Origin of the sequence: Sphingopyxis sp., assembly GCF_019459305.1 — a bacterium.
Lineage (GTDB): Bacteria > Pseudomonadota > Alphaproteobacteria > Sphingomonadales > Sphingomonadaceae > Sphingopyxis.
On sequence record NZ_JAIBES010000072.1, the window covers coordinates 1 to 56,539 of the forward strand.

Below are 56,539 nucleotides of genomic sequence, written 5' to 3' on the forward strand. Positions count from 1 at the left end.
CCGGCTCGAGCATCGCTTCTCTCCGCGTCATTGTCGCGGAAATCTTCGTACGGGTATCGACGTCCATCAGTCCCTCCTCAGCTAAATGGGGGGACCAGTTCTACATGTCGCTACCGGACCAGTTTTACATGTCGCCTGACATGTTAGAGCCAATCCGCGCAGCTGTTCGCGCACCGGCCAAATTTTGCTAACATTGGACGCCGCCAGTTGACTAGCAGCCGGGCTCAGCGGATTATGATCGCCTATGGCTCAGGCGAACGGTTTATTGTGAACTGGTTGGCGAGTAAGTTTGATGCGGATGAAAAGCGGACGGCGCGAGAAGGACCAACTTACTCGCGCCGCCCTCCCGGTGCCCCGCTGTGGGGTAGCGTTGCACCGGTATTTCAACCTACGAATTGATCGCCAGAACATTGATGCGGTGAGAACAGGAGTTGAGACTGCGATAGATTGGTTTGCGCTCCAGGGGCCCGTGACTTTCGCATCGAATGCACGCCGAGCCAGTTGAGATTTTTCACCATCTTTCCGAGGCGCGGAGAGACGTCAAAACGGCTGCGCCCCGCCTTATCTTCGTTGCTGTCCGAGTTCGGCTGGATCATGGGTTTGACTTTCGACATTACTTCCGACGGGCGCGCTATCGCCGCAGGAGCGCGATGCTCTCCAGGGCAGCGCGATCGAGTTTCTGGGTGAACCAAAGACCACCGCGCTGGCCGCGTGACCAGCGGACAAGCGCTCGGCGTCGCAGGTCACTACCGGGGAGGATCAAATCGACCTCGGTGCCGGCATCGAGCACGCGGTCGTAGCGAAATCCCGCACCATGCTGTGAGATATCGACGAGGTCGATCGGACGAGCGTCATCGCGAAGTGCAATTATTGCCTCGACCTCGACCGGCAGTCGCAGTGCGCGATAGCCCTCCGCGCGCTGCTCATCTGCAAGCCCCCGTAGTAGCGCGGCAGCGTCAATCGGTGCGTCGAAAGCAATTCCGCAGCGCCCGCGCTCCGCCCAGACAATCGTGCCTCGCAACAAGGTGGTCTCGGAGAGCGCAATGTCGAGCGTCTCGCCGACCGTCACCGGGGCGTCGGCAGCGAGCATCAGCCCCTCGTTTGAAATATTGCGAACAAGCCACAAGCCCATGTCATCGGCGCGCTGGACGCGTGCAATCCGGCATATCGTCCGATAGCGCTCGGCGCTGCGCCGATCGCTCAACGTCATATCTTCGATGTCGGTAATGCGCTGTGTGCTCGTTGCGCGGGGATTGCTGCTGCTCTCCATCAGGCCACTCCTCATGGGTGCGGGGGTGACCGAAGCCGCAACCGCACACAATCGCCGAGCGGTCTGCTCGGCCACGAGATCTTCACGGCGCTCCCACGCGCCAGGAAGGATTCATGTGGTCCTAAGGGACTGTCCTATACGTAGTTTCCCTTACGGCAAGCTTAATTTTGTCTTTGAAACCCGTTTTGACCGGGACTGCCTTGGAATGTCCGCTCACTTTGTTCGGTTGGCAAAATCTGCCTGTCTCCAATCGGCCGCGGCTAATGTTCGGAAAACAATAAGCTTCGCAAAATGTCCGCCGCGGAGTGGATGCTGTTGACAAAGTCGGCTTTTGACAGAAGCGGACAATGGCGAGGTCGGAAGCGCGAACGGTCGCGCGCTTCTTCAGGCCATAGTCGGCTGCGGCATGGGGATAATCTTTGCCATTTTGCGGAGGTTCTGGGCTGCGGCGTGTTCTTCAACAGAATACGCCTGATTTCGGACGTCGTGCGGTTAGTTAGCGTGAAGCAAACCAGCGTCGCCCTTACTTCGGAGATTATCACTGTTCGCGCTCCTTTCGGGCGTTTTGGTCCAGCTCCACACATGCTTCGCGACGCTTTATACCGTACGATCCAGCAGGTACTTCTTCATGAGGACAGACTTATTATCTGATGCCGGAAAATCTTAATCAGGGTGCGCCTTGATCGCAGCGGCAGGGCCAAATTGATGACGGCTAATCCGTCGCTCGCGTCGGCAGAACCCGCCACATTCCGGCGTCGCAAACGCACCTTAAGCTATTTCGTGTGAAATGCGACGAACCGAGCCATCTTGCTCCATTTCTGTACAAGAATTTAAGGACTTGGTATCATCTGGCGCCCCAAATAGTGGAGATGGTCCAAAGAGGGGCAACTTCGGGAGCAATCCTATTGCGCCGTCTGGCGCTGGCGTCGGTTTTTGTGGCCGGTGCGTGCTTGGTGCACGTTGGCGCCGAAGATCTCGCCACCTTCGCGCTGATCGCTGCCGCGGTCGGATGCGGCTGGGCTGGATCGGCCTGGCGGCATGACTGGAAATTGTGGCGACTGTCGCAGCGGCTGGAAGTTATTTCGGGCGAAGGGCAGAAAATAGCGATTGCCGAGCGACTGGCGGAAAATGCCAAAGGTCTTGAGCAGGCGCTTGCCACGATCGAGCGCCGTTTGATCGAGCGCCACGGTGTTAGTGGCTTGCCCACCCGCGAACCGTTGCTCGAACAAATGGAGCGCGACGGCTCGGGCGTCCTCGGCACGTTTGCGCTCGATGATTTCGAAAGACTGGCGGGATTTGATCCTGATCTCGCCGAACGAGTCCTGCTGGAAATCGTCGCGCGCATTGTTCGCATGATCCCCGCCGAGCGCCTGATCGCCCATGTCGACCAAGGCCATTTCGCCATCTGGTACGGCAAGGACATCGATCCTTTGGTTGCGCGATCAGAGATTGACGCAATCGCTTATGCACTCGGAGGGCGGGTGAAGATCGATCAACGCGAGATATTGCCGAGCATTGCGACGCGCTGTGCAGCTTTGGTGGACGGCATCACGCCGCAGATTTTGTTGACGCGAACGCTGGCGTCTTTCGCGCTGGATGACATGCAGGACACGTATGAGCTCAGCGATCAGGCGATCGTGCAAGTGCAGCAGCGCTATGCCATGGAACAGGATCTGCGCGGCGCTATTCACCGAAATGAGTTTCAGCTGCATTTTCAGCCATTGATAGACGCGCATCGGCAATGGGTGACGGGCGCCGAGGCCCTGATCCGCTGGCACCATCCCGAGCGCGGCAGCGTCCCGCCATCACTGTTTATCCCGATCGTTGAAGCCGCCGGGCTGGCGGAGCAGGTCGGCATGTGGGTTCTCAACGCGGCCGCCCGCCAAGCGAGCGAATGGGGAGGCGGCACCGCTGACCCCTTAAGGATCGCCATCAATGTTTCGGCCAACCAGCTTCATGATACGAAATTCGCCGAGTATCTCAGCCGGACGCTGCACAATCACTCGCTCGACCCGGCATGTCTGGAGATCGAACTGACCGAAGGGGTGGCGAGCGCTGACGATGCCGACCTCGCGCGCCTGTTGGCCAAGATAAGGGCGCTAGGCGTAAAGATTGCCATCGATGATTTCGGCACCGGCTATTCGAGCTTCAGCACGCTTCGCCAGCTGACATTCGACAAGATTAAGATCGATCGCGAGTTCGTAACCGACGTCCATCTACGGCCGCAAAGCCAGGCGATTTGCCACAGTATCATCGCCTTGGGCCGCGGCCTCGACATTCGCGTCCTCGCCGAAGGTGTCGAAACCGCCGCGGAATATCGCTGGCTGTCGCAGCATGGCTGCCGTCATTTTCAAGGCTATTATTTTTCGCGCCCGCTGTCGGCCGCCGATTTCGTGACCTTCATCAACGACCGGGCGAGCCTCGCTGCTTTGCTCCAGTCGCCCAGCGACATCCCCCAAATCGAGAGAATGACATCATGACGATCGCTGCTCAAATACGCCCGTGCCGATATCTCCGGCGCGCTATGGTCGTCGCTGTTGCGCTGGCCTTGGCAGGCTGCGCGAGCGGCCCGAAGCCGGACGCAGTATCGGCTCCGGCGAGCAGTGCACAAAGTATCGACGCGATTGCCGAATATCTGAACCAGGGCGATGTGTCGGCGGCGCGCAAGCTGATCAAGTCGGGGCTGAAACGCGATCCGAACAATCCGTCTCTTGCCCTGCTTCGCGATTCCATCGCGCGCGATCCGGTCGAACTGCTCGGGCCGCAATCCTTTGACTATGTCGTCCAGTCGGGCGACACGCTGGTCGGCATTGCCCAACGCTTTCTCGGCAATCGGCTGCTGACCTTTCAGCTTGCGCGATACAACGGCATCGAAAAGCCGACGACGCTGACTGCGGGACAGACGCTGCGCATTCCCGGCACCGAACCGGTTCCGGCGCGCCGGGCGCCGACGCCCGCTTCGTCGACACCATCTGTGCCATCCGCACCGCGCGCGCAGCCCCCTAAGCAGGCAGTCGCGCCGCCCGCTCCGCGGACCGATCCCGCGGCTGCCCGCCAACTGCGGACACAGGGACTGGCCGCGCTCCACAAAGGATCCGCGACGCGCGCGGTGCAGCTGCTCCGGCGCGCTTCGGCGCTCGATCCCTCCAGTGCGGTGATCAAGGCGGACCTCGCGCGCGCCGAGCGGATCGAGGCGACGGTCCGGTCGCGCCGCTAGCGATGTTTCAACCTTCCCCCGCTACAATGATTGATGAAGAGAGTGCAGACTGATGAAATCGCTGGGACGCTATAGCATCGAGGGCCGCCTGGGCGAAGGCGCGATGGCCGATGTCTATCGTGCGGTCGACCCGAGCATCGGCCGGAAGGTCGCAATCAAGGTGCTCAAGCCCGAATATGCTCGCAATCCGGGGCTCAACATCCGCTTCCTGCGCGAGGCGCGCGCGGCAGGCGCGCTGAGCCATCCCAATATCGCTACGATTTACGAGGTGGGTGAAGAACAGGGCATCGCCTATATTGCGATGGAGCTCATAGAAGGCCAGCCGCTCGACACGTTGCTGCAGGCCAATGGCCGGATGCCCTATGAGCGTGTGTTGGTACTTGGCCAGCAGCTCGCCGGCGCGCTCGCCTATGCGCACCGGATGGGCGTGGTGCACCGCGACGTCAAACCTTCGAACATCCTGCTGTCGCACGATGGCCGCACCGCAAAGCTCGTCGATTTCGGCGTCGCGCGCATCGACGAGCCTGATCCCGAGGGGAGTAGCGACCGGTTCGCGCAGACCCAGTTCGGCCAGATGATCGGGACGCCGCGCTATATGAGCCCCGAACAGGCGCTCAGCCTCCCTGTCGATCATCGCTCGGACCTGTTTTCGCTCGGCATCGTGCTGTACGAAATGGTGACGGGTAAGCCAGCGTTCCCGGGCATTGGCCTCGCGACGCTGGCGATACAGATTGCGCAGGAAAAGGTCGAGCCGATCGAGCGGTCGGCCAGCGATTGTCCGCCGGGACTGCGTTTCATCATCGACAAGCTGCTGTCGAAAAAGCCTGAGCAACGATTTGCCGACGGCGATGCGGTTCGCAAGGCGATCATGCGCGAAATGAGCGCGCGCGAAGAGAGCGCGGTGCCTCGCCGCGGCCTGTCGCTGCGCGCCAAATTGCCGCTGTTGCTGGCTGCGGTCACCTTTGCCGTGCTCGCGATCTGCGGCGCGCTGATCAGCTCGCGCGAAGACCGCGCGTTCGAGGAAATGGCCGCGACCTCGGGCCGAACGATCGCGGCGTTTGTCGCGAGCAATGCAGGGGTGGTCGCGGTGGACAATGCCGGACTGCCGGCGGATCAACAGGATTGGGGCGCCCTGCAAGCCTTTGTCGCGAGCGCCAGCGAAGATCGCGAAATTCGCGCCATGACGGTCGTCGACGCAAATAATTTTGTCCGCGCCGCAACCGACGGTCGCCGCATCGGCGCGCGTTACGCGGCGCCGCAAGGCGAGGCGCGCGTCGGCGCGGCCAATGGCGCGGTGGTTAGCTATGCCGGGGCAGGCCAGGACGGCGGAATGCGGATCGTGCAGCCGATCCGCTATGCGGGAGGGACCTATGGCAAGGTTGATGTCGTCGTCCGCACCGACGCGCTAGTGGCCGCCACCAACAACACCCGCTGGCTCTTGGTCATGCTGTCGCTGGTCGTGATGGTGACGGTGATGATCGTGGGCTATTTGAGCGGCGCCGCGGTGACGCGGCCGCTCGGGCGGCTTCGCAAGGCGCTCGACGAGGCGGCGACATCGCGCTTCGCCCTGCGCATATCGCATCGACGCGGTGATGAATTTGGCGCGGCATTTGACGCGTTCAATCGGGCCGCCGGAGCGGCCGAAGAAAAATTCGCCGCGGGTGCGGTCGATGACGACGCTTCGATGCTCGCCACTCGAATTGAGGACCCGGCTGTCGTTACTGCTCCACGGCGCCAGGTCGCCTGAGGAAAGCGCACATCATGTACATGTTGCAACTCTTCGCGCGCGGCGACGAAATTCATCCGGTCGATGCCCGATTGCTACGCGAAGGCCTGCTGCGGGTTGGCCGTGACAAGAGCGCCGATTGGTCGATCCCCGATCCCGACTGCGCCCTGTCGCGCACCCACTGCGAATTCGCTGTGGGTGCCGACGGGCTCACGTTGCGTTCGCTCGGCGCGAACGGGGTCTTTAATGCAGCCACTGGCGAACGACTTGCCGACCAGGCCGCGATCGCCGTGCCCTTGCCGTTCGCAATCCGCCTCGGCGACTTTCGCATCGTCGCTTCCGAAGCGCCACACGGCGATATCGCCGGACAGGAAACGCGCACCATGGTGCTGACACCGCCACTCGGTGATTCGATCGACGTCCCCAGCGACTGGACCGACACTGCGGTCGCGACCCGGTCCGATGGGGCGCCGATCACCACCGGGTCGCTATTGGATGCTTTTTGCGAGGGCGCGGGCCTCGATGCGTCGTTGCTGGCGTGCGAGGATCCGGTCGAGATCATGCGCCGCGTTGGCGGGGTGTACCGTCAGATGGTGCTCGGCGTTGGCGACCTAATGAGCGAACGGGATCACGCGCGCTCGCATTACCAGATGACGCGGACGACGATCGGCAGCGCCGATAACAATCCGTTCAAATGGGCGCCAACCCAGCGACTGGCAATTGATTTGATCCTGGGCGGATCGCACGGCTTCCTTTCGGGTCCGGCCGCGCTGCAATCGTCCTTCCGCGATATCAAACGGCATTTGGTGGCGACCTTTGCCGGGCTGCGCGGAAGTTTACAGCAAGCTATTGCATGCTTCGCTCCTGAAAGCCTCGACGGCCAGACGCCCGGCCGGTCATTGTTCCAGAACAAAGCGGCAGCCCAGCTCAAAGAGCTGGAGAATCGGCATGCGGACCTGCTTGAGGAGATAGCAGGCAAAAAATCGGGCGTGCTCGATCGGGCGTTTGTGCAAGCCTACAATGTCGCCGACGCGACGGCGACGGACGATCGCGAATGAATTTTTTCCGCATCTTCGGGCGCGGCGCGGCGCCATTCATCGACGGTACTGTCGCCGCAGTCGAATCTGTTGCGCTCACCCATGTTGGCCATGTCCGTGCCGTCAACGAGGATCGTATCCTCAATCTGCCCAATGCCAAACTTTGGGCGGTGGCGGACGGGATGGGCGGCCATCAATCGGGCGATGTCGCCGCGCAGATCGCCATCGATGCACTGGGGGATCTCGCGAGTAGCGGGCAAACTTTATGCGGAGACGATATTCTACGCGCACTACAGTCCGCAAATGCGCTAATCTATGACCGCTATGCCGACGCCGAACGGCGCAGCGGCACGACCATCGTGGCGGCCTTGCTCGTCGACGACAGGCTCGAGATCTTCTGGGCGGGCGATAGCCGCGCCTACAGACTTCGCGGCGGCACGTGGCAACAGCTGACCCGTGATCATAGCCTCGTGCAGCAAATGGTCGACGCGGGGGCCATACCGCCCTCCGCTGCGAGCAATCATCCAAAAGCGAACGTGATAACGCGCGCGCTGGGGGTGCATTGCGAGGTTGTCATCGACCGGCTGGCTTTTCCGCTCGTCACGGGGGACATCATCATGCTTTGTTCTGACGGCGTCTCGCGAACCCTAGGCGCGGACAGGGTCCGAGTCCCAACGCTAGCCGCGCTTGCGCAATCGCTGATCGATCGAGCCTTGATGCGCGACGGTAGCGACAACGCCAGCCTCGTGCTGGTAAGGTCCTGATTTATCCCTTATCGGCGGCGTTGATCGAGCAGGTCCGCAAGGGGTAGCAAGCGGTCGAACGCGCACGATCAACAAAAGAGGCCGGATGACCGCATTCGCGCACTCTCCACCGCCAAGCGGCGGAGCCGCTATCGGCCAATCTCAGTCCAGATCGTCCGCCTCTACCATGTCATTCAGGTCGGCTCCTTTTATATCAAAGGCCGTCACAGACTCGTCGGGCAGTTCTGCTGTCAGACTTTCTACCAATCCTCGGGCAGTGCGCGCGGCGCCCATCAGGGTTGCCGATCCTGGTCCGGTCCAGTCCCCATAGCCGGCAAGCAGGCGTGGTTCCTTGATCGACCTTTGGCTTTCAACCAGCACCTGCCCACTGTCCTCGACGACCCCCAGCGCCGCCAGATGATCGAGCGCGGGTCGGAACCCTGTGCACCAGATGATGGCATCGACCGCCATCTCCGCGCCGTCAGACCAGATTACACCTCGGGCCGTCATGCGTTCGAACGGACGCACCGACTGGAGGTCTCCGCGGGCGCGCGCATCCTTGACCGGCGGGACCATGACGATGTCGCCGATGCCGCCCATGGGTGTGTCGCTTGGACCGTTCTTCAACCGCGCTACTGCGCGTTCGAACAGGACGCGGCCGTCCACGTCATCGGGCCGGAACAGAGGGTCGTGGGTTGTCACCCAAAGGGCATGCGCGACAGGGGCGAGCTCCGCCATGATCTGCGCGCCGCTGTTGCCGCCGCCCACCACCAGCACCGTCTGTCCGCTGTAATCCTCGGGCCGATCATAGTGCGCCGAATGAACCTGGACGCCCGTGAACGTCTCGCGCCCATCGATATCGGGAACATGGGGATGCGACCAGGTGCCGGTGGCGCTGACAACCGCGCGTGCGGCAAAGCGGCTGTTGTCCGCTACCACTTCCAGATGATCACCGCCGCGTTCCACCGACGTCACCCTGACCGGACGCTGGATGGGAAGCGCATAGCGGGCTTCGTAACGGCTCAGATAGTCGAGAACGTCGTCGCGTGTCGGGTAACCTTCATGTGCGGGTGGCGGCATTAGCCAGCCCGGAAGTGAGCCGTATCCGGCCGGCGAGAAGAGGCGCAGCGAATCCCAGCCGTGGCGCCAGGCCCCGCCGGGGCCTTCCTCGGCGTCGAGGATCAGGAAATCTGCTCCGGCGCGGCGCAGATAATAACCGAGCGACAGTCCCATCTGGCCGCCGCCGATGATGACGATGTCGCGCGGATCGGCCATCAGGCCTGAAGCCAGCGCTGGAGATCGTCGCCTCGACGGCAGGAAGTTCGTCGTCGGCGACCAGATCGGCGAGCGGTCGGATTGGTTGAAAATAGCGTGTCTAGGATCCGATGAACTTGAGCAGGCGCGCCGATTGCTCAACGACGAGCTTTTGCGGGCGAGGGGGATAGATTGCGCATCTGATGCGTATTGGCTTAATGGTCACTGGAGCCAAGCGACAGCCCCCAGCGCCGTCCGACGTAAAGGGCAAGGCACGCGATCGTGGCGCGACGGCCGACACGCCGCGCAGCTATTCGTGGGCCACCGCTTGGATCGTTGTTAAGCGGGTCTGGGGCAACAGCGGCGAGCATGATTTAAGTCTTCTCGCGGCGGGAGTTGCATTTTACGCCTTTCTCTCTTTCGTGCCGCTTCTGGCGGCCCTTGTCATGGCCTACGGCCTCGTTGCGGACCCATCGCGAGTGCCCGACCACATGCGACTGGTCATCGACCTCGTCCCTGCCGACGCCGCCCGACTGATTTACGACCAGTTGACGCAGCTCACCCATGGCGCGTCGGAACGTAAGGGACTTGGACTTATCGTCGCGATGATAGTATCGATTTATGGCGCCTCGCGCGCGGCAGGGGCTATGATCACCTCGCTCAATATCATTTACGAGGAACGCGACAGGCGGAGCTATGTCCGGTGGCTAATCGTCTCCGTCGCCCTCGTCGGTGGCGCGGTTCTGGTCGCGATGGTCGGGCTTGTCGCCGCATCTATGCTCGGCTTCGCGAGCGGATGGGCGGCGACGCTCGGGCCTTTTGCGACCGCGGCGGTGCAACTGCTGACCTGGCTCCTCGCGGCGGCTCTGTGCGTCCTGACTCTTGGCGGGATCTACCGCTTTGCTCCCAACCGCGCGGACGCACGTTGGGAATGGCTATCGCTTGGCGCCGTCTTCGCCACCATGCTGTGGCTGCTTGCCACTATCGGTTTCGGGATTTATGCCGCGCGCTTCGGGGATTATGACGCAACTTACGGCTCGCTTGGTGCCGTGGTCGTTTTGCTGATGTGGCTTTACCTGTCTGCTTATGCGGTTCTTCTGGGCGCGCTGATCAACGCTGAGGCCGAGCGGCAGACCGCGCGCGATACCACCACCGGGCCCGAGCGGCCCATGGGCGAACGCGGCGCGATGATGGCCGACACTAGCGCGGCGCTCGAATAATCGGCTCACGCGGAATGAATAAGCAGAACCAATCATCGCCCGTGGCGGGCGCCGGCCCACAATCATCGTGAGCATGGTGAGCGGGATCTCCCGAGGGCTTGGGCTTGACCAATGCGCGGGAGCATGGTTGGGCCGCGTTGCCCGAGCGTATACCGCTCAGAGGCCGAAGTCCGCGGGGTCATAATCGTGTCGATGGTTGGCGGAGCGTTCGGCGCGGTCGAGGTACGCGGCCATCGCGTTGAGCTCGTTTTCGGTGAGCGGCACATCGAGCATCGCATAGACCCGCGCCATTTCCGTCCGCCAGTCGCGCTCGACATCCGCATAGTCGACTGAGACGCGCGGCTGCAGCGTGGCGGCGAGCGTCTGCGCGGTGCGTGCGTCGCGCAGCGCGACCTTACGCTGCCACTCGCGCCCGATCGCGATGCGATCGACCGCATCCGACTGCAGCCGCATCTGGTTGAGCACCAGCGATGCCGCCGAGGCCACGACGTCATCCTCCGTCCGTGTCACGTGGACGATACGCGCGTCGGGAAAGGCCCCGAGCAGCGCGTCGAGATCTTCTGCAAATTGCGGAACCTTCAAGATCCAGGGGCGTGCGTCTGAAGTGTCGTTTGCTGCGCGCGATCCGGGGTCGCTGCGCAGCCATGCAATTGTCTTTAGCATGTGCTTGAAGCTACGGTAGGCTGCCCGGCTGTCCATCGCTTCGCAATAATGCACAAGGCGCGGCAGACGCCACTGCGCTTCAAAGGCGGCGGGTAGCATAAGCAGGTTGAACAGTCCGATCTCTTCATCCGGAGCGCTCGCGCTTGTGGGGTGGATCGCCGCGAACTTGGGGTTCAGGCCATGCGCTGCGAGTAGCGCGGCGCGAGCGCGCCAGGGTCGGTCATCGAGCCACCGCTGCGCGCGGCCGCCGGGCAGGGGAATCCAGCTTTCGTAGAAACGTGTGAAGCGAAAGCGCGGATCACACGCGAGCAGCCGCTGAATCCGCGTCGTCCCCGACCGCATCTGGCCCACGACAAGGATTGGCCGCGTGATCTCGACGTCGGCAATCTCGGGATGGCGATCCCAAAGATCGAGCATGCGCAGCATATTCGCGGCCGCCGTTACGAGCTGGCCGTGCGCGATTGTGCGCCCGAGTTCGGTCAGTGCGGCGCTGTGCTGCAAATCATGCGTGAGCAAGTTCAGCCGCTCGCACCAATCGGGAGCGAGCCGATCTCTGCCGAGCCGGGTTTTGCCGCTGGCCTTAAGAATGATTGCTTCGGGGTCGAGCGACGGTTCGTCGGCGAAGCCCAGGTCCCACAAACGGCGCAGGGCAGCGTTGATCAGGGCGACGCGAGTCGAGGGATGCGGAAGCAATTCAGCGGAATGGGGATTGCTGTTGAGAGAGTTAATTGAGGCCATGCAATACCAACGCGCGGATCGCTCCAAAGTGCCGCCGACCCCGAGCATTTGCGGGCGTGAATTCAATGGCTTTGCGCGACTTTCGAGAGATTGGTTTGGCTGACTCGAGCGCCGGAACTCGCACGGAAGCGGGGTGTTGCTATGGCTGCGCGGGACCCGCGGAGATCTTTTGGGCTTGCCGCGATGATGTGCGAGGAAGGGGAGTCCCGTCGGCTCCCCTTTTTTCCCAAAGGCTTTTTACCAAGCCATTATCCTGATCCCGCTAATCGCCTCAGCAGTAGAGCCCATAACGATATGCATCGACCTTCTCCAATCGACCATGCCAACGGACAATTGTTCGGCTAGTTTCGGTTCCACAGCCACGGATTGAGCTGGTCCGGGCCTGGAACGGGCTGGCCTGCGCGTCGAGTCGGGCAATCAGAAGGCCACTATTTGACTTTTTGCGCTGAGACCAGCCTGACCGCAATGGCCATGTTCAGTCGCTCAGCTATTTGCCTCCGTCTGCCCTTCCGGTAGCCCACGTGTCTTGGGTCGCAGAGCTTGATAGCGGGGCAGAAATGCGGTCATCGGCATCCAGCTTGGCGCCTCGGCCGCATAGAGATGGAACGTCGGCGCGACTTCTTCGGGATCGTCTAACGTGCCGACGGGAATATCGATTTCGTCTGGCTGATGCCGAACGTGGATGCTGAGCGGCGAGCCGCATTGGCGACAAAAAGTGCGCGTCCCGAAATCGGTCGAGGCGAAGCCGCCGACTTGCTTCCCGCCTGCAGGGATCCGGTATCGATCGAGATGCAAGGTCGCAAACACCATATCACCCGAGCCTGACACATGCTGGCAGAGTCGGCAATGGCATCAGCCCGTGTCATAGGGTGCCTCGGTCAGAGCGTAACGCACCGCACCGCACGTGCAACCCCCCTTGAGTGCGCGAATCTCTAAATCGCTCCGAGTAACTTTCGGCATCTCTGTTTCGCCCTTCATCCGTCAATCACGTCCGAAACGCGCCGGCTTCAAATTTGCTCCAGTCGGTGCGTTGAACTGCCCGGCTGCGCGTACTGCAACATCGTCATCGTTCGACTCCTCAGTTGAAGGAGTCGAGAGGGTCTGCCTATGGCGGCTGACCTTCAATCAGGAGCGGCGCTCGCTGGACGGGTTTATATCGATGTCAGAGCCAATCCGCGCAGCGGTTAGTGCGCCGGCCAGCTTCAGCTGCGTCGAGCAGCTCCAAATCCTCTGACTAGCAACCGGCATAGCGATCCCCCGAATGCTCATTCAATAGTCGGGACAGTTGAGGGCGGCCGTGACCCGCCGCCCTCCGATGATCAGAAGTCCATCGCCGGTACGGCTGCGGCCTTCTCGTCCTTCGGCAGCTCGGCGACGAGCGCCTCGGTGGTAATCAGCAGCGAGGCGACCGACGCCGCGTCCTGAAGTGCGGTGCGCACGACCTTGGCGGGATCGATGACGCCGGCCTTGACGAGGTCCTGATATTCGCCGGTGGCCGCATTGAAGCCCCAGCTATAGTCCTCGCTTTCGAGCAGCTTGCCAACGATCCATGCGCCGTCCTCGCCGGCATTGTCGGCAATCTGCCGTGCCGGGGCGCGGAGCGCGCGGCGGACGATGTCGATGCCCGACTGCTGGTCGTCGTTCGCGGCCTTGAGCCCTTCAAGCGCCTTCAGCGAGCGGAGCAGCGCGATGCCGCCGCCGGGAAGGATACCTTCCTCGACCGCCGCGCGCGTCGCGTGGAGCGCGTCGTCGACGCGGTCCTTTTTCTCCTTGACCTCGATCTCGGTCGCGCCGCCAACGCGGATCACCGCGACGCCACCCGCGAGCTTGGCAAGCCGCTCCTGCAGCTTCTCGCGATCATAGTCGCTGGTGGACGTCTCGATCTGCTGGCGGATCTGCGCGACGCGGCCGTCGATATCCGACTTCGCGCCGACGCCGTCTACGATCGTCGTATTATCCTTGTCGATGACAACCTTCTTGGCGCGCCCAAGCATGTTGATGGTGACGCTCTCGAGCTTCATCCCAAGTTCCTCGCTGACGACATTGCCGCCGGTGAGTACCGCGATATCCTCGAGCATCGCCTTGCGGCGATCGCCGAAGCCCGGCGCCTTGACAGCGGCGACCTTTAGACCACCGCGCAGGCGGTTGACGACGAGCGTCGCAAGCGCGTCGCCCTCGACATCTTCGGCGATAATGAGGAGCGGCCGACCTGACTGAATGACGCTTTCGAGAAGCGGCAGCATCGCTTGCAGGTTCGCCAGCTTCTTCTCGTGGATGAGGACATAGGGATCGTCGAGTTCGACCTTCAGTTTCTCGACATTGGTGATAAAATAGGGGCTGAGATAGCCGCGGTCGAACTGCATTCCCTCGACCGTCTCGAGCTCGGTCGCGAGACTCTTCGCTTCCTCGACGGTGATCACGCCCTCGTTGCCGACGTTTTCCATCGCCTCGGCGAGGATACGGCCGACTTCCTCGTCGCCGTTCGCCGAAATGGTCGCAATTTGCGCGATCTCGCTGTTCGCCTCGACCGATTTGGCGTGCAACTTCAGATCCTCGACGACGCGGTTCACGGCAAGATCGATGCCGCGCTTAACGTCCATCGGGTTCATGCCCGCGGCGACGGCCTTCGAGCCTTCGCGGACGATCGCCTGCGCGAGAACCGTCGCGGTCGTCGTGCCGTCGCCGGCCTTGTCGTTCTGCTTGCTGGCGACCTCGCGCAGCATCTGCGCGCCCATATTCTCGAACTTGTCGACAAGTTCGATTTCCTTTGCCACGGTGACGCCGTCCTTGGTGATACGCGGCGCGCCGAAGCTCTTCTCGATCACGACATTGCGGCCTTTCGGGCCGAGCGTGACCTTCACCGCATTCGCAAGCGTGTCGACACCGCGCAGCATGCGATCGCGCGCATCCGACGAAAATTTCACTTCCTTGGCAGCCATTGGTCCAACTCCTTTCGTCTTTCTGGCTGAATTTCGAAATGGCGGCCGATCAAGCCGCCTGCTTGAGCGCCTCGGCCTGCTCGATCACGCCAAGGATGTCGCTCTCCTTCATGATGAGCAAATCCTCATTGTCGATGCGGACCTCGGTCCCCGACCATTTGCCGAACAGGATCCGGTTGCCGGCCTGGATGTCGAGCGGAGTCACCGTGCCGTCCTCGGCTCGTGCACCGGGGCCGACGGCGACGACTTCGCCTTCCTGCGGCTTTTCCTTGGCGGTGTCGGGGATGATGATGCCGCCCGAGGTCTTCTCCTCGGCTTCGATGCGGCGGACGACCACACGGTCGTGCAAGGGACGGAAATGCATGCATAACCTCCATGTTGCATAACGAAATGATAAGCCGGCGCGCCTGTCCGGGGCACGCGGCGCCGAAGAGCTGGGAAGCGATTTTTTCGCTTCAAGAGGCCCGCACAAAAATTTTTCTCGCGGCCGAAGTCTGCCGGACAAATAGCTTCTTTTCAGGTGCCTGAGACCCCTTGACGCGACTCATTTCGTTTCCAAGATAAGTTGCTGCGGCGTCCGGCCGCTCGACGAGAATGGAATGGCGACAAGGAAGGAGGCACGAACATGTCCGAGCCATTTTCCCGTTTTCTTCACCCCTTCGATGTGGCGCATCACCCGAGCCTTGAGCCCGAGGTCAAGCGCGCTCTTCTCGCATCCTGGGCATCGGATCGCGCGTCGGTCCGCAACAAGCCCGCGCTCAGAAAGCGGCCGGGCGCGCGCCGCGCAGTACCGGTCGACGATGTGCTCGCGGCGCTCCGCTCGCTCGATGGCGGCGAGGCGCGCGCCCCATGAGCGACCGCGCGCTGATCGAACAGCTGGACGGCTATGGGCTGACGACCGCCGAGATCCATTATTACCGGCCCGATCATCCTTCGCTGCTCCAGCTGTACGTCTGGCAGGATTATGATCTTCCGCCGGACTTTCCGGTGCTGTTCGATTTTTTGGCCATGTGGCGGCGCCAGATCGAAGCTGCGCTCCATTCGGTACGGATTACGCAAGACGCACTGATAAGACCCGCCGAGTGGCGGGCGGCCGATATCATCCGAGCGATCGATTGACGAAGCAAGGTAACGTCGCCGCGTGCCGGGACTGGGCTTGTAGCACTCTCGAGGGTGCGAAAGCGGCCTTTCCCCGTCGCGGCAGAATTTATGGTCTCGTTTGATCGCTGTAATTGCGGCGGCGTTCAACGACCGGTTCCGCCAGTTGCCGCCCTGAAGTAGCCAGTCAGCAATCGGCCAGTTTCGACCGATGGGTGGGCGGGATTTCAGGTCAATGATTGGCGCGAGTGGATGACGTACGTCCGCTGGCCTGTGAACACGCAGGCCAGCGGATGACGACGCTAAATCGCAAACCTGACATGTCCATTCTCATCGATAGGCCAATCCGGATTCCACGCTATCTCCCACGCGTGATTATCCGGATCAGCCACATATCCTCGAAAACCACCATGGGACGGGGCATCTGCCGGTCTGATGATATGCCCGCCCGCCTCGACGAGCTGGTTGATCGCGCTTACTACCTCCGCCTCGCTGGGAACATTGTGCGCCAGCGAAAATGCGCCGGGCGAGGTAAGCCCGGATCGGTTCATATCTTTTTCAAGCGCCGACTTCTCGAACGTGCCAAGCACGAAGCCGTTCATCTGATAGAAGATGATGTCTGCATTCTCGAAGACGGGCGTCCAGCCAAAGCCCTCAACATAAAACCGACGGGACCGCGGCAGATCGCTGATGCCAAGTGTGATGACGGAAATCTGGTGTTGCATATCCAAAGCCTTTCCCTCGCTGCCGCACCACTGCAACAGCGTTCCAGGTCTTGGGACACGACGCCGCAGCGAAGGTCAGGGCCCGCTTACGCGGGGACCGGGCTAACCGCACCGATCTCCCCTTTTTCGACAGCTGGTTTTTTAGCGACACCAAATTGGTGCGGCAAGGGTGACGCGCTGTCCTGTGACTTCGCAGCGCTGTGCCGCCGGGGCAGTGCGCTTCTCGCTAAGATCCCGGCGCGAGATCTGCGGCGCGCCGAGTGGCAGAATGAATTCTCGACAAGCTCGGGCGCGCCTGTCACCACTTTGTCACGACGAGCGGGCATCGCGGCGGGCGCGACCCACTTGGAGAGTTTCTACATATTCTTTGGCGGCTCTTCGGGGTCGCCATTTTCTTACAAGAGCGCTGACGCGCAGTTTTGCCGGATGTTCAAGGCAGTTCATCTTTCACGACTAGGACATGTTGCAAATGTCGCCGCTCCCTCCACAGGATCAAGTTCATGGCCGACGAGATCGAACTGAAGCTCGAATTATCACCAGATGACGCGGCCCGAATAGTCGCCTCTGAGCTTTTCGGCGAGAGTGCAAAGGTCGCGCAGCAGGTATCGACCTATTTCGATACCGACGAGAGAGCGGTCGCCAAAGCGGGCTATTCGCTGCGCATTCGCCGATCGGACGGCACGGGCATCCAGACGATCAAGGCGGATGGCGCAAGTTCGGCGGGGCTGTTTGCACGGACCGAATGGGAGCGGCCAGTTGATGACGATGTCCCTATACTTGACTATGCGACCCCACTGCCAACCGTTCTCGGTGACAGCGTCGGGAATGTGGTCGCTCAATTCGAGGTCCGGGTTGAGCGCTCCAAATGGCTTGTCCAGGAAGACGAAACGCAAATCGAGGTCGTGCTCGACCGCGGGGAGGTCATATCGGGAGACCGATCCGAGCCCATCTGCGAGATCGAACTCGAATTGAAACTGGGCGATCCGGCGGCATTGTTCGGCTTTGCGCGCAAGATCGACGCGGTTGCTCCGGTGCGCCTTGGCGTCATCACCAAATCCGAACGCGGCTATCGCTTGATCGACGTCGAACGAAAGAGCGTCAAGGCCGGGCCGCTTGCGCTTGCGGCCGATATCAGCACCGCCGACGCATTCAAGCGCATCGTCCAGTCCTGCATACGCCAGTTTCGGCTCAATGAAGAACTGCTGCTCGCCGGCCGCGACCCCAACGCCCTGCATCAGGCGCGTGTAGCCATACGCCGCATGCGCTCGGCTTTTTCCATCTTCAAGCCGATGATCGGCGACGATGGAACGGGCCTGCGCGACGAACTGAAATGGCTCGCGTCGGTTCCTGGGGAGGCGCGCGATCTCGACGTTCTGCTGGATCGCGTCGCCCCGGGGCCGCTGCACGACCGCATCCTCGCCGCTCGCGCGGCAGCCTATGATCAGGTCTGCGAAATTCTGGCGTCACATCGCGCGCGCGTGGTCATGCTCAATGTCGCACACTGGATTGTGCAAGGCAGATGGACCGATGAGGCGCGCGGAGAGGCGAACGGCAACCATCTCGCCCGCACCTTTGCCGCGAACTCGCTCGCGCGCTTCCGGCGCCGGATCAAGCGGCGCGGCCAAAACCTCGCGGACATCGACGATGCAGCGCGGCACGAGGTCCGCAAGGACGCGAAGAAGCTCCGCTATGCGAGTGAGTTTTTTGCGTCTCTATTCGGTGGAAAGCGTGAGCAGCGCAGGTATCAGCATTTTATTACTGCACTTGGGGAATTGCAGGATCGGCTCGGTGCGCTCAACGATCTCGCCACCGCACCCGAGCTACTGGACAGGCTCGGCTTGAGCGATAAGGCCGGTGCCGAGGCGCTTTTGTCCAATGCCTCCGGCAAGAAGAAGCTGCTCCAGCACGCCGAAGACGCATATGAAGAATTGTTCGACACCAAAAAATTCTGGTGAAGTTTTTTGCGGAGACCCGCCGCCACAGCTCGCGGTCCGGACAATGGTCGCTTGATTTAGCCGTGATCGACAGCGGAGCAGTCGCGAGCAGCCATTTTGCGGAGTGGGCGCGCTATTTTTTCGAATATTAAATGTGATGTCGGCCAGATACTCCCTAATTCCCGGAAAGCCGCAAGCCGTTAGAATGCCTAACAGCAGAGGCGCCCGCTGAACTCACAGCCTCGTTAATGCTCGCAGATATCGGCATCGCGCATCAGCCGCAGCCTGACCACGCCGCCTATGTCGCCTCCTGGCTGCAACTTTTGAAGGACGAAACCGCGGGCGATCTTCACCGCCGTCAGCAAGGCGCAGGCAGCGGCCGACTGGAGGCACGCACGGCGGTGATGACGAGCCGCGCTTCAACGCGCGGTGCCGGCTTGGTGCCGCTCAGCGTAAGAAACGCCGCGCTGCGCCAGCTCAGCTCGGTCTTCGTCCGCGTAACATTACGTAGTGCCCTGACTGCGATTCCGGACCATCGTTGCCACAGAGACAATTCGAGCAACCAGTCTGGCTGCCCGCCTCAATTCTTGGCGCTGAATAAGGCATCGAAGCGCGGGAGGAGACAGGATCATGACTGAGACAGGCAAGAGCAGAACGTGCACCGACGCAAATACCTGCCATGAGCATTTCGACGGTCGTACGACGGAATTACCAACCAAGGAGCGCCAGCGATGACAGACATTCAAGACGCTGCTCTGCGCGAAGCCGTCGCCGTCTTCGAGAGCGAGAGCGATCTCCAGGCGGCGATCGACGAATTGCTGAGCCATGGTTTTGACCGTGCCGAGATCAGCCTGCTGGCAAGCGAGCATGCGGTGGAGCGGAAGCTCGGGCATAAATACCGGAAGGTCATGCAGCTGGAAGACGATCCAGAAGCGCCCCGCACTGCCTTCGTATCCACCGAATCCCTGGGCGATGCGGAAGGTTCGCTGATCGGAGCACCGCTCTACGTCGGTGCGACGGCGGCCGCAGGGGCCATCCTGGTGTCGGGCGGCAGCCTCGCTGCCGCCATAGCTGGGGCTGCTGTTGCTGGCGGGGCAGGTGCCGCGATCGGGTCGGTGCTTGCCGGTTTCCTGGGCAAGCATCATGCGCATCATGTTGCAGAACAGATAGAGCATGGCGGTCTCCTTCTGTGGGTTCGCACCTGGGACGCCAAGGACGAGACCAACGCCATCGAAATCCTGCGTCGGCATTCGGGCAAAGACGTCCATGTACATAGTTTTGAGGTTTAAGAGCAGCAGCGCGAGGCCCGGCCTGCCGGCTAGATTGCATAGCACGCAGGAGGGGCGGCATCATGCTGCAACTGATCGTTGCCTTTACCTTGCTCGGGAGCATCGGCGCGCTCGTCGGCGCCGCCCTGTTCTTGGTGTTTCCCGAAGCCATGCGGCGGTCCCTGCTGCCTTACCTCGTCAGCTATGCCATCGGAACATTGCTGGGCAGCGCCTTCCTATGCCTGATCCCGGCGGGACTGGAGAAGGCGTCGTCCCGACTGTTCATGGCAATCATGCTGGGCGGCTTCGTTGCGTTCTTTCTGCTCGAAATGCTGCTCCTGCAGCGTCACAGTCTGGCCCACGAAAGGGGTGGGCGTTCATCGCCGGGACTGATGGTTCTCATCGGCGATGCCTTTCACAACTTTGTGGATGGCGTGGTCATAGCCGCCGCATTCATGACGTCCACCTCGCTCGGCATCACGGTCGCACTGACCGTCATCGCGCACGAGATTCCGCAGGAGATCGGGGAGTTCGCCATTCTCCTGGACAACGGATTTTCGAGGCTCAAGGCCTTCCTGCTCAACGCCCTTTCGGCCACCGCCGCCCTGCCGGGAGCGGTTCTCGCCTATTTGTGGCTCGGCAATACCCAGTCCATCGTTCCCTTTATGCTGGCCATTTCGGCGGCGAGCTTTGTTTATGTCGCGTCGGTGGACCTGATTCCAACTCTCCATCGCGACGTGAAGCGCCGACCTCCGGTTGGGCAGATCGTGCTGTTGATCGCTGGAATTGGTACGATTGCCATTGTGAGCCTGTTCTAACTGCAGCCGGACGACTGCCCGATCCAGGCACGCTCATTCGAGGAGTGAACTGATGGAGGACACTGAGCTGCAACGATTGCTCGTCGATGCTCTCGACGATGAACGCAAGGCCGAGGCAACCTATGCGACAGTGATCGACGAGTTCGGTCCGGTGCGCCCCTTCACCAACATCATCGAAGCGGAAGGGCGGCATTCGCTGGCAATTGAACGACAGATGGTGCGGTTGGGCTTCCCCATCCCCGTCAACCGCTGGGAAGGCCGCGGTGAAGTGCCCGCAGCGCTGGCGCAGGCGTGCGAAATGGCGATCCCGGCCGAGATAGAGAACATTGCGCTTTATGACCGCCTGATCCCGCGGGTCGGCGACCCATCGGTGCGACAGGTGCTAGAAAATCTGCAGGCCGCCTCGCGCCACAATCATTTGCCGGCCTTCCGTCGATGTTTGGCGCGAGAGGGACGCGGCGGCGGGCGAGGTTCGGCCGAAAGCCGTCAAGGCGGCACTCGGCGCCGAGGACGATGCCGCGCCTGACGCCCTCAGGGCCGCCCCAAGCATGGTACGCCGCTTGGTTGCGTTTGCTCTTGGGCCTTATCGCGTTTGTCCTCGTGCAATCGCCGTTGAGGGCGGCTGACAGGGTCGACGTGCATTTCTTCTGGAGCGCCGAATGCCCGCATTGCCGGGACATGGCGGCGTCGATGAGTGCGGCGGTGGGGGAAGATCGCGACGTCGTCGTCCATCGCCATGAAGTGTCGCACGATTCCGATGGCGCGCGGGATTTTGCCCGGACGGTCGAGAAGCTGGATCTTCCCCCTGTCGTTCCCATCGTCATGATCGGTAGGGAGGTCATGGTGGGGCATGAGCCCGGCGCCAGTGAGCGACTGCGGGAGATGATTGTCCTGTGCAGGTCCGGACCTTGCCCCGATCTGACCGCTGAGGGTCCCGAGACACGGTCCAGCGCGGCAAACGAAGCAAGCAAGGCCTCACGAGTTGCCTACACGCGGGGCGTCCGTCTCCCTGTCATTGGCGAGGTGCGGACGTCTGATCTTTCGCTGCCGGCACTTACCGTCGTCATGGCGGCCATCGACGGCTTCAATCCTTGCGCCATGTGGGTGCTGGTGTTCCTGATCGGACTTTTGCTCGGCATCCGCGACCGGCGACGAATGTGGTTGCTGGCGGTCACCTTCCTGCTGGCGACCGCCGCAGTCTATTTCCTCTTCCTTGCCGCTTGGCTCAATGTGCTTCTGGTGCTTGGCGCCCTTGTCTGGCTACGCGTTGTGATCGGTGTTCTGGCGATCGGCGCAGGCGGCCATTACCTGCGCGGGGCCATGCGTCATGAACAGGTCTGTGAGGTGACGCGGCCCGAACGACGCCGTAGGATTCTCGATCGGCTCCGATTGCTCGTGCAGGAACCGAACCTCATCATATCGATGGTTGGCGTGGCCCTGCTAGCGGTTGCCGTCAATCTCGTCGAGCTCGTCTGTTCAGCAGGAATCCCGGCGGTGTACACCGGTATTCTCACGCAGTCGGACCTCACGACAACAGGGTATTACGGCTATCTTACGCTCTACATTCTCGTGTTCCTGGCCGACGATACAGCGCTGGTAGTGATCGCTATGACAACGCTGCGGATGGTTTCCCCCGATGGAGGATACAGCCGATGGGTGCGTCTCGTCGGCGGGCTGGTCATGCTGATGCTGGGGATTCTGCTGATCGGCAAGCCAGAATGGCTGGCCTTTGGATAACGATGAGCTACGCCCCCGTCGCCGCCTTCGACGCTGTAAAAGGCTGTCCCAAATCGTCATGTGAGCGAGCCACAGACGGTAACGTCAAGCAGCTGGCCATCGGTTCATAGCGACGAAAAAGGTAGCCCACTTGCCGGTCCGGCCGGTTGCAGGCAGCGCTCGGCCATCCGCCCTTTTGAATGATGGGCGCTGTAGAAGTAGAAGTGAATTCCTTCAACGGACGCGGCTTGCGCGGCGGTAATGGTTTTGGGACCCCCCTCCAAGGCAAGGGTGATCGGCGCTCCTTACCCCGCCTTGCGGGAGGCGCATGGGATTCGGGGCGGTACTGGAGGCTACAGACGAATTTCACCTTCCAACCGCCATTTTTAGCTCGACTGTCAGGATCTATCGCCGAAATGTGCAGTGCCTTCGTCTGCGCCGAAGCCGAGCAAAAAGCGCCAGATCCGAAAGGCTGGATGCAAATTTGAGATGGTCAAATACGCTTGAACGGGCTGACGGTCATCATGGCTCGCAGACACTCTTTCGTAGACGGAGTCGCCGCGTGTTAGACACCAGACATTTGGCGCAATGCCTGCAACTGGTCGCGAGCAGCCGGCTCGGTGCAAGGCGACCAAATGGCAACTATCTCAGATTGTGGCCTGAAACCTGCCGGTCCGGAGTCGGCCAGATCGAGCCGATTAGCAGCCGACTGTAACGCGCCTGTCCTCGGCCACTCAAATTCCGGTCGACGATACCCAAATCGGCCGTGATTTGATTAAGGCGGTGCGCTAGGTTGCGAAACGATCGAACCACGTGAACGAAAATTGGGGCAAATTCTATGGCCGCACGTCTCGTAGTGATCTTTCTGCCTGAGGCCGAGACTGGGCGGCTTGAAGAAATATTGCCTCGCCACAGCAGACGTCATTGGCGTGCAACAGTGGCGGGCGGGCAGGAGAAATTCAGTTGCATCGTCCAGCAACGTTATACTGAGCGCTTGCTGGATGAATTAGAACTGGCGTTTGGCGCACTTCCGACATTCACGGCCTACGTCTCGCAAATCGAGGCAGTCTTGCCGCCTGTCAAGGAAACCCTTGCGACTGAGTTGTCTGGCTTGGGCGATCTGCCTCACATCACCGCGTTGGAACGCTTCTTCAGTCGTGACCGCAACAGCACGGACGAACTGTACGACGATATCGACGAAAGTCTCCACATCCGGCCCAGCTATTTGCTGACAGTAGCACTATCGTCCATGATCGCTGGGCTTGGGATGAGCAGCGGTCAAACAGCGGTGGTTATCGGTGCCATGATCATCGCGCCACTTCTCGGCCCCACCATGGGCATTGCGCTGGCCACCACCGTGGGAGATTGGGGACTTGGCAGAAAGGCAGCGTCCACCCTTGCCATCGGATGCGTATTAGCTGTGCTGATTGGCTTCCTGATAGGAGCGATCTCTGACATCGACCCGCTTGTCACTGAACTTGTGAGCCGCACGGCTGTTAGCCCGGCAGACATTGCGCTTGCACTTGCCTCTGGCGCCGCGGGAGTTTTGGCTTTCAGCCGAGGCACGTCCCTCTCGCTGGTTGGCGTGATGATCGCTGTCGCGCTCGTGCCCCCCTTGTCGGCGACGGGCATCTATGCAGGGGCAGGTTATCCTGTGGTGTCAGCAAATGCGCTGTTTCTCTTCTCGGTCAACTTGGTCTGCATTATGGTAGCGGGTATCGTGATGTTCCTGCTTCAGGGCCTACAGCCGAGAAACTGGCGGCTCACGGGTGGGATATTGGCCCTTTGGGTTTTCATCCTCGCGCTGCTTGGCTTCATGATGGCAGGGCATTTCCTCTTTGGCTTGGCCGCCATGGAAACGGTTTATCGGTTTTTTCTCGGAGGTAACGTGACCATCTGACTTTCCTCCAAGACAGCATCTGGGAGCGCGGCTCATGGTCTGGAGGCAAATCGTGTTTGTCACGGGCCACTTGAGGCTCGCCGCCGGCGCGATGCGGATGAAATTTGCTCCGCCGTCAGGAGCGAAGGGTTCTGCCGCCGCAATCGAAATTGGCGCCTGAAGTTTTGGGTAAGGCTAGCGGTGCTCTCTATTTTTGAGAGGTCGACGCATGTGCTTTGGCAACCTCAAGAAAGCCGTCAAAGAAGAGAACCCGCCTCATGAAGCACTTCGCCGGCTACCGGCGAGAATGAACCTTAGCGCTAAATTCCCTGAGCCAGCAGTGCACGGTCGATACGATGAGGTCGCAAGACATGAGCGCCTGTCTTTGCAGTTACGGGGCGCTTCTTGAGCAGAGGCGCCGTATCTCACCTAATACGATTGCTCTACGCGGAAACCGCAGCCTCCACATTTAAGAGACTGATCAAGGCGGCGCCAAGCGCCTTGTCGCTGTACGGCTTCTGCAGCACTGGACGGTCGCCAAATCGCGCATCGATACCAAGTTTGCTGTATCCAGTTGAAAACATGAACGGGACATCTTGCCGAGCTAGAGCGTCCGCAATTGCAAAGCTTGGCGTCGCGCCCAGATTGACGTCAAGGATCGCAACGTCGAACCGCTTTGTCTCGATGAGACCCAAAGTGTCGGCAACCGAGGACGCCACCGACACAGACCTGCAACCCATATCCGCGAGCGCGCTCTCGATAACCATGAGGACCATGATTTCGTCCTCGACGACGAGGACGCGCCGATCGGAAAGAAACTCATCCATTGGCAATCGATCCTTCAAAGGGAAAATCAATACGGCATACCAGCCCTTCAGACCGATAATCGATATGCACCGCCCCCCGCAGTTCGTGCGTCAGACCGCGCTCCACCATCTGTGAACCAAAGCCCACTCGGGTAGGCGCCGCGACAACAGGTCCGTCATTTTCGCGCCACGTCAGCACCAGTCGTTCGCCGGAGGGTGTGATTTCGGTTTTCCACGCGATGCGAACGGTCCCGCGATCATTGGAAAGGGCTCCATATTTCACAGCGTTGGTTGCGAGTTCGTGAAACGCAATTCCCAGTGCCAACGCCGCTTTGGGAGCAAGCCGCACGTTGACCCCTTCGATCTGAATACGTTTCGCGCCCCCGTGCTCGGCTTCGAACGGTTCCATCGCGGCGTCGATCAGATCGTGAAGCCCGGCGCCGTCCCAATCATGACGGGTCAATAGATCGTGCGATCGAGACAAGGCGAAGATTCGGGACTCAATTGCTTCAGCGACCGCTTTAGGATCGTCGTTCGCCCGAATTGCCTGACGCACGATCGATTGAATCGTGGACAGCGTGTTCTTCACGCGGTGGGTGAGTTCGTTGATCAACATTTCGCTGTGCGCCTGCTTTTCACGCTGCCAGGTCTGATCGACGAGCGATATGAAATGCTGCACTGCAGCACCTGTCTCGTCACACATCGGGCTGATGAAAAGTGATGCCCAGAAGCTCGTCCCGTCGCTGCGTCGGCAACTGACCTCAGGTTCATGTTCCGCGCGGCCAGCGAACGCGCTCTCGATTTCCTCGATTGCCGCCGGTTCGCCTTCTGCGTTCATCAACGAAATAAAATTTGCGCCAAGCACCTTGTCGCGGGCGAAGCCGGTAAGGTCGAGAAAGGCGTGATTGGCGAAAATGATGCGGCTGTCCGCTATTCCCGCATGGGTGAAAATCATCGGCATGCGCGTTTTTTCCGCAGCCACCACAAACGGACCGAGAGCCTTCCGAAACTGCTCGACATCAGCTTCGTCTGCGGTCTGCCGTCCGCGCCCCTCTATGGCGTCCAACATGTGATTTTCCGATCTCCGTACGAGATTGTCAGCCCTCGCCCTTGTCATTCTTGTGGCGGCGGCCGTGCGCCGGGCAGGGGACTATCGGCAGCGGACGTCGCGGTCGATTTCCCGCCCGGCCAAGCCACCGGCGACTGCGCCCAAAATCGTGCCAAGGGTCTCGGATCGGCCCGGCGCCAAAAGATTGCCCAACACCCCGCCCGCGATCGCGCCTACGATCAGACCCGTCGTGCCGTCGGATCGGCGGCAGTAATAACGCCCGTCGCGACCGCGATAGATGCGATCCTGATACGATAAGCGGCGCTCGCGATAGCGAGGATGGTCGCGGTAATAACGGTCGGCGTCATAACCTCCGTAGGACGGGTCCGGATTGTTGTAATCGTAGCGGCGATAATCCGCGCCGGGCCCATATCCATCAGTGGCGCAGCCGGTTACCAGCAACGCCGACACCATTCCCATCATTACGATACGCATCTCAGCTCTCCTGCACAACTTATGTGAAATGTATCGGCTGCGATCAGCACCGCTATTCGTAACTTCCCTCAGTTCCGCTGAATTGGATTAGCCTCCTTGAATCCCTTCAGCTGTCGTTGGCGACGCGTTTCCCGGCCGGGCGGCGGAAAAGCGCGCCGAGCACGCACACGGGGAGCAGGGAGGTGGAGCGCGCCGATATCCAGCGTGTCCTATCGCGCGATATGCTGCCGCCCATTACGATCGTGTGTGGATGTGGGGATGACCCCGAGGACTGGCTATCGCGCACCGATGCGGCGTTGGTCGAGAAGTTCGACAGCGCCTTCAAACATCATCTCGACCGCTACAAATATGCCGGTCGATAACGACGTCGATCCGCTGATGCATGGGGCCGCAGGACTGGAAATTCTAGCCGAGCTCGATGAGCGATTAACGGAAGAGATTTGTCTAGACGGCGCAAAGCGCGAATCCAGCGACATCGCGCTCCTTCCGGTGGTGCGGCAGTTCTCCCGGGTAGAGCTAGAATGGTTCATGAACTTCGGATCGCGACGGTTGCGCGAATGGCTGTGGCGCCTACGCAGGCCTGGTCGGGCGTTGTCAGTTCTTGCCGGGACCCGCGTCGAGCCCCGCAGGTTTCGCGCTCGGCTTGATGCGGGCGGGGCCGCTCGGAGGGGTGGCAGCTGGACGGCGTTCATCCTGCCGTCGGCGCTCCTGATGTTCGGCTTCGCACTAATCGCGGGCGATCTCTCGGGCCCGCTCGCCGAAGCCGTGATCCACGGCCTCAAAATCGCCGCGGTCGCGGTTGTCGCGCAGGCGCTCCTCGGAATGGCGCGCACGCTCACGTCCGAGCTTCAGCGGTTGGCACTGGCCGTCGCAGCGATGGCGGCGGTGTTGCTGGTCGCGACGTCTGCGGCGCAGATTGCAATCATCTTATGGGCGCGCTTGCTGGGATGGTCATGGGAAACGCCGGCGAGATGAAAACCCCGGCGACGAGGCTGGGTTCCGAACCGAAGGGCGGGCCTCTACTGCCTTGGCCTTTTCGCCGCGGTGCTGCTGCTCTTGCCCCTGGCGGCGGCGTGACAAGAACCGTTCGCACTGGTTGGCATCTTCTTTCGTGCGGGTGCGCTGGTATTCGGCGGCGGGCATGTGGTGTTGCCTTTATTGCGGGAAGGGTTGTCCCCGGCTGGCTGAACGATAGCCAGTTTCTCGCGGGCTATGGCGCAGCGCAAGCCGTGCCGGGCCGTTGTTCACGTTCGCCGCCTATCTCGGCTCTCTGGCGCAGCCGGATGCGCCGGTGGCGGGAGCCACTGCTCGCGCTTGCTATGATCTTCCTGCCGGGGTTGCTGCTGATCGCAGGAGGGATGCCATTTCGCGCCTCTATCGCCGGAATCCGCAAAACGCGCGCGGCGATCGCGGGGGTCAATGCCGCGGTGGAGGGGATTCTGGCCGCCGCGCTCTTTTATTCTCTGTGGACGACCGGCATCGCCTCCCTTGCCGATGCGCTGATCGCGCTTGCCGGATTCGCGCTGCTGGTGCGGTTCACGCCGCCGCCGCTTGTCGTCGTCGTCGTGTCGGTGGCGGCCTCGACCGGCTATGCCGCCGCCGGATGGGCTTGAGTTGTCGCAGAAATGTATATTTCCGAGAGCAGGGGCCGCCGGATGCTGAAATTTGCCGCACATTTCGCCACTGGGGCTCACCTCGCCCGAAGTGAAGGAGGCGGCTGTTCGATATCGTGACCGGGTGGGTGTAGCGCGACAGATAGGCGAGCTCGGGCCCGGCGAACGGCGGCTTGGCTTAGCGGGCGCGTGTCGGCACTGCTGACAAACGCCCGCCCGGGGCTACATTGCCCAGCGAATGCGGGCAAAGGCGGACCGGCCCGCGCCCGGCAAACGCGCGCCCAGCGGGACATCGGTCCCTGTTATCCGGTTGTATCCAGCCAGATGTTCGCGATAACAGGTATCGAAGAGGTTCTCGATGCCAAGATCGAGCCTGATGCCGTCACGTATCACCCAGTATCCCGCGATGTTGGCAAGGACATGCCCGGCGCTCGGCGCCTCGCTATTGGTGACCGAAACCCGCGTTTGCCGGGCGACGAACTGGCCTTCGATCGAGATTGACCAGCGGCTTTGCGCCCAGCTCACCGCCAGACGGGCATTTGCCGGTGCCATGCGGTAGAGATTGTCGGCAATATCCGTGCGCTCAGCACGCACATAGCTGGCAACTCCGTCAAGCCGCAGCGGCCCCACAATCTTCGCGCCAAAGGCAATGTCTGCGCCCCAGATGCGCGCATCGGTGTTGGCAAAGCGCAGCGGGGTGGGATCGCCACTGCCATTCGAAACGATTTCGACGGGGGTGTTGACGATGCCGGGCGTCGTGTCAAACGGCACACCCTGGATGAAATCGTCGATCCGGCGATAATAGACGACCGGGCGGGTATAGGCATTGTCACCCTGCCAATCGAAACCAAGCTCGGCAATCCACGCCTTTTCGATCTTCAGATGGACGTCGCCGACATAGATATTGCCGTCGGCGAGGCCGCCGCTGGCTTCGGTGGGCAGCCAGGAATAGCGCTCAATGAGGCTGGGCGCGCGCGTCTTGTGCGCCAGCGTTAGTCGCGGGGTAAAGGCGCCCATATCGGCCCATAGCCGCAGTGATGCATCGACGCTGGTGCCCGACCAGTTACGGTCGGCCAGTGCAAAGGCATTGGCGAGATTGACCGGACCTGCCGGAACTCCGGGGCCGTAGCGCGATGTGCCGGTCGATGCGCCGTGACGGTCGATGCGCAGTCCAAGTTCGGATTCAATGGCGCCAAAACCGTTCCGCCATTCGACATAGCCGCCCACCCGGTCGCTCTTGGCGCGATCAAGCGGATGGATGAAGAAGGCTGGGGACAGGGGATTGTACAGCATGTAGCCCTTGTCGATCAGCTCGAAATCAGCGCCGATCCGGATGTGACGACCTGCCGAGCCAAAGCGCAACGACGCATCGGCTCCTATCGTGTCAGCATAGGTGTCCGACTGTCTGGTCAGGGCAGTCGTCGGCGCGGGGCGTAATTCATAGTTGTTCATGCGATGGGACACGCCTGTGTAGCTGGCGTGGACCTCCAGTCGCAGATTGTCGTCGAGATCGCCTTCAAATCCTGCACGGGCAAAGTCGGTGTGGAAATAGACGATGTCCATGGCAAACGGCGGGTTGCCGGAACGGCCAGTATCCTGCCGCCGATATTCGAGACTGAACTCACCGGGACCGGCACGAAAGCCGGCATGAACGCCATAGACCGCGCGATGAAACGATGTGCTGCCAATGCGTCCGCCTGGAAAACGGGTATCATCGCCCGCTTCATATGAGCCGATCACACCAAGGCGCAGGCTGTCGCTGGCAAGGGCGACAAGACCGCCCATGGCCACACTGTCATCGACGCTGCGATACTGGCTGGACAGGTCGATCTGCGGTGACAGGCTGGAGCCCGTGCCAAAGCGCGCATGTTTGAGGACCGTGTTGACGCCGCCACCCAGTCCGGGGCCGTCGCGCACAGGGGAAATCCCGCGTGCGATCTCGACCCTGTCGATCAGCATCATGGGGGCATAGTGCATCGCCGGATCCATGGCATTGGGGCCGCCTGTGGCGAAACGCTGGCCGTTGATCCGCAGCAGGATGCGCTCGCCAAACAGGCCGCGCATCTGCACCTGGCCGGAAAGAGCCCCATTCGCGACGAGAGCCGCGCCGGGCTGGCGCGCGATAAAGGCCGCGCCATCGGGCCCGGTGGACAGTTCCTCGTCAGCTTCGGACGCAGCATCGGTGGCCGTCAGGCGCGGTGCTGTCACGACGATGGTATCGGGTGATTGTTCATGGCCTTCAGCGGCAAAGGCAGGGCTGGCAGCGGTCAGGGCGACCGCTGCGCTCAGGATAGAAGTCTTCATGGTTCAGATCATTCGCAAAAGATGCAAAATTGCGCCGCCCGCATCGAAGGTGTTGGGCAGGGTATTTTGCCGGGAAGGAGACGGACATGCTCACGCGCGATTGTCGCCGGGCTCAGTCCGCAGGTTCAGGCCACTATGTCAGGCGAATGACGGAGGTCCCCGTAGCGGCGGGCGCAAACGAGCAAGTGGGTGAAGCACAGACGACGCAACGAGGCTAGCACCTGTTATCAGGACGAAGGCGAGTGCCTGCGCGAGCAGAAGGCCATCGGCCCCCGCCATCGACGCCATCGACAGGGCGGAAAAAACGCAAGGCGGGTTCTTCTGGCTATGGTCGCCTGAACCGTCATGCCCTTCGCCCGATCGTGGCACCACGATCTTGATGGTGCTACGCTCGTCCTCGAAACCCGAACATATCTTTACGCTCAGCGTGACCGCCGAAGGGGCAACCATATAGCCCGCGGGAATCAACCCGCGAATGAGCAGAGCGATCACCACAAGCATCATCGCCCAGGTTCGCCGCTCGACAGTGAAGGCGCGCAGGTGTTTCATTCGCGGGCGCCCTTAGCTCTTGCCTTCCGGGTTGTCACGGTAGGTCATGTTCCAACCGATGCCGCTGGCGCATGGTGACCCGGTGTTTCCTCGACCGTCTGGCCATCACGAATATTATAGAGCCGCTTGAAGGTCGGGATGATCTTTTCATCATGGGTGACGATGATGATCGCCGTATCAAACTGACGAGCCATGTCGTTGAGCAGCCCCACCACCGCAAGGGCGCGCTGTCCGTCAAGCGGCGCGGTTGGTTCGTCGGCAAGGATAACCGGCGGACGATTAATCAGGGCGCGGGCGATCGCCACGCGCTGCTGTTCTCCGCCCGAAAGCTGCGAGGGCACGGCGGCGGCGCGGTGGGCGACATCCAGCGCATCGAGCAGATCGCGCGCTTCCTTGCGGGCCGCTGCATTGGGCTTTCCTGCCAGCATCGGCAGCAACGCGACATTGTCGGTCACATCAAGGAACGGGATAAGATAGGGAGCCTGAAAAATGAAGCCGATCATATCCCGCCGGAGCGCGCGCAGATCGCGGACTTTCCAGCGATTGTCGTAAATGCACTGGTCGCCGATCGTCATCTTACCCGACGTCGGTTCGATCACGGCACCAAGGCATTTGAGCAGGGTGCTCTTGCCCGAACCCGATGGTCCGATCAGCCCCACGACTTCGCCCTTGGCCACATTCATATCTACGCCGCGCAGGGCATGAACCTTCGTCTCGCCGCTGCCGTAGGTCTTGACGACATTCTCGAGGGTAATGCCCTCAGCCACCGATCGCCTCCGCCGGATCGACCTTGATCGCAGCCTGGATGGCCAGAAAGCTCGCCAATGTGCAGATCAGCATCACCGCCACGAAGCCCCGAATCGAATCCGATGACAGCAGCAGCACATATTTGGGGAAGAAGGGCGCCCACATGCTGGCCGCGATCTTGCCAACGATGAAGCCGATCAGCCCCAACCCCAGCGCCTGTTGCAGGATCATCCATGAGATCGTGCGGTTGCGCGTGCCGATCAGTTTCAGCACGGCAATTTCGCGGATCTTACCGATGGTCATGGTGTAGATGATGAAGGCAACGATGGCCGCACTCACAATCGAGAGGATGACCAGAAACATTGCGATCTGCTTGGCCGAATTAGCGATCAGCTTCTGAACAAGGATTTCCTCCATCTCAGTACGGGTATAGACGGTCAGGCGTTGCCAGCGGCGGATGGCAGCGGCGACGTCATCGGGATTGGCATCCGGCGTTATGGTGACCAGAACGGCATTGACGTTGGTGTTGCCCGATTGAACAGCGTTTACGGCTTGCGTCACCGCCGGATTGCCCGGCGGGTTCAATTGTGGATTGGCAGCCGTGCGCGCGCGCTGGCGCACGATGGCGTCGCTGTCCTTCTGGAACTGGGCCGCTTGAGCATCTTTCAACGACAAGAACAGCATCGGATCGCCGCCCGATGACACCATTCTGCTGGTCAGCCCGACAATCGTATAAAAATTGCGGCGAACTTTGACGCGGTCGCCAATCGCGAAGCCCGTCTTCACATCGGCCACAGCTTCATAGTGAGCACGCACAATCTGGCGTCCCGAGATCAGATGAGTGGGCTGGCCGGGCAGGCCTGGCTCTCCCATCTCGGCCCCCACGACCATAACGCGGACATCCATATCGCCATGGGCGATCTGCATTGTAAGATAGGTTACGCCTGCCGCCTGGGCGACGCCGCGCATGGCCTGAATGGGGCGCTCGCTATCTTCGGTCAGGCTTGAGGGTTCCGCATAAGGGCCAAGGGTGTCTTTCTGCACGACCCAGAGATCTGCTCGACTGTTGTCGAGCAAGGCCTGCGCATCATCGACCATGCCGCGATAGACACCGGCCATCGACAGGGTGACACCGATCAGCAACCCCAACCCCACGCCGGTAAGAACAAATTTTCCCCAGCCATGCAGGATGTCGCGCCCAGCAAGGCTGATCATGGCAGCGTTTCGACGATACTGAAGCGGCTGCTGGAGGTGAGTGCTCTCGCGCTATGAACGACAAGCCGCTCGCCTCTGGTGAGGCCGTCCAATATCTGCACCCATCCACTCAGATCCTGTGCGCCGATCCTGACGGGCGCAAAGACAAGATCCCCATTGCGGATAACCCATACCCCGGTCTGACCTTCCACGCGGTGGACTGCCGCGTTGGGAATGGCCAGCGTTCGAGACCGGGCGGGCAAGGCGACGGTCACCTCGGCCAGTTCACCAATGGAGGGCAGCGTTCCCGTGGCCGTGAAGCGCGCTTTGGCGAGCACTTCTTCGGTCAGGGCATCGGCCAAAGGCTCAACGCGTTCAATGACACCGTCAAGTGAACCGTCCGGTCGGGAACGCAGGACAATTCGCACCGGCAGTCCCGCGGCCAGGCCTGCCGATTGCGTCTGGTCGAAGCGGACATTGATCCACAGCTGTGACGGATCGATGATCTCGACCACCGCCTGCCCGGCAACCACGGTAGTGCCCGGTTCGACCGACCGTCGAACGACGAGCCCGGCGCGCTGTGCGACGAGGCGGAGATTTGACCGCTGTTCAATCAAGGCTGCACGCTCCGCGTCAAGTCGCCCGCGATCCTGTGCGGCGGCACTGCGATTGGCCTGTGTGGCTGCCATATTCGCCCGCGCCGTCGCCAGTTCCTGTCGGCGCTGATCAACCATCGCGTCGGTTACCCAGCCACCTGCTTTCAAATGTTCGGTTCGCGCGGCTTGGGATTGTGCCAGCGCTACGCGCGCCGACGCATCGGCAATTTGTGCTGCAGCGGCCTGTTCCAAAGCGGCTGACCGTGCCGTGCCGCCAGCAGCGGCTGCAATGCGCTGATCAAGATCAACGGGATCGATCTGCGCCAGCAATTGTCCCGGCTGCACCATGTCACCGACATCCACAGCCAGCAGGGTCACCCTACCGGCCGCTGTTGGCCCAACCTTCTGGGTGTGACGGGCCTCCACAGTGCCGATGCCAAACATGGCCGGGGTAATGCTGCGCTCTTCAACTTGTGCGACGGTTACATTGATCGGTGCCAGCGGCCCGGAGCGGAATGCCACCCAGGCAAAAAGCACAAGCAGGGGAACGAGAACGGCCAGCAATGTCCAGCCTCTGCGACTCAGGGTGAATGGCAACTTCATTTGGCCACGCCAAGCCCATCAAGATAAAGATCGAACAGTCTCGCCGATATGGCAGGCATCGACGTGAAATCACTGGCCGCCATCGCTTGCATTACCAGCCCTTGCACCATGCCAAGGAACATTGTGGCCGCAGCGGGGATGTCGACATTCGCGGCGATGAACGCATGCGCTTTTGCTTCCGTAAGCAGGGCCATCACACGCTCGCGATACGCACCCATCAGCGTACGTACGCACATCTTGCCTTGCGCGTCGCCATCGCGCTGCAATTCGCCAAACAGAATGCGGGGCACGCCGGGATGGGTCACGACGAAATCGATATGCGTGGCAAACATGGCGCGTAGCCGTTCAATTGGCGTAGCCCCTGTAACGGCATCAAAGCGCGCGAGCAGCGTGGTGGCGGTCCAGTCCATCACCGCCGCCCAGATCGCCTGCTTGTCGGCAAAATGGCGGAAGAGCGCGCCCTGTGTCACCCCCATCTGCGCTGCAATCCGAGCGGTCGTTATGTCCGCCGGATTTGTTGCTGCCGCCAAGCCAATCACCGTTTCAACAGTGACGGCACGGCGCGCATCGGCAGAGAGTTTGGTGCGGGGCATCTGACTTGCTTGCCCCTTTGTGAGTAATTAGTCACTATCTTTTGTCGCCTGCGTCGGTCGATGGTTCTGCAATCTTACAAGAGGGAAGAGGAATGTCGGAACCGGAGGGCGGGAAAGGCGTGGTGAGCGGAAAGTCCGCGTTGACTACTTCGATCGGCACCGCGTCAAGCAGTGGCTTGCGCATTTTTCGACTTCCCCTTTGCTGCACCCGGCCAGATCGCCCCAATATCAGTAGGCTAGGGCCTTGATGATACCCCGGCCATGGCGGCGGGAGGCAGCTCAGTCGGCCAGCCACAGGTCGTGCGCATCAATCCTCAGCCGGGTGATCGCGCGCATCGCTTCGGTGCGGGCCGCAGCCTCAACCCGAAACGCGTCGTGCACCATGCGCTCGCCCAGCAGCAGGTCTGCAAGGTCGATCTCGCCCAGTTCCTGCCCGCGGCGCAGCTTGACGAGTGCGGCCATCTGTGCCGCGACGCTTTCGCGCGCGCGTTGCCAGGTGGTGATGCGGAAGCGCGCCTCGGTCATGTCGGCCTCGGCGGTCTCGGACACTTCGAACCGGGCAAGCTGCTCGTCCGCTTGCGCAGCCGAAGCGCCCGCGCTTGCTTCGCTCGCCAGCGCGCGGCGATGTCCCCCGCCAAGCGGCATGCTGACCACGACGCCCGCGCCGCGCTCGAGCCCGCCGAATTCCGAGAACAACCTCAGCCCTACGGTCGGATCGGCAATGCGGTCTGCCCGGACCCGGTCGGCAACGGCAGCCATGCGTGCGCTTTCAGCTTTGGCTGCGGCGAGCCTATGACTATTGACCACCACCAGGTCGCCAAGCTGCGACAGGCGCGCGTCGGCCATGTCGGGGTGCGGCACTTCGGGCGCATCTGTTGGCAATGCGAGCGCGGGAAACTGGGCTTCCAGCCGATTGCGGGAGACCGATGCTTGACCCGATGATTCCGCGAGCGTGCGCCGCGCTTCGGCCAACACCGCCTGTGCGCGGTCAACCTCCAGCTGCGCGGCCTCGCGCAGGTCGCGTTGCCGCTCGATCGCCGCCAGCGCCTTTTCGTAATTCTCCACAGCGACACGATCGACCTTGGCCTGTTCCGAGGCGGAGAGCCAGTTGAACCAGTGTGCAGCCAGCAGCAGGGCAGCTTCGTGGCGGGCATCCTCGGCGACATTTTCGGCCACCTCGGCACCAAGGGCACCGATTGCGCGGTCAAGCCTTGACTTGCCCGGCAAGCGGATCGGGCGGCTCAATTGCGCGTCATATTCGTTGAATTCATTGCCGCCGCTCACATCGCGGCGAGTGTAGCTGCCCTGCACGGTGAATTCGTAGGAGCCTTTGCGCAGCCCCTCGGCTCGCGCCCGCGCTGCTTCGAGTCGCGCGTAGGCGGCCGTCACGCTGGGATGCTCGGCCAGCACGCGCTCAACTGTTTCGGGCGCGGGCAGGCCGGGTTCGGCGGCAAGCGGTGCAGCGAGCAGGCAGGCCAGCGACACAAACAGGCAAGCGGTGCGGATCATGCCGAAACCTCCGAATGGGCGGGATCGGGCAGCTCCTCCGCACGGTCCCGCGGGCCTTCGCCGAAACGTTCGTAGAGGATCGGCAACAGCACCAACGTGAGCAAGGTCGCCGTCACCAGCCCGCCGATGACGACGATGGCGAGCGGCTTCTGGATTTCCGAGCCCGGCCCGGTTGCAAACAGCAGCGGAACAAGGCCGAAGGCGGCGATGCTGGCGGTCATCAGAACCGGGCGCAGCCGCCGTTCCGCTCCGCGCCGCACCGCTTGGGCCAGCGGCATTCCGGTTTCGCGCAGCTGGCGGAAGTAGGTCACCATCACCAGCCCGTTGAGCACTGCGATCCCGAGCAGCGCGATAAAGCCGACCGAGGCTGGAACCGAGAGATATTCGCCCGAAACGGCGAGCGCGATCATCCCGCCGACCGCCGCGAAAGGGATGTTGGTGAGGATCAACAGCGATGCCCGCACCGAACCGAGGCTGAGGTAAAGCACCACAAAGATCAGCCCGATCGCAACCGGCAGCACCACCAGCAGGCGGGCGGAGGCGCGCTGCTGGTTTTCGAACTGGCCGCCCCATTCGAGCCGGTAACCCTGCGGCAGAAGCACATTGGCGGCGATATCCGCCTTGGCATCATCGACATAGCTGACGATGTCGCGGCCCGAGACAAAGGCCTGCACCATCGCAAAGCGCGAACCATTTTCGTGTTCGAGTTTCACCGGCCCTTCCGTGCGGGTTACTGTGGCGACGTCGCTGGCGCGGACCAGCTGACCAGAGGGTGAGCGATAGACCAGATCGGCGAATTGCTGAGTGTTCATGCCCCCTGTCTCCGCTGCGCTGCCACCGTCTCCGCGCAGCACGATGGGCAACCGGCGCACGCCGTCGGTGACGATCCCGGCACGCACGCCTTCGACCTGTGCACGCATCATGTCCTGAAGATCGGACACCGGCATCCCGACCCGGCCCGCGGCTACCCGGTCGATATCGACCAGCAGGTAATCGACCCGGTCATTGGCAACCGTCATCGTCTCGCTGGTGCCGTCGATGGCTTCGAGCCGCGTCTGGATCGCGCCCGCCAACCGCGCGAGTTCCGCCGTGTCGGGGCCGAACAGCTTGATCGCGAGATCGCCGCGTGCGCCGGTCAGCATTTCCGACGTGCGCATTTCGATCGGCTGCGTGAAGGTCGGCTCGATTCCGGGGAACTGCGCCATCACTTTGCGCAATTCCCCCAGCAGCCACTCCTTGTCCGCAACGCGCCATTCCCCACGCGGTTTCAATTGCAGGAAGCTGTCGGTTTCGTTGGGGCTCATCGGATCGAGGCCCAGCTCGTCCGATCCGACGCGGGCGATCACGGCTTCGACTTCGGGCACCTGTTCAAGGATGGCGCGTTGTACCTTCAGGTCGCCTTCGACGCTGTGCGCGAGCGAAATCGACGGCAGCTTGGACAACTGCACAATCACCGATCCTTCGTCCATCACCGGGAGGAAGGTTTTGCCCGTCATCGTGTAAGCCGCACCTGCCAGCACAAGCCCGATCCCGGCGATGATGAAAACGTGGGTCTTGTGCGCGAAGGATCTGGCCAACAGCGCGTGGTAACGCGGCGCGATCCGACGCATCAGCCAAGGCTCATGATGGAGGCCGTCTGCATCCACCTTTACCTTGAGCAGGTAGAAGGCCAGCACCGGCACCAGCGTCAATGACAACGCCAGTGCGGATGCCAGCGACAGCACGATTGTCATCGCGACGGGGCCGAACAGCTTGCCCTCCAGCCCTTCGAGCGTGAGCAGCGGCAGGAACACGATCGCAATGATTGCAAGGCCCGCGGTCACCGGTTTGGCAACTTCGGTCGAGGCGAGGAGGATATTGCGCAGCTTGCTGGTCGAAGCGTGTTTGGGGTCCGAAAGACGCTCGACCACGTTTTCGACAACCACCACCGCGCCATCGACCAGAATGCCGACCGCAATGGCGAGGCCGCCGAGGCTCATAAGGTTGGCAGTCAGCCCGATCGACCGCATGAAGATAAAGGTGAGCAGGACCGCCATCGGCAGCGCCAGCGCGACGATCACCGAAGCACGCACATCGCCGAGGAACAGCAGCAGCAGGATCACCACGAGCACGGTCGCCTCCAGCAGCGCGGATTCAACCGTGCCTACTGCGCGGGTGATGAGGTCCGAACGGTCGTAGAACACCGCGACGCTCATGCCTTCGGGCAGGCTCGGCTTGATCTCTTCCAGCCGCGCCTTGACGCCTTCGACTACCTTGGCGGCATCCGCACCGCGCAGGCCGATCACCAGCCCCTGCACCGCCTCGCCTCTACCGTTCTTGCTGACCGCGCCGTAGCGGGTGAGGCTGCCGGTGCGCACTTGCGCCACGTCACCGACCCGCACCACCGCGCCGTCTGAGGAGCGCACCACGACGGCCGCGAGATCGTCAAGGCTGCGGATCGCTCCGGTCGCGCGCACGATCAGTGCTTCGTCGCCGCTCGTCAGCCGCCCGGCGCCGTCATTGCGGTTGCTGGCTTCAATCGCCGCGATCAGATCCGCGCTGGACAGCCCGGCGGCGGCCAGCGCTGCGCTGTCGGGCGCAACCTCGAAGGTTTCGGCAAAGCCGCCCAGCGAATTGACGTCGGCCACCCCCGGCACGGTGCGCAGCGCGGGGCGGATCGTCCAGTCGAGCACGCGGCGCTTTTCGCCGAGCGATTGCTCCCCCTCGATCGTGAACATGAACATTTCGGACAAGGGCGTGGAGATCGGCGCCAACCCGCCTTCGACGCTCGGGGGCAGACCCGCCATGACGGCACCGAGCCGTTCGGCCACCTGCTGGCGCGCCCAGTAGATATCGGTGCTGTCGGTGAAATCGATCGTGATGTCGGCAATGGCGTATTTGGCTACCGAGCGCAGCACGGTCTGATCGGGGATGCCGAGCATCTCCATCTCGATCGGGGTGACGACCCGACTTTCGACCTCTTCCGGGGTCATGCCGGGAGCCTTGACGATGATCTTGACCTGCGTGGTGCTGATATCGGGGAAGGCATCGATCGGCAGATTGAGGAATGACCACGCCCCCATCCCCGCCAGCAGCGCTGCCAGGCCGAGCACCGCAAGCCGCAGGTTGAGTGCGCCTTCGACAAGTTTGGCGAGCATGGGGCCGGCTACTCCGCGCTCATGGCTTTGAGCTCGGCGATGCTGCTCGCCGCGACGGTTTCTCCCGCTGCCAGCCCTTTGGCAATGAATGCCTCGCCGCCGCCGCGCGCGGCGACTTCGACCGGACGCTTGACCCAGGTCTTGCCCTTGCGGACGAACACGTGGTCCTTGTCGCCGATGCGGGTTACCGCTGTCTGGGGCACGGCGATCCCCGTGCCGCTCCCGCGGATGCTCACGGTGACATTGTGTCCCGGGATGAGGTCGGGGGTCGCACCGATGCTGGCGCGGGCCATCACCGAACGGGTGGCCGGATTGATCGACGGCGCAACCGCGAGGATCTGCCCGCCCACCGGCAGCGGCGCAGCACCGCCATCGGACAGCATAATTTCCACCGCCATGCCGGGGCGCACCGCGGGCGCCAGCCGCTCGGGCAATTGCAGTTCGATCTGCCACGCGCCGTCAGCCTCGATCACGAAGGGAGCCGTGATGGCATCTACCCCGCCGCCGGTCTCGACCCCCACATGCGCGACCCGGCCAGCTATCGGCGCGCTCAAAGTCATGGTTCCATCCGCCCCCACTCCGCCGAGCGCAGCCATGCGGGACAGTTGGGTCACGGTGACGTGCGCCTGATCGAACTCCGCTTGCGCTTCATCGGCACGGGCCTCGGCAATGATCCCTTCCTGGGCCAGCTGGGCAAGCCGCTTGGCCCGCGCCCCGGCCAGCGTGGCAACGGATCGCGCGCGGGCAAGGTCGCCGCGAATCTGTACCGGCTCGCTCGCCCGCACCAGCGCCAGCGCTTCACCGCGCCTGACCTTCTGCCCTTCAATTACGTAGACCCGCACCGCCGCGCCAGGAAATGGCGCGGTGACAGCAACCCGGGCCTCCGGGGGGAGGGTGATGGTGCCGGGCACGCTGCCAAGCGGAACGTTATCGACCTCCCTTGCCAAGGCGGTCTCAATCGCCAGTCCTCGGGTAGGATCAGGCGTAGCTGCAGTATCGCCAGCCTGCTCCGCGAGGGGCGAGGAACAGGCCGGCAATGCCGCAAACACAGCCAGAACGGCAAGGCGAGCGAAGAGGTGCGTAGTCATACCCTGGCCTTTGCGCCGCCAAGCTGACAGGAACTTGCCAAGCTGGCAGCATATTGTCAGTTTCGCAGCCTATGACCGGCGGCGGAAAGGGACCGGCACGCCATGCGCCTCCTCGTTGTCGAAGATGATCCGGAACTGGGCCGCCGTCTGACCGAGCGGCTGCGCAGCGCCGATTTCGCGGTCGAACTGGCGGCCAGCCGGTCTGAGGCGGAGGACTGGCCCGATGTCGATCGCATGTCGGCGGTGATCCTCGACCTCGGCCTGCCCGACGGCAGCGGATTGGAACTGCTGCGCCACTGGCGCGACCGGCGGGTGGAGACCCCGATCGTGATCCTCACCGCGCGCGGCAGCTGGCAGGACAAGGTCGAGGGGCTGAATGCGGGCGCTGATGATTTCGTGGTCAAGCCGGTGCGCTTTGAGGAACTGCTGGCCCGGCTCAATGCACTGTTCCGGAGACAACATGGCTCGCGCGCAACCATCATCGAAGCGGGCGATCTCGCGCTCGATCCGCTGGCGCGCTCGGCTATGCAGGCGGGACGGCAGCTGGCGCTCAGCCGTCAGGAATTTCGCCTGCTGCACCTGTTCATGCGCCGCGCCGGGCAATTGCTTTCACAGGGAGACATCCTCGATGATCTTTACGCGCTGGATGCCGACCGCGAGCGCAACACGGTCGAGGTGCTGATCGGGCGCCTGCGCCGCAAAATCGGGCGCGAGCGGATCACAACACAGCGCGGCCTGGGCTACAGGTTCGAAAAGTGATGCGGTTTCCCGTCCCCGGCAGCTTGCGGCTGCGGTTTCTGCTGGCGATTACGCTGTGGGTGTTGCTGGGCATCACGGCAATTTGGTTTTCGGCGGTCGGGATTTTCAGCATACATGTCGAACAGTCGTATCATGAGGAACTTGCGGTGCACGTCCGCGAACTCGGCGGACTTACCGAGATTGCCCCAGACGGCGCGATCATTCTGGCCCGCCCGCTGTCTGATCCGCGCTATGATGTTCCGCTTTCGGGCTTTTACTGGCAGGTGACCGCCAACGGGCACGCGACGCTGCGATCGCCCTCGATGACGCGCGGCAGGCTTGATGAAACCATCGCCCATTCGCCCGAGATTCTGCACAGCGTTGATACCGGGCCGACCGGACCGGCCATAACCTACGGCTTCACCCGCAAGGGGCCTGCGGGCGAGGACATCCATTTTGTGATCGCCACTGACCAGAGCGAGCTCGATCGGCTGATCGACAGCTTCACCCGCGACCTTACCTTGCGGCTGGCGGGACTTGCCGCACTGCTGCTGGCGACGGGGTTCGCCATTATTTTCTTCAGTTTGCGCCCCCTCGACCGATTGTCGCTCGCCTTTGCCCGGCTGCGGCATGGCAAGGCGGAAGAGTTGGAGGGCGAATACCCTGCCGAGATTGCACCGCTCGCCGCCGATCTCAACGCCTATATCCGCCACAACGAGGCGATGATTGCGCGTGCGCGGGTGCAAGCGGGCAACCTCGCCCATTCGCTGCGCACCCCGCTGGCAATCATTACCGACGAGGCCGAGCGTCTTTCAGAGCGCAGTGAATGCCGGGCTGCAGGCGCGGTGCTGCTCGATCAGGCCAGCGCGATGACGCAGCAGATCGAATACCAGCTCGCTCGCGCACGCTCCTCGGCGGGCAAGAAGCACTCCGGGCGCGGCGTCATGGTGCCCGATGTCGCCGCGCCGATCCTGCGTGCCATGCAGCGGCTGCACCCGGACAAGCAGTTCAAGATGCTGGCAGATGGCTGCAACGGACTGGTGCTGCCGCTCGACGCAGTGGACTTTGCCGCGATTCTGTCGATTCTGCTCGACAATGCCGGAAAATGGGCAAGCCGGGATGTCACGCTGTCATTTGCTGGTGCCGGCGCGGATTCCTGCACAGTTCGGATCGAGGATGATGGTCCCGGCATTCCGGAAAACCTGCTCGAACAGGCATTCGCGGTGGGAACGCGCTTCGATCCCGACGTCGCGGGCTCAGGCCTCGGTCTTGCGATAGCGCAGGATCTTTGTGCTGCGATGGGCGCCGAACTCACGCTTGCCAATGGCGCGCGAGGCTTGATCGCCACCTTGCGCTGCGCGGCCAAGGGCGGCGATGGCTCTTGAATGAAGGACAGACCGCCTGTCGTCCGTTCATGGCGGTTATGAGGCCTGCCCGGCCTCCTAACGGAATTCACGTCAGTAGAAGGCCTCATGGTCAGCGCGGTGAACTGATGGGGTCGTCTAATCGCGCCGTTGGATGCAAGCGGATTCTGCATTGACCGTATGCCGGGTCAGGGTCGTCTTCGCGGTCGGCATGAGCCGCCGCATGTTGGGTCTTCGAGGACGGAACCTTCCTATGTGGACGGCGCACTTGGCGAAGAACCAGTGCATCCCATCAGACGGAATGGTTCAGCCCAACGGGACTATGCGAGTGGATTGTCTCTCTCACATTTCTCAACTCCTGCTATTGGCCGTTCGCAAAATCGGGCAGGCATGCCAATGGTGCGCGGTCGGTCACGCCGTTTTCTTTAGGGGAGCAGCGATTCGCACCGGCTGAAGAGGGTAAAGCACATGCTGCAACGAGTGCGAAGTTGGGTTGGCCGACATCGTTTCTGGTCGATCGCAATCGCTTTGGTGGCGGGTCTTCTCCTCTATAATATCCTGTCGCCAGCCTCACGCGATTATGAATATGTGCTCGATACGGTCGAACGCGGCGATGTGAACCGTGTGGTGTCAGCGAGCGGTAAGGTGCGCGCGCTCAACACGATCAACGTCGGCGCCGAAGTGTCGGGCCAGGTCACGCAGGTCTTTGTCGATTACAACTCGCCGGTCAGGAAGGGGCAATTGCTCGCGCTGATCGACCCGACGCGCGTTCAGGCGCGGGTGCAGCAAGGCGAGGCACAGCTGGCGCTGGCGCGTGCCGGCCTGCAACAGGCCCAAGCCAATGTCGCCAAGGCGGACAATGACCTGCTCATCCAGCAGCGCAATTTTACGCGGCGCAAATCTCTCGCTGGCAACGGATTCGTATCGAAGGCCGATCTTGATGCTGCCGACGCGCAGCTCAGCGCCGCGCGGGCGGCCGCGAGCGTTAATCGGGCGCAGGTGTCTAGTGCGCGGGCGCAGATCAGCCAGGCGAGCGCCGAATTGTCGTCGGCGCAGCTCGATCTGTCGCGGACGCGCATCATCGCCCCCTCAAGCGGCGTCATCATCAACAAACTGGTAGAGCCGGGATCGACCGTCACGGCGGGTTTTCAGACCCCCAATCTGTTCGAGATCGCGACCGACATCACCCAGATGCAGATCGAGGCCTCGGTCGACGAGGCCGACATCGGTCAGGTCAAGGTGGGCCAGCCCGTGAATTTCTCGGTCGACAGCTATCCCGACACGATCTTCCGAGCGACCGTGCGGCAGGTGCGGCAGGCGGCGGTCGAGAACCAGAATGTCGTAAGCTATCTTGTTATCGCCGACGTTCCTAATCTCGACGGCAAGCTGCTTCCCGGCATGACCGCCAATGTGGATATCATCACCGGTTCACGCCCGAAGGTCGTTCGTGTTCCCTCAAGCGCGCTTCGCTTCCGTCCGCGAACCGCCGACTTGCCCGACGAGGCCCGCGACAGCGAGAAGAAGCGGTCCGACGGTGCGGGTAAGCCTGGGCACATGGTCTTTGTCTCGACCGAGGATCCCTATCGTCCAGCAATGCGCGAGGTCACCATCGGAGTCGAAGGCGACGAATTTACCGAGATCGTCAGCGGCCTGAGGCCTGGCGAGAAGATTCTCGTTCGGAGCAAGTCGCTGAAACCGAAAAAGGATCAGGAAGACTCCGACAATGAGGACGGCGGCGATGATTCCGCTTCTTGAGACGCACGCGCTGATCAAGGATTATGTCATCGGCGGCGAGGTGCTCCACGCCGTCAACGGCGTATCGCTCGCGATCCAGCGCGGCGAATTTGTCGCAATCATGGGGGCAAGCGGCAGTGGCAAGTCGACCTTCATGAACATGATCGGTTGCCTCGACACGCCTACATCGGGAACTTTGCTGCTCGACGGTATCGACACCAAAGGCCTGTCGAGCGACGAACTGGCCGAAATCCGCAATCGCAAGATCGGGTTCGTCTTTCAGCAGTTCAATCTGCTGCCGCGCACCAGCGCGCTCGACAATGTCGCCGTGCCGCTGATCTATGCCGGGCTCGACCGGGTCGAACGCGCGCGGCGCGCAAAAGCGAAGCTTGAAGCGCTGGGGCTCGGCGATCGGCTGGCCAATAGTCCGGCCAAGCTGTCGGGCGGGCAGCAACAGCGCGTTGCGATCGCGCGCGCGCTGGTCACTGAACCGCTGATGCTGCTCGCCGACGAACCGACCGGTGCGCTCGATACTCAGACGTCGAACGATATCATGGGCATTTTTCAAGCCCTCAACGACCAAGGCATTACGATCATCTTAGTGACGCACGAGCCCGATATTGCCGAATATGCCGAACGACGGATACTGTTTCGAGACGGGAAAGTCATCGAAGACGGACCGGTGGCCAAGCGGCGGAGCGCCGCGCCGTGATCCAGCGCGCCTGGAGAAATCTCGCTGGCTGGGGCATCAACGTCGCGATTGCGCTGACCGCGCTACGCGTCAATCTCATGCGATCGATCCTCACGACCCTAGGTGTCATGATCGGCGTGTTCTCGGTTATATTGGCGGTCGCCATCGGTGCGGGCGCGCAAGTGTCGGTAACCGAATCGATCGGGGCGCTCGGCGCCAATATGGCGATTGTTGTGCCGCAGCCCGATAGCGACGGCCCCCGTCAGACGACCGATCGCGGTCGTCTGACCGAGCGTGATATCAAGGCGATCGCCAAGCAGGTCCCAGGCATCATCGCCACCGCTCCGCAACTCCGCACCAGGGTCCAGTTGGTAGCGAGTGGCCGAAATGCCACAACCGAGGTGATCGGCGTGACCCCGGACTATGCTGTTGTCAGCAACGTCAACACCGACGAAGGCCGTTTCATCGAACAGGGTGACGTGAATGCCTCTTCGCGTGTCGCGGTGATCGGCGAGACCGTCGCGACCAAATTGTTCGGCACCTATGACCCGGTCGGGGAAACGGTGCGCATCAATCGCGTGCCGTTCAAAATCATCGGTCTATTGGAAAGCAAAGGCAGCAGTTTCGGCAATGACAATGACGATCTCGTTGTTGTCCCCCTGGGCACGCTGCGGCAGCGCCTGCTCGATACCCCAGCGCAGGGGCCAGACGACATTCATATTGCCTTTGTCGGTTTCGACGACGAGCCCTCGCTGATCGCCGGTCAAAAGGCGATCAAGAAACTCCTGCGCGAGCGATATCGTGTGGCGAAGGGCAAGATCAATCCGTTTACCGTGCGAACGACCACCGAAATTGCCGAGGTGACCGGGCAGGCGACGCAGATCTTTCAGGCGCTATTGGTCGCAATCGCGTCGATCTCCTTGCTCGTAGGGGGGATCGGGATCATGAACATAATGTTGGTCAGCGTAACCGAGCGCACCCGCGAGATCGGCCTCCGCATGGCGTTGGGCGCAAAGCGCGCCGATATTCGCAATCAGTTCCTGGTCGAGGCGGCGGTCCTGTGCGTAATTGGCGGCGGCATCGGACTGGCGCTGGCCAAGGTCGCGGCGTTGGCCTTTGTGGCCTACGCCGACTTTCCCGCGCCGATCGGCTTTGGGGTCGCCGTGGGCGCGATCCTGTTTTCCGCCATCATCGGTCTCGCCTTTGGCGGCTGGCCCGCCATCCGCGCCTCGCGGCTTTCGCCGATTGAGGCTCTGCGTAGCGAGTAAGAACAACGTTTTTAGAAATTCAAATTTGAATGCTGTCCCGCGCGCGCAGTGAGATCTTCCTTCCAGACCGTGACCGCGTCTATCCCGACTTTTGGTCGCCTCCCATCTTTCAATCGTGTGAGCAGCCGAAGGCCGCTAACTCGCCGAGCAGCCGAGAACCAGTGCGAACCAGCGGCAAGGACGATCGGCCAGTGGCGCGACGCGTCAGTGACCGCCCACGACGCGGTCAGCAGCGCAAGCATGGCGGTCATGAATGCCGTCGCCGCGATCATGATGCTGCGGTCGGCGAAACGGTCGAGGAGACGTGACGGCCGGGCTACCACTTCTCACGATTGCGCAAATATCCGGCACAAGCGCCGAAATGATCGAGCGGCATTATGGCCACCTTGCCCGCGGCGCTGCCAGATTGGAACAAGTTAGACAAAAAAAGTCGGTTTTCTGGGCTTTGTTCTGTCCCATTATGTTCGGGATTGTGCGGTTTCCCTGCAATTGCACTGCAGAGGCAGGGGTTCGATTTCCCTCGGCTCCACCAGCGACCCTCCGAAACCTTCAGCTTGCGTAATCGCGGATCATGTTCTTGGCGATCACTAGCTGCTGGATCTGCGTCGTTCCTTCATAAATCCGGTAAATGCGGCAGTCGCGATAGAAGCGTTCGGCGAGATATTCCTTAAGATAGCCGGCGCCGCCGTGGATCTGTACCACGCGGTCGGCAACGCGACCGCACATTTCGCTTGCGAACATCTTGGTTGCCGCGGCTTCGACGAGAATTTTCTCGCCGCGATCGGCGCGCGCGCTGGCATCGTTCAACATACAGTCGGCGGCATAGATTTCGGCCTTGCTGTCGGCGAGCATGGCCTGGATCAGCTGGAAATTGGCGATCGGCTCACCGAACGCCTTGCGTTCCATTGCATATTTCATGCCCGCATCGAGCATCCGCTTGGCATAGCCGACGCTGGCGGCAGCGACCGACAGGCGGCCGTTGTCCAGGCTCTGCATCGCGGCCCGAAAGCCGATGCCTTCTTCGCCGCCGAGTAGCGCGTCGCCATCGACATGCACATCTTCGAGAATGACGTCGGCGATCTGCGATCCCGCCTGTCCCATCTTGCCATCGGGCTTGCCGATCGACACGCCGGGAGCATCACGCGGGACTAGAAAGGCGCTGACGTGCGCGTTCTTTGGCAGCGCTTCGGCATTGGTGCGCGCCATGACGAGGATCATATCGGCAAAGGGGGCGTTAGTAATGTAACGCTTGGTGCCGTTTAGCACATAGCCATTGCCGTCGCGCACCGCCCGGGTCTTCATCGCCGCGCTGTCCGATCCGCTATCGGGTTCGGTCAGGCCAAAGGCGGCGATTGTGCCCATCGCCAGCTTGGGCAGCCAATGCTCCTTCTGCGCCCCGGTGCCAAAGCCGACCAGCGATTTGCACACCATACCAATGTTGATCGATACGATCGAACGATAGGCAGGCGAGGCGTAAGCGATCTCGCGGATGAAGCCGACATATTGGCTGATATTCATGCCCGCGCCGCCATATTGTTCGGGCATGGTGACCCCGAACAGCCCCATGTCGCGCATTTCCTCAAGAATGTCGTCGGGAACGCGGCCGAGTTCTTCGAGCTGGTTCTCCGCCGGAATGAGCCGTTCGCGGACATAGCGCTGCAACTGTTCCATGAAGGCGTCATAGATGTCGGCGTCCATTCCCGGATTGGTCATTGTCTTCCTGTCCCTTGGTCTATTGTTCCGAATAGCTATCGATCGCCGAGAAAATGCGGGTCAGCTGTTCGCGTTCATCGGCGTCGAGGTCGGGACGCCATATTTCGAACAGCAAGATCGCGCGGTCGCTCGTGCCGCGGTTCCAGGCTTCATGTTCGATACTGTCGTCGAAGATCAGCAATTCGCCCTCGACCCAGCTTCGCGTTTCCGCCCCGACGCGCAGCCCGCAGCCGTCCGGCACCACCAGCGGCAAATGGCAGACCAAGCGTGTGTTGAGCATGCCGTGGTGCGGCTGGATATGGGTGCCGGGGGTCAGCCGCGAAAAAAGGGCGAGTGGCGCGCGGCCCGGAATGATGGGCTGCGGCGCGCGACTGAGGGCAGCGAGAGTGGTGGGGCAAAGCAAGTCCATGCCTTCGGCGATCTGGCCGTCTTTCCAAAGCCAGGCAGCGCCCCAGTCGGGTTTATCTAGCAGCGGATTATTGGGTGGCGGACGATTCGGTGCCGCGGTGACATAGGGACCGAAGCGGTCTGGTGCGGTGTCGTTCAAGGCCAGCAGTTCGGCGCGAATGGCGTCGGTGGCCGCTTCAATTGCGGCTACCCAGTCAAACATCTCGCGATCAAAGAATGGGCGCTGAACGAGACCGGGAAAATAGAACATACTGGGTTGTTGCAGAAAGACTTGTTGCTCACCCGCGAGCAGGCGCAATGCTTCGGCAACCCGCGGCGTGGCCGTGCGCGCGTCGATGCCCGCGCTGCGGAGCTGGCCGAGCAGATGATCGGCAAAGGCGCGCTCCGACGCCATGAGAAATTGTTCTGCGCGTCTAAGGCCGGGGTGAAGTGACACCGGGACGTTGCCCGACTGGGTCGCGGTACCCAGCGCGAGGCGATAAAAGGACGCGGCTGCGCGATTATCGTGCAGGCGCCGCTGGAGTTCGGCCATAGCAAGCATGGCGGCGATATTTGCACGATCGGACTGGATCGCGGCGGACAGCGCCGCTGTCTCGGCGGCAACATCGCCGTGGCGTTCGGCGTCGCGGGCCTGGTCCAGCCATGTTAGTTGCTGCGTCATTGTCTATGCCATAACGCAGCAATCAACCTTTGCAAACGGCGCCATGTGCGGCTTCGACTCGCCGGTAGGATCACCCGCTGATATCGCTCAAGCTAGATCGACGAAGCTATCCAGAACACGCTTGGTGCCGGCTTGTTCGAAGTCAACCTCCAGCTTGTTCCCGTCGATGTCGGCGATTTCGCCATATCCGAATTTTTCGTGGAAGATGCGCATGCCGATCGCGAGATCGGCGCGCGGCTTGGCGCCGACCGACGCCGCCGGACCTTTCTCGCTGGGGGCAGGGGCGCGGGTGATCGTCGATTGCGCGGTGGCGCGCTGCCACGCGGGCCCGCGCGTCATGATCCGCGACGGCTGGCGTTCTGTAACATGCGCGAACGGATCGCCCTGCGCCGACCAGTTGGCGCGCCACAGGCTTTCTCCGCCGCCGAAGCTGTTCTCGCTGTCGACATGCTCGGGCGGGATTTCGGCGATGAAGCGGCTGGGGATGCTGCTCATCCACTGGCCATAGATGCGGCGGTTGGCGGCGTGATAGATGCTGGCACGCTGGCGCGCTCGGGTGATCGCAACATAGGCTAGACGGCGCTCTTCCTCGAGACTGGCAGTGCCGCCCTCGTCCATCGAGCGCTGCGACGGGAATACGCCATCCTCCCACCCGGCGAGGAAGACATGGTCGAACTCGAGCCCTTTGGCCGCGTGGATCGTCATGATGGTGACGGTTTCGGTCTCATCATTCTGGTCGCGGTCCATGACCAAGCTGGCATGCTCGAGAAAGGCTTCGAGTGAGTCATACTCCTCCATCGCGCGGACGAGTTCGGAGAGGTTGTCGAGCCGCCCTGCGGCTTCGACGCTGCGGTCGGCTTGCAACATCGCGGTGTATCCCGATTCGTCGAGGATCAGCTGGGTCAGTTCGGGGTGCGAAAGATTGCCCGCCTTTTCCTGCCAGCCGCGCATCAGCGCGACGAAATTGGCGAGCTGGCGACGGGCTTGCGGCGTGAGCTCATCGGTTTCGGTGATGCGCGCCGCGGACCGGAGCAGCGGTGTCTGTTCGATCCGCGCAAACTGGTGGATGCGCGCGAGCGCCTTATCGCCGAGCCCGCGTTTGGGCGTGTTGATGATGCGCTCGAACGCGAGATCGTCGGCGGGTGATTGGACAAGGCGCAGGTAGGCGAGGGCGTCGCGGATTTCGGCGCGTTCGTAGAAGCGGTAGCCGCCGACGATGCGGTACGGCATGCCGATCGCGATGAAGCGATCTTCGAACTCGCGTGTCTGGAACTGCGCGCGGACGAGGATCGCGGCGCGGTCGAGGCTAACCTTGCGAATCTGGAGCGTTTCGAGTTCTTCGCCGATCCGACGTGCCTCCTCTGGCCCGTCCCACACACCGACCACGCGAAGCTTGTCGCCGGGTTCGAGATCAGTCCATAGCGTCTTGCCCAGGCGACCGCTGTTCTGCGCGATCAGCGCAGAGGCGGCAGCCAGGATCTGCGGGGTCGAGCGGTAATTTTGTTCGAGGCGGATCACGGTCGCGCCAGGGAAATCCTTTTCGAAGCGCAGGATGTTCGCAACCTCGGCGCCGCGCCAGCTGTAGATCGACTGATCGTCATCGCCGACGCAGCAGATATTTTTGCGCTGCTGCGCGAGCAATCGGAGCCAGAGATATTGGCTGGCGTTGGTATCCTGATATTCGTCGACAAGGATATATTTGAAGCGCTCCTGATATTGCTCGAGGACGTCGCGGTGGTTCTTGAGGATCACCAGCATGTGGAGCAGCAGGTCGCCGAAATCGCACGCATTGAGCGTCTTCAGCCGCGCCTGATAGAGCGCGTAGAAATGCTGGCCTTTGCCGTCGGCGTAGGATTCCTTGTCGGCGGCATCGAGGTCGGCGGGGACGAGGCCGCGGTTTTTCCATTTGTCGATCAGCCCCGCCAGCTGGCGCGCGGGCCAGCGCTTTTCGTCGAGCCCGTCGGCCTGGATCAGCTGTTTCAGAACGCGGAGCTGGTCGTCGGTGTCGAGGATGGTGAAATTGCTTTGCAGACCGACCAGTTCGGCATGGCGGCGCAGCATCTTGGCGGCGATGCTGTGAAAGGTCCCGAGCCACGCCATGCCCTCGACCGCATCACCCATCATTCGCCCGATACGTTCGCGCATTTCGCGCGCCGCCTTGTTGGTAAAGGTGACCGCGAGGATTTCGGACGGCCAGGCGCGCCTGGTGGCAATAATGTGTCCCAGCCGCGCGGTGAGCGCCGCGGTCTTGCCGGTCCCGGCACCCGCAAGCATCAGCACCGGCCCTTCGGTCGTCAACACCGCTTGCCGCTGCGGCCCGTTCAATCCTTGCAGATAGGGCGGGTCCGACGGATCGGGCGGGGGCAGGTCGGCCAGCGAGGCGGGGGGCAGGGTCACGCGCGAACGATTAGGGAACAGCGGCGGCGCTGTCCAGCTTGGCGCTGTGGGTTGTTACGCGAGACGCAGCAACGTCAGCCGCGCCTTGCCGACCTTCCGATCGGCATCGATCGCGAAGCCCGCCACTTCGACGGTTTCGCTATGCCCGGTTTCAACCGAAACCCAGCTGTCGGGGCCGATCCAGCCGAGGCGGTGCAGCTTGTCGAGCGCAACGCTGGCGGCGCCGGTGCCATAAGGCGGGTCGAGCATCAGCAGGTCATAGGCGCGCGGCGCCGGGCCAAGGCCGAGCGCCGATCCGGAGCGGACATCGGCGCGCGCGGTCGCACCCAGACTGGACAGATTGCCGCGCAGCACGTCGAGCGCGTCGCGGTCCTGTTCGGCGAACAGGCAGGAGGCAGCGCCGCGCGACAAGGCTTCGATGCCGAGCGCGCCCGATCCCGCGAACAGGTCGGCGACGACCAGCCCCTCGAAACTGCCAAGGCGGCTCGTCAGCATTGAGAACAAAGTCTCGCGGGTACGATCCGCGGTCGGGCGCGTCGCGTCGCCCTTGGGCGCCAGCAGCTTGCGGCCGCGCCATTCGCCTGAAATCACGCGCATCGGATCAGCCCATATGCCGGCGGAATTTGAACAATTCGTCGCGCGGAACGACATCAACCGCGCCCATGGGCAATCCGTCGAGCTCGAATGCGCCGTAATGCGTGCGAATCAGGCGGCTGACCTGGAGCCCGAAATGTTCGAGCACCTTGCGGACTTCGCGGTTCTTACCCTCGGTCAACGTCATTTCGACCCATTGGTTGCGCCCGGTGCGTCGCTCGAGGTTGGCGTCGATCTTGCCATAGGTGACGCCGTCGATGGTGATTCCCATCGCGAGTTCTTCCAACTGTTCCTGGCTGATGTCGCCAAAGGCGCGCGCGCGATAGGTGCGCTCGACTCCGCTGGCGGGCAGTTCAAGTTGACGCTTGAATTCGCCATCGTTGGTCAGCAGCAGCAAGCCCTCGGTATTGTAGTCGAGGCGGCCGACGGGCATCAGCCTCGGCAGATCCTTGGGCAACACGTCATAGATCGTCTTTCGCCCCTTGGGATCGCGCGCCGCGGTGATGCAGCCGGAAGGTTTGTGGAAGCGGTAGAGGCGCGTCGAGACGGGCTTGGCGACCGGATTGCCATCGACGGTCAGTCCTTCAAGCGAGGTCAGCATCGGCGCGGGCTGGACGACAACGACGCCGTTGAGCGCGATGCGTCCTTCCTCGACCATGCGTTCGACATCGCGGCGCGATCCGACACCGGCGCGCGCGAGCAGCTTGGCGATGCGCTGGGGTCCGTCCTCGTTGCGATCGGCGTCGGCGGGCTCAGCTTTGTGCGCCGAGGCGGCACCGCGCGCGGCACGGCGGCCTTTCGGAGCGTCGCGGTCGCCGATGGACTTGGGCGCGGAGCGCGAGGCGGCGCGGGGAGGTCGGCGGGTGGTCATGGGAACTGGTACGGCTTTCTTGTCGTTATGCGGACAGTAGTGTTGCCCTGTGGCCACGCTCATAGCCGGAAACGTATCTCTTCGTCGATGGGAAGCGGAAGCAATCTTGCACGACGGCGTCGATCGCGTCATGGCGCGTTCAAAGGGAGACAATATGCTCTTCGCGTCCCGCCCGTCCTGCATCAAGCGGCTGCTGATCATCGAGGATGATCCGCTGATCGCGTTCGATAACGAGCGGACGCTGAAACATAGCGGGTACGAGATTGTCGCGACGGTCGATTCGGGCGAGGCGGCGGTTCCGATCATCGCCGATGAGCAGATCGACGCGGTGGTGCTGGATCTGGGACTCGCCGGGCATATGACGGGTCGCGAAGTCGCCCGATTGGCGCGCGATCGCGGCATTGCGGTGCTGCTGGTCACGGGTCGGTGTCCAGAGGACGCTGCCGACATCGCGGTCGCATGTCTGGCCAAGCCGCACGGCGCATCGGCGCTGGTTGCGGCGCTACGTGCAGTCGAAACGATGACCTGCAAAAACAAGGTACCGCGCAAGGTCAGCGGGCTGTTGACCTATTGGCGGCCCGAAGCCGCTTGAGCGCGGCCAACCGATAAATCGACGCTTCCAATTTGCCCGCGACGCTTTAGGCCAATCGGTCAGCGTGGCATCCCGGAAAGAGGATGCGGGGGAGCCTGTGCATGTCGATTGATCTGATCCGGTTTTTGATTTTTGTCGCAGTCCTGGTCGGGCTGATGATCGTTGCCCTGTCGGTCCCGGCCTTTCGTCCCTATCTGCGTAAGAACCCGATGGTGACATTCCTGCTCGGCATTTCGAGCGGCTTTCCATTGACGTTGCTGATCGCGACGATGACCTTTTGGCTAGCGAAGGTCGGGATCGATACTGCGACGATCGGATTCGCGGTTGCGCTCGGCATTCCCTACACGCTTAAATTCCTGTGGGCACCACTGGTCGATAAATTGCCGATTCCGTTTCTGACGAGCCGGTTCGGGCAAAGGCGCGGGTGGCTATTCTTTATCCAGGCGCTGCTGTTCCTCGCGATCTGGCAGTTGGGCTCCAGCAATCCGCAACCCGGCGATATCGGCCAGTTCGCGATCTGGGCGCTGATCACCGCATTTCTTTCCGCCACTCAGGACATCGTCATCGACGCTTATCGCATCGAAATTCTTGAGGACGACGAGTTTGCGCATGGCATCGCGACCAATCAGTTCGGCTATCGCACCGGCAATCTTATCGCGGGCGCTGGAACGATTTATATTGCGTCGAACGAAGGGCTGGGGCTGGGCTGGGCGACCGCTTATGGGCTGACGGCATTCTGCATCGTGCCGGCAATCATCGGCGCGCTGTGGGCGGGCCCGGGCAAGTTCGTAGATCGGTTCGCGCAGGCGTCGGGCATGAAAGCGGGCCAATGGCTGACCGAGGCCGTGGTCAACCCGTTCCGCGAATTTTTGAGCCGCCACGGGGCTTTCCTGATCCTGGGCTTTGTGCTCTTGTACAAGGTCGGCGATGCAATGGGGCAGGCGATGCTAGGGCCGATGATCGTCGATCTGGGCTTTGCCGATCTCGATTATATTTCCGCCAACAAGCTGTGGGGCTTTGGCGCTCTGATCGTCGGATCGGCGCTCGGCGCGCCGTTCCTGCTATGGCTTGGTATGGGGCGCGCGCTGGTGATTTCCGGCTTTATGATGATGTTCTCGAACGTCATGTTCATGATCCTGGCCGCGACCGGCGACAATTACTGGATGATGGTCGCGGCGATCGTGACCGAAAATGTGACGAGCGGCATCGGACTGACGGTGTTCGCGACCTATTTGTCGGGGCTGTCGAACATTGCCTACACTGCCACGCAATTTGCGCTTTTATCATCGTTCGCTGGTGTCGGCCGCACCTTCATGGCGGGACCGGCGGGCATTGTTGCGGAAAATTTTGGCTGGATCTTTTTCTGGGGCTTCACCGTCGTCGCGGCGATCCCGGGCATGCTGCTGCTGTGGCTGCTGTGGAGCAAGGGCTATGTCGTCGAAGGCGTGCGGCAGGCCGAGGTGGTCGATGATCAGCGGTTGCGGCAGCCGGTGGGGGCGATGCGGATCACTGGATTCATTCTGATCGTCGCGGGTCTGGTCGGGGTGCTGTTGTCGCAGCAGCTTGAGCTTGCGAGCTATGTGATGGCGTCGTCGCTGGTCGGACTGGCGGTGGGCATCGTTCTGGCATGGACCGGCAAGCCGGCGCGAGCGGTTTAGTCGGGCAGTTCTTTGTTGCGGAGCAAGACGTCGCCAGCAAGATAGAGCGAGCCGCAGATCAGCACGTCGGCTGATGTCCGATGGTCGCGGATGCAGGCGAGCGCTGCAGCAACGTTGTCGCACGGCTGGACCGAAGCGATACCTAATTCGCTCTGTATGCGGTGACACAGGTCTTTGGGGTCATGATGCTCATGACCGGGTATTGGTACCGACTGAAACGACGCAATTTTGGCGGCGAAGGGGCGGAGGAAACCCATCGCATCCTTATTGCTCAGCAACCCGCAGATGACGTGCAACGGCGGTTGATCGGCCAGCGCCATTGCCAGCGCCGCTCCCGCATCCGGGTTATGTCCGCCGTCGAGCCAGATGTTCGTGCCAGCGGGCCGCAACGCGGTCAGTGGACCGTCGCCGAGTCGCTGCATCCTGCCCGGCCAGAAAGCTGTAGCGATGCCCTTAGCAATATCATCTTCGATTGACTGCGATCGGGGAGCGCTGCGCAGCATGGCGATGGCGAGACCGGCATTTCGCATCTGATGCGCGCCCACCATGCGCGAACGCAAGGTCAGCGCGATCGAACCGCGCGTGGATTGCCAGCGGAAGCCGTCGGCTTCGGGTACGACAACCCAAGCATCACCCTCCGAAAATAGCTTCCCACCGACCGCGGCAGCCCGGTCTTGGACCAGCTTCATCACATGATCGGGATAAGCGAGCGTGGCGAGCGCAGCACCCGGTTTGAAGATACCGGTCTTTTCCCATGCAATGCGTTCGATGGCCTCGGCTGGCACGCCTTCCTCGGGAGCCAGCAGGAAGGCCTCATGGTCGATGCCGAGCGACGCGATACCGCAGACCGTGGGGGCGGGGATGATGTTGGTGGCGTCGAGGCGGCCGCCGAGGCCAACCTCGATGATGCAGTCGTCGGCGGGGATGCGCGCGAAGGCGAGGAAGGCGGCGGCGGTGGTGACTTCGAAGAAGCTGGCTTGGAGGTCGGCGGCGACGTCGAGCACTTCCTCGAGCAGCGCCGCAAGCAGCGCGTCGTCGATCAGCGTCCCGGCAAGGCGGATGCGTTCGTTGAAGCGGACGAGGTGCGGGCTGGTGTAGCTGTGGACGCGGCGGCCCTGTGCTTCGAGGATGGCGCGGAGGTACGCACAGGTCGAGCCTTTGCCGTTGGTCCCCGCGACGTGAAAGGTGCGCGAGAGCTGTGTTTGCGGGTTGCCGAGGCGGGCGCAAAGTTCGGCGATGCGTTCGAGGCCGAGGATATCGCGGCCCGGCGAAAGGGCGGTGAGGCGGTCGAGCTGGGTTTGGACCGCGGGGTCGGTGGAGTGG

Annotated in this window: 50 protein-coding genes and 3 pseudogenes (1 of these 53 cut by a window edge); 24 read left to right on the top strand and 29 right to left on the bottom strand. The window is 62.1% G+C overall.

The annotated features are described in order from the left end of the window. Positions 1–383: 383 nt before the first annotated feature. The 3 genes from K0M74_RS07915 to K0M74_RS07925 all read right to left on the bottom strand — a co-directional run bounded on the left by K0M74_RS07915 (position 384) and on the right by K0M74_RS07925 (position 2,652). Positions 384–614, bottom strand: a complete 231-nt coding sequence (locus K0M74_RS07915; RefSeq protein ID WP_293970188.1) for a hypothetical protein — start codon at positions 612–614, stop codon at positions 384–386. A 17-nt stretch (positions 615–631) separates the two neighbouring features. After that, positions 632–1,270, bottom strand: coding sequence for a PilZ domain-containing protein (locus tag K0M74_RS07920; protein WP_293970191.1), 639 nt, complete (start codon positions 1,268–1,270; stop codon positions 632–634). A 902-nt stretch (positions 1,271–2,172) separates the two neighbouring features. Beyond that, positions 2,173–2,652, bottom strand: a complete 480-nt coding sequence (locus K0M74_RS07925; protein ID WP_293970194.1) for a hypothetical protein — start codon at positions 2,650–2,652, stop codon at positions 2,173–2,175. Between K0M74_RS07925 and K0M74_RS07930 the strand changes: the two genes are divergently transcribed. The 5 genes from K0M74_RS07930 to K0M74_RS07950 are packed head-to-tail and all read left to right on the top strand — an operon-like array spanning position 2,623 to position 8,014. After that, a complete protein-coding gene (locus tag K0M74_RS07930) occupies positions 2,623–3,750 on the top strand; it encodes an EAL domain-containing protein (protein ID WP_293970197.1) in 1,128 nt (375 codons plus the stop codon). The two genes, K0M74_RS07925 and K0M74_RS07930, sit on opposite strands and share 30 nt — an antisense overlap. 44 nt (positions 3,751–3,794) lie before the next feature. Then, positions 3,795–4,487, top strand: a complete 693-nt coding sequence (locus K0M74_RS07935) for a LysM peptidoglycan-binding domain-containing protein (protein WP_293970199.1) — start codon at positions 3,795–3,797, stop codon at positions 4,485–4,487. A gap of 52 nt (positions 4,488–4,539) precedes the next feature. Next, the gene (locus tag K0M74_RS07940) at positions 4,540–6,234 is read left to right on the top strand and encodes a serine/threonine-protein kinase (protein WP_293970201.1); all 1,695 of its coding nucleotides are present in this window, start codon (positions 4,540–4,542) and stop codon (positions 6,232–6,234) included. A 14-nt stretch (positions 6,235–6,248) separates the two neighbouring features. Further along, positions 6,249–7,271 (top strand): type VI secretion system-associated FHA domain protein, encoded by a 1,023-nt coding sequence (locus K0M74_RS07945; protein WP_293970203.1) that lies wholly within the window; start codon positions 6,249–6,251, stop codon positions 7,269–7,271. After that, a complete protein-coding gene (locus K0M74_RS07950; protein WP_293970205.1) occupies positions 7,268–8,014 on the top strand; it encodes a protein phosphatase 2C domain-containing protein in 747 nt (248 codons plus the stop codon). The genes K0M74_RS07945 and K0M74_RS07950 overlap by 4 nt, the downstream gene beginning before the upstream one ends. Before the next feature lie 141 nt (positions 8,015–8,155). Here the strand turns inward: K0M74_RS07950 and K0M74_RS07955 are convergent, their stop codons facing one another. Next, positions 8,156–9,268 (bottom strand): ArsO family NAD(P)H-dependent flavin-containing monooxygenase, encoded by a 1,113-nt coding sequence (locus K0M74_RS07955; RefSeq protein ID WP_293970207.1) that lies wholly within the window; start codon positions 9,266–9,268, stop codon positions 8,156–8,158. A gap of 182 nt (positions 9,269–9,450) precedes the next feature. Here K0M74_RS07955 and K0M74_RS07960 point away from each other — a divergent pair, with 182 nt between their 5' ends. Beyond that, positions 9,451–10,467, top strand: coding sequence for a YihY/virulence factor BrkB family protein (locus tag K0M74_RS07960; protein WP_293970210.1), 1,017 nt, complete (start codon positions 9,451–9,453; stop codon positions 10,465–10,467). Positions 10,468–10,623: 156 nt separating this feature from the next. Here K0M74_RS07960 and K0M74_RS07965 read toward each other — a convergent pair whose 3' ends face one another. The 4 genes and pseudogenes from K0M74_RS07965 to groES form a co-directional block, all read right to left on the bottom strand. Continuing rightward, positions 10,624–11,868: a sulfotransferase gene (locus K0M74_RS07965; RefSeq protein ID WP_293970213.1), complete on the bottom strand. Its 1,245-nt coding sequence runs from the start codon at positions 11,866–11,868 to the stop codon at positions 10,624–10,626. Positions 11,869–12,351: 483 nt separating this feature from the next. Continuing rightward, positions 12,352–12,708: pseudogene (locus K0M74_RS07970) on the bottom strand (GFA family protein); the annotation flags it as partial. Positions 12,709–13,187: 479 nt separating this feature from the next. Next, positions 13,188–14,807 carry a chaperonin GroEL gene (groL, locus tag K0M74_RS07975; protein ID WP_293970216.1) on the bottom strand — a complete coding sequence of 540 codons (1,620 nt, stop codon included), beginning with the start codon at positions 14,805–14,807 and terminating at the stop codon, positions 13,188–13,190. Between the two features lie 49 nt (positions 14,808–14,856). Beyond that, positions 14,857–15,171 (bottom strand): co-chaperone GroES, encoded by a 315-nt coding sequence (gene groES / locus K0M74_RS07980; protein WP_293970219.1) that lies wholly within the window; start codon positions 15,169–15,171, stop codon positions 14,857–14,859. Between the two features lie 261 nt (positions 15,172–15,432). Here groES and K0M74_RS07985 point away from each other — a divergent pair, with 261 nt between their 5' ends. Next, complete coding sequence (locus K0M74_RS07985; protein WP_293970221.1) at positions 15,433–15,660, top strand: hypothetical protein; 228 nt, start codon at positions 15,433–15,435, stop codon at positions 15,658–15,660. Then, on the top strand, positions 15,657–15,926 hold the full coding sequence (locus K0M74_RS07990; RefSeq protein ID WP_293970224.1) for an usg protein: 270 nt from the start codon (positions 15,657–15,659) through the stop codon (positions 15,924–15,926). The genes K0M74_RS07985 and K0M74_RS07990 overlap by 4 nt, the downstream gene beginning before the upstream one ends. A 281-nt stretch (positions 15,927–16,207) precedes the next feature. Here the strand turns inward: K0M74_RS07990 and K0M74_RS07995 are convergent, their stop codons facing one another. Continuing rightward, complete coding sequence (locus K0M74_RS07995) at positions 16,208–16,630, bottom strand: VOC family protein (RefSeq protein ID WP_293970227.1); 423 nt, start codon at positions 16,628–16,630, stop codon at positions 16,208–16,210. Between the two features lie 500 nt (positions 16,631–17,130). Here K0M74_RS07995 and K0M74_RS08000 point away from each other — a divergent pair, with 500 nt between their 5' ends. The 7 genes and pseudogenes from K0M74_RS08000 to K0M74_RS08030 all read left to right on the top strand — a co-directional run bounded on the left by K0M74_RS08000 (position 17,131) and on the right by K0M74_RS08030 (position 24,266). Continuing rightward, positions 17,131–18,585, top strand: coding sequence for a CHAD domain-containing protein (locus K0M74_RS08000; protein WP_293970230.1), 1,455 nt, complete (start codon positions 17,131–17,133; stop codon positions 18,583–18,585). A gap of 197 nt (positions 18,586–18,782) precedes the next feature. Next, a pseudogene (locus K0M74_RS08005) lies at positions 18,783–18,969 on the top strand (zincin-like metallopeptidase domain-containing protein); the annotation flags it as partial. A 326-nt stretch (positions 18,970–19,295) separates the two neighbouring features. Then, positions 19,296–19,853, top strand: coding sequence for a hypothetical protein (locus K0M74_RS08010; protein ID WP_293970233.1), 558 nt, complete (start codon positions 19,296–19,298; stop codon positions 19,851–19,853). A 62-nt stretch (positions 19,854–19,915) separates the two neighbouring features. Beyond that, on the top strand, positions 19,916–20,650 hold the full coding sequence (locus tag K0M74_RS08015; protein WP_293970236.1) for a ZIP family metal transporter: 735 nt from the start codon (positions 19,916–19,918) through the stop codon (positions 20,648–20,650). A 52-nt stretch (positions 20,651–20,702) separates the two neighbouring features. Continuing rightward, positions 20,703–21,176 (top strand): DUF2202 domain-containing protein, encoded by a 474-nt coding sequence (locus K0M74_RS08020; RefSeq protein ID WP_293970239.1) that lies wholly within the window; start codon positions 20,703–20,705, stop codon positions 21,174–21,176. 74 nt (positions 21,177–21,250) lie between these two features. Continuing rightward, positions 21,251–22,387 carry a hypothetical protein gene (locus K0M74_RS08025; RefSeq protein WP_293970242.1) on the top strand — a complete coding sequence of 379 codons (1,137 nt, stop codon included), beginning with the start codon at positions 21,251–21,253 and terminating at the stop codon, positions 22,385–22,387. Positions 22,388–23,204: 817 nt separating this feature from the next. After that, positions 23,205–24,266 (top strand): TIGR00341 family protein, encoded by a 1,062-nt coding sequence (locus K0M74_RS08030; protein WP_293970245.1) that lies wholly within the window; start codon positions 23,205–23,207, stop codon positions 24,264–24,266. Between the two features lie 422 nt (positions 24,267–24,688). Here K0M74_RS08030 and K0M74_RS08035 read toward each other — a convergent pair whose 3' ends face one another. From K0M74_RS08035 to K0M74_RS08050, 4 genes and pseudogenes are all read right to left on the bottom strand, one after another. Next, positions 24,689–25,072, bottom strand: coding sequence for a response regulator (locus K0M74_RS08035; protein ID WP_293970248.1), 384 nt, complete (start codon positions 25,070–25,072; stop codon positions 24,689–24,691). Beyond that, positions 25,065–26,120 (bottom strand): HWE histidine kinase domain-containing protein, encoded by a 1,056-nt coding sequence (locus K0M74_RS08040; protein WP_293970251.1) that lies wholly within the window; start codon positions 26,118–26,120, stop codon positions 25,065–25,067. The genes K0M74_RS08035 and K0M74_RS08040 overlap by 8 nt, the downstream gene beginning before the upstream one ends. An 81-nt stretch (positions 26,121–26,201) precedes the next feature. Then, positions 26,202–26,594: a glycine zipper 2TM domain-containing protein gene (locus tag K0M74_RS08045; RefSeq protein WP_293970254.1), complete on the bottom strand. Its 393-nt coding sequence runs from the start codon at positions 26,592–26,594 to the stop codon at positions 26,202–26,204. Between the two features lie 139 nt (positions 26,595–26,733). After that, a pseudogene (locus tag K0M74_RS08050) lies at positions 26,734–26,850 on the bottom strand (transposase); the annotation flags it as partial. Between the two features lie 92 nt (positions 26,851–26,942). On the opposite strand from K0M74_RS08050, the gene K0M74_RS08055 reads away from it, so the two are divergent. Both K0M74_RS08055 and K0M74_RS08060 read left to right on the top strand, forming a co-directional pair. After that, positions 26,943–27,569, top strand: a complete 627-nt coding sequence (locus tag K0M74_RS08055; protein WP_293970257.1) for a chromate transporter — start codon at positions 26,943–26,945, stop codon at positions 27,567–27,569. Further along, positions 27,566–28,207 carry a chromate transporter gene (locus K0M74_RS08060; protein WP_293970398.1) on the top strand — a complete coding sequence of 214 codons (642 nt, stop codon included), beginning with the start codon at positions 27,566–27,568 and terminating at the stop codon, positions 28,205–28,207. Before K0M74_RS08055 ends, K0M74_RS08060 begins: the two co-directional genes overlap by 4 nt. 222 nt (positions 28,208–28,429) lie before the next feature. Here K0M74_RS08060 and K0M74_RS08065 read toward each other — a convergent pair whose 3' ends face one another. The 9 genes from K0M74_RS08065 to K0M74_RS08105 all read right to left on the bottom strand — a co-directional run bounded on the left by K0M74_RS08065 (position 28,430) and on the right by K0M74_RS08105 (position 40,527). Then, positions 28,430–30,511 (bottom strand): TonB-dependent siderophore receptor, encoded by a 2,082-nt coding sequence (locus K0M74_RS08065; protein WP_293970260.1) that lies wholly within the window; start codon positions 30,509–30,511, stop codon positions 28,430–28,432. 138 nt (positions 30,512–30,649) lie between these two features. After that, positions 30,650–31,060, bottom strand: a complete 411-nt coding sequence (locus K0M74_RS08070; protein ID WP_293970263.1) for a DUF2946 family protein — start codon at positions 31,058–31,060, stop codon at positions 30,650–30,652. 44 nt (positions 31,061–31,104) lie between these two features. Further along, positions 31,105–31,827 (bottom strand): ABC transporter ATP-binding protein, encoded by a 723-nt coding sequence (locus K0M74_RS08075; protein WP_293970266.1) that lies wholly within the window; start codon positions 31,825–31,827, stop codon positions 31,105–31,107. Beyond that, a complete protein-coding gene (locus tag K0M74_RS08080; protein ID WP_293970269.1) occupies positions 31,820–33,022 on the bottom strand; it encodes an ABC transporter permease in 1,203 nt (400 codons plus the stop codon). Before K0M74_RS08080 ends, K0M74_RS08075 begins: the two co-directional genes overlap by 8 nt. Next, entirely contained in the window at positions 33,019–34,200 is a 1,182-nt protein-coding gene (locus tag K0M74_RS08085; RefSeq protein ID WP_293970272.1) for an efflux RND transporter periplasmic adaptor subunit, read from the bottom strand. The genes K0M74_RS08080 and K0M74_RS08085 overlap by 4 nt, the downstream gene beginning before the upstream one ends. Beyond that, positions 34,197–34,793: a TetR family transcriptional regulator gene (locus K0M74_RS08090; RefSeq protein ID WP_293970275.1), complete on the bottom strand. Its 597-nt coding sequence runs from the start codon at positions 34,791–34,793 to the stop codon at positions 34,197–34,199. Before K0M74_RS08090 ends, K0M74_RS08085 begins: the two co-directional genes overlap by 4 nt. Positions 34,794–35,072: 279 nt before the next feature. Further along, entirely contained in the window at positions 35,073–36,302 is a 1,230-nt protein-coding gene (locus tag K0M74_RS08095; RefSeq protein ID WP_293970278.1) for a TolC family protein, read from the bottom strand. After that, the gene (locus K0M74_RS08100; RefSeq protein ID WP_293970281.1) at positions 36,299–39,439 is read right to left on the bottom strand and encodes a CusA/CzcA family heavy metal efflux RND transporter; all 3,141 of its coding nucleotides are present in this window, start codon (positions 39,437–39,439) and stop codon (positions 36,299–36,301) included. The genes K0M74_RS08095 and K0M74_RS08100 overlap by 4 nt, the downstream gene beginning before the upstream one ends. Before the next feature lie 8 nt (positions 39,440–39,447). Further along, positions 39,448–40,527: an efflux RND transporter periplasmic adaptor subunit gene (locus tag K0M74_RS08105; protein ID WP_293970285.1), complete on the bottom strand. Its 1,080-nt coding sequence runs from the start codon at positions 40,525–40,527 to the stop codon at positions 39,448–39,450. A gap of 102 nt (positions 40,528–40,629) precedes the next feature. Between K0M74_RS08105 and K0M74_RS08110 the strand changes: the two genes are divergently transcribed. The 5 genes from K0M74_RS08110 (at position 40,630) to K0M74_RS08130 (ending at position 46,322) form a co-directional block, all read left to right on the top strand. After that, a complete protein-coding gene (locus K0M74_RS08110; RefSeq protein WP_293970288.1) occupies positions 40,630–41,286 on the top strand; it encodes a response regulator transcription factor in 657 nt (218 codons plus the stop codon). Positions 41,287–41,549: 263 nt separating this feature from the next. After that, complete coding sequence (locus K0M74_RS08115) at positions 41,550–42,650, top strand: HAMP domain-containing sensor histidine kinase (protein WP_293970291.1); 1,101 nt, start codon at positions 41,550–41,552, stop codon at positions 42,648–42,650. Between the two features lie 510 nt (positions 42,651–43,160). Beyond that, positions 43,161–44,384, top strand: a complete 1,224-nt coding sequence (locus K0M74_RS08120; protein ID WP_293970294.1) for an efflux RND transporter periplasmic adaptor subunit — start codon at positions 43,161–43,163, stop codon at positions 44,382–44,384. Further along, positions 44,368–45,075, top strand: a complete 708-nt coding sequence (locus tag K0M74_RS08125; RefSeq protein WP_293970297.1) for an ABC transporter ATP-binding protein — start codon at positions 44,368–44,370, stop codon at positions 45,073–45,075. The genes K0M74_RS08120 and K0M74_RS08125 overlap by 17 nt, the downstream gene beginning before the upstream one ends. Then, entirely contained in the window at positions 45,072–46,322 is a 1,251-nt protein-coding gene (locus K0M74_RS08130) for an ABC transporter permease (protein ID WP_293970300.1), read from the top strand. Before K0M74_RS08125 ends, K0M74_RS08130 begins: the two co-directional genes overlap by 4 nt. An 11-nt stretch (positions 46,323–46,333) precedes the next feature. Here the strand turns inward: K0M74_RS08130 and K0M74_RS08135 are convergent, their stop codons facing one another. The 6 genes from K0M74_RS08135 to K0M74_RS08160 all read right to left on the bottom strand — a co-directional run bounded on the left by K0M74_RS08135 (position 46,334) and on the right by K0M74_RS08160 (position 52,966). Next, positions 46,334–46,645, bottom strand: coding sequence for a hypothetical protein (locus tag K0M74_RS08135; protein ID WP_293970303.1), 312 nt, complete (start codon positions 46,643–46,645; stop codon positions 46,334–46,336). A 226-nt stretch (positions 46,646–46,871) separates the two neighbouring features. Continuing rightward, on the bottom strand, positions 46,872–48,035 hold the full coding sequence (locus tag K0M74_RS08140) for an acyl-CoA dehydrogenase family protein (RefSeq protein ID WP_293970306.1): 1,164 nt from the start codon (positions 48,033–48,035) through the stop codon (positions 46,872–46,874). 19 nt (positions 48,036–48,054) lie between these two features. Next, positions 48,055–49,104: an aspartyl/asparaginyl beta-hydroxylase domain-containing protein gene (locus tag K0M74_RS08145; RefSeq protein WP_293970308.1), complete on the bottom strand. Its 1,050-nt coding sequence runs from the start codon at positions 49,102–49,104 to the stop codon at positions 48,055–48,057. Positions 49,105–49,191: 87 nt separating this feature from the next. Beyond that, the gene (locus K0M74_RS08150) at positions 49,192–51,501 is read right to left on the bottom strand and encodes an ATP-dependent helicase (RefSeq protein WP_293970311.1); all 2,310 of its coding nucleotides are present in this window, start codon (positions 51,499–51,501) and stop codon (positions 49,192–49,194) included. Between the two features lie 54 nt (positions 51,502–51,555). Next, positions 51,556–52,098, bottom strand: coding sequence for a 16S rRNA (guanine(966)-N(2))-methyltransferase RsmD (gene rsmD, locus K0M74_RS08155; RefSeq protein WP_293970314.1), 543 nt, complete (start codon positions 52,096–52,098; stop codon positions 51,556–51,558). Between the two features lie 4 nt (positions 52,099–52,102). Further along, a complete protein-coding gene (locus tag K0M74_RS08160) occupies positions 52,103–52,966 on the bottom strand; it encodes a pseudouridine synthase (RefSeq protein ID WP_293970317.1) in 864 nt (287 codons plus the stop codon). A gap of 154 nt (positions 52,967–53,120) precedes the next feature. Here K0M74_RS08160 and K0M74_RS08165 point away from each other — a divergent pair, with 154 nt between their 5' ends. Together K0M74_RS08165 and K0M74_RS08170 are read left to right on the top strand one after the other, a co-directional pair. Then, positions 53,121–53,558, top strand: a complete 438-nt coding sequence (locus K0M74_RS08165; RefSeq protein WP_293970320.1) for a response regulator — start codon at positions 53,121–53,123, stop codon at positions 53,556–53,558. 101 nt (positions 53,559–53,659) lie between these two features. Then, positions 53,660–55,216, top strand: coding sequence for an MFS transporter (locus K0M74_RS08170; protein WP_293970323.1), 1,557 nt, complete (start codon positions 53,660–53,662; stop codon positions 55,214–55,216). Here K0M74_RS08170 and K0M74_RS08175 read toward each other — a convergent pair. Then, a protein-coding gene (locus K0M74_RS08175) for a folylpolyglutamate synthase/dihydrofolate synthase family protein (RefSeq protein ID WP_293970327.1) crosses the window boundary here: on the bottom strand, positions 55,213–56,539 show its 3' portion. Its footprint extends 14 nt past the window's final position; the window shows 1,327 of its 1,341 coding nt (coding positions 15–1,341); its start codon lies beyond the right edge, outside the window — the gene reads right to left on this strand; it ends in the stop codon at positions 55,213–55,215. The two genes, K0M74_RS08170 and K0M74_RS08175, sit on opposite strands and share 4 nt — an antisense overlap.

Excerpts from the sequence above, each read along its gene's own strand:
- K0M74_RS07915 (WP_293970188.1), bottom strand. The coding sequence starts at position 614 with ATGTCGAAAGTCAAACCCATGATCCAGCCGAACTCGGACAGCAACGAA.
- K0M74_RS07920 (WP_293970191.1), bottom strand. The coding sequence starts at position 1,270 with ATGGAGAGCAGCAGCAATCCCCGCGCAACGAGCACACAGCGCATTACC.
- K0M74_RS07930 (WP_293970197.1), top strand. The coding sequence starts at position 2,623 with ATGATCCCCGCCGAGCGCCTGATCGCCCATGTCGACCAAGGCCATTTC.
- K0M74_RS07925 (WP_293970194.1), bottom strand. The coding sequence starts at position 2,652 with ATGGGCGATCAGGCGCTCGGCGGGGATCATGCGAACAATGCGCGCGAC.
- K0M74_RS07935 (WP_293970199.1), top strand. The coding sequence starts at position 3,795 with ATGGTCGTCGCTGTTGCGCTGGCCTTGGCAGGCTGCGCGAGCGGCCCG.
- K0M74_RS07940 (WP_293970201.1), top strand. The coding sequence starts at position 4,540 with ATGAAATCGCTGGGACGCTATAGCATCGAGGGCCGCCTGGGCGAAGGC.
- K0M74_RS07945 (WP_293970203.1), top strand. The coding sequence starts at position 6,249 with ATGTACATGTTGCAACTCTTCGCGCGCGGCGACGAAATTCATCCGGTC.
- K0M74_RS07950 (WP_293970205.1), top strand. The coding sequence starts at position 7,268 with ATGAATTTTTTCCGCATCTTCGGGCGCGGCGCGGCGCCATTCATCGAC.
- K0M74_RS07955 (WP_293970207.1), bottom strand. The coding sequence starts at position 9,268 with ATGGCCGATCCGCGCGACATCGTCATCATCGGCGGCGGCCAGATGGGA.
- K0M74_RS07960 (WP_293970210.1), top strand. The coding sequence starts at position 9,451 with ATGCGTATTGGCTTAATGGTCACTGGAGCCAAGCGACAGCCCCCAGCG.
- K0M74_RS07965 (WP_293970213.1), bottom strand. The coding sequence starts at position 11,868 with ATGGCCTCAATTAACTCTCTCAACAGCAATCCCCATTCCGCTGAATTG.
- groL (WP_293970216.1), bottom strand. The coding sequence starts at position 14,807 with ATGGCTGCCAAGGAAGTGAAATTTTCGTCGGATGCGCGCGATCGCATG.
- groES (WP_293970219.1), bottom strand. The coding sequence starts at position 15,171 with ATGCATTTCCGTCCCTTGCACGACCGTGTGGTCGTCCGCCGCATCGAA.
- K0M74_RS07985 (WP_293970221.1), top strand. The coding sequence starts at position 15,433 with ATGTCCGAGCCATTTTCCCGTTTTCTTCACCCCTTCGATGTGGCGCAT.
- K0M74_RS07990 (WP_293970224.1), top strand. The coding sequence starts at position 15,657 with ATGAGCGACCGCGCGCTGATCGAACAGCTGGACGGCTATGGGCTGACG.
- K0M74_RS07995 (WP_293970227.1), bottom strand. The coding sequence starts at position 16,630 with ATGCAACACCAGATTTCCGTCATCACACTTGGCATCAGCGATCTGCCG.
- K0M74_RS08000 (WP_293970230.1), top strand. The coding sequence starts at position 17,131 with ATGGCCGACGAGATCGAACTGAAGCTCGAATTATCACCAGATGACGCG.
- K0M74_RS08010 (WP_293970233.1), top strand. The coding sequence starts at position 19,296 with ATGACAGACATTCAAGACGCTGCTCTGCGCGAAGCCGTCGCCGTCTTC.
- K0M74_RS08015 (WP_293970236.1), top strand. The coding sequence starts at position 19,916 with ATGCTGCAACTGATCGTTGCCTTTACCTTGCTCGGGAGCATCGGCGCG.
- K0M74_RS08020 (WP_293970239.1), top strand. The coding sequence starts at position 20,703 with ATGGAGGACACTGAGCTGCAACGATTGCTCGTCGATGCTCTCGACGAT.
- K0M74_RS08030 (WP_293970245.1), top strand. The coding sequence starts at position 23,205 with ATGGCCGCACGTCTCGTAGTGATCTTTCTGCCTGAGGCCGAGACTGGG.
- K0M74_RS08035 (WP_293970248.1), bottom strand. The coding sequence starts at position 25,072 with ATGGATGAGTTTCTTTCCGATCGGCGCGTCCTCGTCGTCGAGGACGAA.
- K0M74_RS08040 (WP_293970251.1), bottom strand. The coding sequence starts at position 26,120 with ATGTTGGACGCCATAGAGGGGCGCGGACGGCAGACCGCAGACGAAGCT.
- K0M74_RS08045 (WP_293970254.1), bottom strand. The coding sequence starts at position 26,594 with ATGCGTATCGTAATGATGGGAATGGTGTCGGCGTTGCTGGTAACCGGC.
- K0M74_RS08055 (WP_293970257.1), top strand. The coding sequence starts at position 26,943 with ATGCCGGTCGATAACGACGTCGATCCGCTGATGCATGGGGCCGCAGGA.
- K0M74_RS08060 (WP_293970398.1), top strand. The coding sequence starts at position 27,566 with ATGAAAACCCCGGCGACGAGGCTGGGTTCCGAACCGAAGGGCGGGCCT.
- K0M74_RS08065 (WP_293970260.1), bottom strand. The coding sequence starts at position 30,511 with ATGAAGACTTCTATCCTGAGCGCAGCGGTCGCCCTGACCGCTGCCAGC.
- K0M74_RS08070 (WP_293970263.1), bottom strand. The coding sequence starts at position 31,060 with ATGAAACACCTGCGCGCCTTCACTGTCGAGCGGCGAACCTGGGCGATG.
- K0M74_RS08080 (WP_293970269.1), bottom strand. The coding sequence starts at position 33,022 with ATGATCAGCCTTGCTGGGCGCGACATCCTGCATGGCTGGGGAAAATTT.
- K0M74_RS08085 (WP_293970272.1), bottom strand. The coding sequence starts at position 34,200 with ATGAAGTTGCCATTCACCCTGAGTCGCAGAGGCTGGACATTGCTGGCC.
- K0M74_RS08090 (WP_293970275.1), bottom strand. The coding sequence starts at position 34,793 with ATGCCCCGCACCAAACTCTCTGCCGATGCGCGCCGTGCCGTCACTGTT.
- K0M74_RS08095 (WP_293970278.1), bottom strand. The coding sequence starts at position 36,302 with ATGATCCGCACCGCTTGCCTGTTTGTGTCGCTGGCCTGCCTGCTCGCT.
- K0M74_RS08100 (WP_293970281.1), bottom strand. The coding sequence starts at position 39,439 with ATGCTCGCCAAACTTGTCGAAGGCGCACTCAACCTGCGGCTTGCGGTG.
- K0M74_RS08105 (WP_293970285.1), bottom strand. The coding sequence starts at position 40,527 with ATGACTACGCACCTCTTCGCTCGCCTTGCCGTTCTGGCTGTGTTTGCG.
- K0M74_RS08110 (WP_293970288.1), top strand. The coding sequence starts at position 40,630 with ATGCGCCTCCTCGTTGTCGAAGATGATCCGGAACTGGGCCGCCGTCTG.
- K0M74_RS08125 (WP_293970297.1), top strand. The coding sequence starts at position 44,368 with ATGATTCCGCTTCTTGAGACGCACGCGCTGATCAAGGATTATGTCATC.
- K0M74_RS08140 (WP_293970306.1), bottom strand. The coding sequence starts at position 48,035 with ATGACCAATCCGGGAATGGACGCCGACATCTATGACGCCTTCATGGAA.
- K0M74_RS08145 (WP_293970308.1), bottom strand. The coding sequence starts at position 49,104 with ATGACGCAGCAACTAACATGGCTGGACCAGGCCCGCGACGCCGAACGC.
- rsmD (WP_293970314.1), bottom strand. The coding sequence starts at position 52,098 with ATGCGCGTGATTTCAGGCGAATGGCGCGGCCGCAAGCTGCTGGCGCCC.
- K0M74_RS08160 (WP_293970317.1), bottom strand. The coding sequence starts at position 52,966 with ATGACCACCCGCCGACCTCCCCGCGCCGCCTCGCGCTCCGCGCCCAAG.
- K0M74_RS08165 (WP_293970320.1), top strand. The coding sequence starts at position 53,121 with ATGCTCTTCGCGTCCCGCCCGTCCTGCATCAAGCGGCTGCTGATCATC.
- K0M74_RS08170 (WP_293970323.1), top strand. The coding sequence starts at position 53,660 with ATGTCGATTGATCTGATCCGGTTTTTGATTTTTGTCGCAGTCCTGGTC.